Source organism: Veillonella sp., from assembly GCF_015058545.1.
Classification (GTDB): Bacteria; Bacillota; Negativicutes; order Veillonellales; family Veillonellaceae; genus Veillonella_A.
This window is the reverse complement of the sequence record NZ_SVCB01000051.1, coordinates 1-44,885: the sequence shown is the minus strand read 5'-3', so window position 1 is coordinate 44,885 and position 44,885 is coordinate 1. Positions and strand designations below refer to the sequence as shown.

At 44.1% G+C, this 44,885-nt stretch carries 45 protein-coding genes; 35 read left to right on the top strand and 10 right to left on the bottom strand.

Annotation, left to right across the window (positions count from 1 at the left end; translation table 11 throughout):
- The 20 genes from E7204_RS03310 to E7204_RS03215 all read left to right on the top strand — a co-directional run.
- A partial coding sequence (locus E7204_RS03310; protein ID WP_295181520.1) for a BMC domain-containing protein occupies positions 1–236 on the top strand: 236 nt, incomplete at its 5' end.
- On the top strand, positions 236–1,051 hold the full coding sequence (gene pduB / locus E7204_RS03305) for a propanediol utilization microcompartment protein PduB (RefSeq protein WP_021842303.1): 816 nt from the start codon (positions 236–238) through the stop codon (positions 1,049–1,051). The genes E7204_RS03310 and pduB, both read left to right, overlap by 1 nt.
- Positions 1,052–1,076: 25 nt before the next feature.
- On the top strand, positions 1,077–2,738 hold the full coding sequence (locus E7204_RS03300) for a propanediol/glycerol family dehydratase large subunit (RefSeq protein WP_295181518.1): 1,662 nt from the start codon (positions 1,077–1,079) through the stop codon (positions 2,736–2,738).
- Between the two features lie 12 nt (positions 2,739–2,750).
- Entirely contained in the window at positions 2,751–3,434 is a 684-nt protein-coding gene (locus E7204_RS03295; RefSeq protein ID WP_295181516.1) for a propanediol/glycerol family dehydratase medium subunit, read from the top strand.
- A 10-nt stretch (positions 3,435–3,444) separates the two neighbouring features.
- Positions 3,445–3,960 carry a diol dehydratase small subunit gene (locus tag E7204_RS03290; RefSeq protein WP_295181514.1) on the top strand — a complete coding sequence of 172 codons (516 nt, stop codon included), beginning with the start codon at positions 3,445–3,447 and terminating at the stop codon, positions 3,958–3,960.
- Positions 3,961–3,978: 18 nt separating this feature from the next.
- The gene (locus tag E7204_RS03285; protein WP_295181512.1) at positions 3,979–5,805 is read left to right on the top strand and encodes a diol dehydratase reactivase subunit alpha; all 1,827 of its coding nucleotides are present in this window, start codon (positions 3,979–3,981) and stop codon (positions 5,803–5,805) included.
- 3 nt (positions 5,806–5,808) lie between these two features.
- Entirely contained in the window at positions 5,809–6,186 is a 378-nt protein-coding gene (locus tag E7204_RS03280; protein WP_021842298.1) for a glycerol dehydratase reactivase beta/small subunit family protein, read from the top strand.
- Positions 6,183–6,902: a BMC domain-containing protein gene (locus E7204_RS03275; protein ID WP_295181509.1), complete on the top strand. Its 720-nt coding sequence runs from the start codon at positions 6,183–6,185 to the stop codon at positions 6,900–6,902. Before E7204_RS03280 ends, E7204_RS03275 begins: the two co-directional genes overlap by 4 nt.
- A gap of 72 nt (positions 6,903–6,974) precedes the next feature.
- Entirely contained in the window at positions 6,975–7,244 is a 270-nt protein-coding gene (pduA, locus tag E7204_RS03270; RefSeq protein ID WP_006555510.1) for a propanediol utilization microcompartment protein PduA, read from the top strand.
- Between the two features lie 73 nt (positions 7,245–7,317).
- The gene (pduL, locus tag E7204_RS03265; protein ID WP_295181506.1) at positions 7,318–7,941 is read left to right on the top strand and encodes a phosphate propanoyltransferase; all 624 of its coding nucleotides are present in this window, start codon (positions 7,318–7,320) and stop codon (positions 7,939–7,941) included.
- A gap of 9 nt (positions 7,942–7,950) precedes the next feature.
- Positions 7,951–8,793, top strand: coding sequence for an ethanolamine utilization protein EutJ (eutJ, locus tag E7204_RS03260; RefSeq protein WP_295181505.1), 843 nt, complete (start codon positions 7,951–7,953; stop codon positions 8,791–8,793).
- Positions 8,794–8,882: 89 nt separating this feature from the next.
- Positions 8,883–9,374, top strand: a complete 492-nt coding sequence (gene pduM / locus E7204_RS03255) for a PduM family microcompartment protein (protein ID WP_295181503.1) — start codon at positions 8,883–8,885, stop codon at positions 9,372–9,374.
- Positions 9,361–9,633, top strand: a complete 273-nt coding sequence (locus tag E7204_RS03250) for a EutN/CcmL family microcompartment protein (RefSeq protein WP_006555514.1) — start codon at positions 9,361–9,363, stop codon at positions 9,631–9,633. Before pduM ends, E7204_RS03250 begins: the two co-directional genes overlap by 14 nt.
- A 10-nt stretch (positions 9,634–9,643) precedes the next feature.
- Positions 9,644–10,684 carry a cob(I)yrinic acid a,c-diamide adenosyltransferase gene (locus E7204_RS03245; RefSeq protein ID WP_295181501.1) on the top strand — a complete coding sequence of 347 codons (1,041 nt, stop codon included), beginning with the start codon at positions 9,644–9,646 and terminating at the stop codon, positions 10,682–10,684.
- On the top strand, positions 10,674–12,092 hold the full coding sequence (locus tag E7204_RS03240) for an aldehyde dehydrogenase family protein (RefSeq protein ID WP_295181500.1): 1,419 nt from the start codon (positions 10,674–10,676) through the stop codon (positions 12,090–12,092). The genes E7204_RS03245 and E7204_RS03240 overlap by 11 nt, the downstream gene beginning before the upstream one ends.
- 9 nt (positions 12,093–12,101) lie before the next feature.
- Positions 12,102–13,223: a 1-propanol dehydrogenase PduQ gene (locus E7204_RS03235; RefSeq protein ID WP_295181499.1), complete on the top strand. Its 1,122-nt coding sequence runs from the start codon at positions 12,102–12,104 to the stop codon at positions 13,221–13,223.
- A gap of 10 nt (positions 13,224–13,233) precedes the next feature.
- Positions 13,234–13,956: an MIP/aquaporin family protein gene (locus E7204_RS03230; RefSeq protein WP_295181497.1), complete on the top strand. Its 723-nt coding sequence runs from the start codon at positions 13,234–13,236 to the stop codon at positions 13,954–13,956.
- 356 nt (positions 13,957–14,312) lie between these two features.
- Positions 14,313–14,675 (top strand): BMC domain-containing protein, encoded by a 363-nt coding sequence (locus E7204_RS03225; protein WP_021842289.1) that lies wholly within the window; start codon positions 14,313–14,315, stop codon positions 14,673–14,675.
- Positions 14,676–14,792: 117 nt separating this feature from the next.
- Positions 14,793–15,248, top strand: coding sequence for a EutP/PduV family microcompartment system protein (gene eutP / locus E7204_RS03220; RefSeq protein WP_295181494.1), 456 nt, complete (start codon positions 14,793–14,795; stop codon positions 15,246–15,248).
- Between the two features lie 52 nt (positions 15,249–15,300).
- Positions 15,301–15,789: a hypothetical protein gene (locus E7204_RS03215; protein ID WP_295181492.1), complete on the top strand. Its 489-nt coding sequence runs from the start codon at positions 15,301–15,303 to the stop codon at positions 15,787–15,789.
- A 215-nt stretch (positions 15,790–16,004) separates the two neighbouring features.
- On the opposite strand, the gene E7204_RS03210 is transcribed toward E7204_RS03215, so the two are convergent.
- From E7204_RS03210 to E7204_RS03180, 7 genes are all read right to left on the bottom strand, one after another.
- Entirely contained in the window at positions 16,005–16,661 is a 657-nt protein-coding gene (locus E7204_RS03210) for a molybdenum cofactor guanylyltransferase (protein WP_295181490.1), read from the bottom strand.
- A gap of 263 nt (positions 16,662–16,924) precedes the next feature.
- The gene (locus E7204_RS03205) at positions 16,925–18,625 is read right to left on the bottom strand and encodes an ATP-binding protein (protein ID WP_295181488.1); all 1,701 of its coding nucleotides are present in this window, start codon (positions 18,623–18,625) and stop codon (positions 16,925–16,927) included.
- The gene (locus E7204_RS03200) at positions 18,622–19,320 is read right to left on the bottom strand and encodes a response regulator transcription factor (protein ID WP_295181486.1); all 699 of its coding nucleotides are present in this window, start codon (positions 19,318–19,320) and stop codon (positions 18,622–18,624) included. The genes E7204_RS03205 and E7204_RS03200 overlap by 4 nt, the downstream gene beginning before the upstream one ends.
- A gap of 71 nt (positions 19,321–19,391) precedes the next feature.
- Entirely contained in the window at positions 19,392–20,222 is an 831-nt protein-coding gene (gene pstB / locus E7204_RS03195) for a phosphate ABC transporter ATP-binding protein PstB (protein WP_295181484.1), read from the bottom strand.
- Positions 20,222–21,121 carry a phosphate ABC transporter permease PstA gene (gene pstA, locus E7204_RS03190; protein WP_295181482.1) on the bottom strand — a complete coding sequence of 300 codons (900 nt, stop codon included), beginning with the start codon at positions 21,119–21,121 and terminating at the stop codon, positions 20,222–20,224. Before pstA ends, pstB begins: the two co-directional genes overlap by 1 nt.
- Positions 21,111–22,016: a phosphate ABC transporter permease subunit PstC gene (gene pstC, locus E7204_RS03185; protein WP_295181480.1), complete on the bottom strand. Its 906-nt coding sequence runs from the start codon at positions 22,014–22,016 to the stop codon at positions 21,111–21,113. The genes pstA and pstC overlap by 11 nt, the downstream gene beginning before the upstream one ends.
- A gap of 17 nt (positions 22,017–22,033) precedes the next feature.
- Positions 22,034–22,909: a phosphate ABC transporter substrate-binding protein gene (locus E7204_RS03180; protein ID WP_295181478.1), complete on the bottom strand. Its 876-nt coding sequence runs from the start codon at positions 22,907–22,909 to the stop codon at positions 22,034–22,036.
- A 449-nt stretch (positions 22,910–23,358) separates the two neighbouring features.
- Between E7204_RS03180 and E7204_RS03175 the strand changes: the two genes are divergently transcribed.
- The 5 genes from E7204_RS03175 to alr all read left to right on the top strand — a co-directional run bounded on the left by E7204_RS03175 (position 23,359) and on the right by alr (position 28,581).
- Positions 23,359–24,120 (top strand): 5-oxoprolinase subunit PxpA, encoded by a 762-nt coding sequence (locus tag E7204_RS03175; RefSeq protein ID WP_366483472.1) that lies wholly within the window; start codon positions 23,359–23,361, stop codon positions 24,118–24,120.
- A 24-nt stretch (positions 24,121–24,144) separates the two neighbouring features.
- Positions 24,145–25,344 (top strand): NRAMP family divalent metal transporter, encoded by a 1,200-nt coding sequence (locus E7204_RS03170; RefSeq protein WP_295181477.1) that lies wholly within the window; start codon positions 24,145–24,147, stop codon positions 25,342–25,344.
- A 43-nt stretch (positions 25,345–25,387) separates the two neighbouring features.
- Positions 25,388–26,143: a 5-oxoprolinase subunit PxpB gene (gene pxpB / locus E7204_RS03165; protein ID WP_295181475.1), complete on the top strand. Its 756-nt coding sequence runs from the start codon at positions 25,388–25,390 to the stop codon at positions 26,141–26,143.
- Positions 26,133–27,164 carry a biotin-dependent carboxyltransferase family protein gene (locus E7204_RS03160; protein ID WP_295181473.1) on the top strand — a complete coding sequence of 344 codons (1,032 nt, stop codon included), beginning with the start codon at positions 26,133–26,135 and terminating at the stop codon, positions 27,162–27,164. Before pxpB ends, E7204_RS03160 begins: the two co-directional genes overlap by 11 nt.
- A 307-nt stretch (positions 27,165–27,471) precedes the next feature.
- Positions 27,472–28,581 carry an alanine racemase gene (gene alr, locus E7204_RS03155; RefSeq protein WP_295181471.1) on the top strand — a complete coding sequence of 370 codons (1,110 nt, stop codon included), beginning with the start codon at positions 27,472–27,474 and terminating at the stop codon, positions 28,579–28,581.
- Positions 28,582–28,701: 120 nt separating this feature from the next.
- Here the strand turns inward: alr and E7204_RS03150 are convergent, their stop codons facing one another.
- Positions 28,702–29,517 (bottom strand): IclR family transcriptional regulator, encoded by an 816-nt coding sequence (locus E7204_RS03150; protein ID WP_021841213.1) that lies wholly within the window; start codon positions 29,515–29,517, stop codon positions 28,702–28,704.
- 444 nt (positions 29,518–29,961) lie between these two features.
- On the opposite strand from E7204_RS03150, the gene E7204_RS03145 reads away from it, so the two are divergent.
- The 6 genes from E7204_RS03145 (at position 29,962) to fucO (ending at position 37,134) form a co-directional block, all read left to right on the top strand.
- Positions 29,962–31,479 (top strand): altronate dehydratase family protein, encoded by a 1,518-nt coding sequence (locus E7204_RS03145; RefSeq protein ID WP_295181466.1) that lies wholly within the window; start codon positions 29,962–29,964, stop codon positions 31,477–31,479.
- 151 nt (positions 31,480–31,630) lie between these two features.
- Positions 31,631–32,410, top strand: a complete 780-nt coding sequence (locus E7204_RS03140) for an SDR family oxidoreductase (RefSeq protein ID WP_295181464.1) — start codon at positions 31,631–31,633, stop codon at positions 32,408–32,410.
- Positions 32,411–32,425: 15 nt separating this feature from the next.
- A complete protein-coding gene (gene fucP / locus E7204_RS03135; protein ID WP_295181462.1) occupies positions 32,426–33,670 on the top strand; it encodes an L-fucose:H+ symporter permease in 1,245 nt (414 codons plus the stop codon).
- Positions 33,671–33,778: 108 nt separating this feature from the next.
- Positions 33,779–34,891, top strand: a complete 1,113-nt coding sequence (locus tag E7204_RS03130; protein ID WP_021841217.1) for an L-rhamnose mutarotase — start codon at positions 33,779–33,781, stop codon at positions 34,889–34,891.
- A 12-nt stretch (positions 34,892–34,903) separates the two neighbouring features.
- Positions 34,904–35,803: a dihydrodipicolinate synthase family protein gene (locus tag E7204_RS03125; protein ID WP_295181459.1), complete on the top strand. Its 900-nt coding sequence runs from the start codon at positions 34,904–34,906 to the stop codon at positions 35,801–35,803.
- A gap of 179 nt (positions 35,804–35,982) precedes the next feature.
- Positions 35,983–37,134 (top strand): lactaldehyde reductase, encoded by a 1,152-nt coding sequence (gene fucO, locus E7204_RS03120; RefSeq protein ID WP_295181457.1) that lies wholly within the window; start codon positions 35,983–35,985, stop codon positions 37,132–37,134.
- A gap of 113 nt (positions 37,135–37,247) precedes the next feature.
- Here fucO and E7204_RS03115 read toward each other — a convergent pair whose 3' ends face one another.
- Positions 37,248–38,060 (bottom strand): hypothetical protein, encoded by an 813-nt coding sequence (locus E7204_RS03115; protein WP_295181455.1) that lies wholly within the window; start codon positions 38,058–38,060, stop codon positions 37,248–37,250.
- A complete protein-coding gene (locus E7204_RS03110; protein WP_295181453.1) occupies positions 38,053–38,961 on the bottom strand; it encodes a LysR family transcriptional regulator in 909 nt (302 codons plus the stop codon). Before E7204_RS03110 ends, E7204_RS03115 begins: the two co-directional genes overlap by 8 nt.
- 345 nt (positions 38,962–39,306) lie before the next feature.
- On the opposite strand from E7204_RS03110, the gene purB reads away from it, so the two are divergent.
- The 4 genes from purB (at position 39,307) to E7204_RS03090 (ending at position 44,761) form a co-directional block, all read left to right on the top strand.
- Positions 39,307–40,653, top strand: coding sequence for an adenylosuccinate lyase (gene purB / locus E7204_RS03105; RefSeq protein WP_295181451.1), 1,347 nt, complete (start codon positions 39,307–39,309; stop codon positions 40,651–40,653).
- 34 nt (positions 40,654–40,687) lie between these two features.
- Positions 40,688–42,100 carry an anion permease gene (locus tag E7204_RS03100; protein WP_295181449.1) on the top strand — a complete coding sequence of 471 codons (1,413 nt, stop codon included), beginning with the start codon at positions 40,688–40,690 and terminating at the stop codon, positions 42,098–42,100.
- Between the two features lie 262 nt (positions 42,101–42,362).
- Complete coding sequence (locus E7204_RS03095; protein WP_295181447.1) at positions 42,363–43,637, top strand: MFS transporter; 1,275 nt, start codon at positions 42,363–42,365, stop codon at positions 43,635–43,637.
- 227 nt (positions 43,638–43,864) lie between these two features.
- Entirely contained in the window at positions 43,865–44,761 is an 897-nt protein-coding gene (locus tag E7204_RS03090) for a DMT family transporter (RefSeq protein WP_295181445.1), read from the top strand.
- Positions 44,762–44,885: the final 124 nt, after the last annotated feature.

Below are 44,885 nucleotides of genomic sequence, written 5' to 3'. Positions count from 1 at the left end.
TTGAAGCTGCCGATGCCATGGTAAAGGCCGCCAATGTAGCCCTCGTGGGAACTGAAAAAATCGGTTCCGGTCTCGTAACCGTTATGGTACGAGGTGATGTAGGTGCCGTTAAAGCATCCGTTGATGCCGGTGCAGCAGCTGCCGAACGAGTAGGGCAAGTTGTCTCGACGCATGTAATTCCACGGCCTCACAAAGATGTGGAAAGCGTTATCTTAAAGGAAAAAGGTGAAGCTTAATGAGTAATACGGATCAAATGGTTGATGAGATTTTGAAACGCGTTTTACAAAAAGCCGATAATTTATCGGCAGCCACCCCGAATCAAAGTGAAAGCAAAGGAGCGGAACAAATTATGGCGAACAGTTGCAGTTTAACAGAATTCATTGGCACAGCAAAATTTGGTGATACTATCGGTTTAGTAATCGCTAACGTGGATCAACAAGTATTGGATGCTATGAAATTAACAAAAAAATATCGTTCAATCGGTGTTGTAGGCGCTCGTACCGGTGCCGGCCCTCACATTATGGCCGCTGATGAAGCCGTAAAAGCTACCAACACTGAAATCGTAAGCATCGAACTCGCGCGCGACACTAAAGGCGGCGCCGGTCACGGTTCCTTAATCGTATTCGGTGGCGACGACGTTTCCGACGTAAAACGTGCCGTTGAAGTAACTCTTAAAGAAGTTGAACGTACTTTCGGCGACGTATACGCTAATGAAGCAGGCCACATCGAATTACAATATACAGCTCGCGCAAGCCATGCTATTAACACCGCATTCGGTGCTCCTGAAGGCAAAGCATTCGGCCTTATCGTAGGTGCTCCGGCAGCTATCGGCGTGGTAATGGCTGATGTGGCTGTAAAAGCAGCTAACGTAGACGTAATCGGCTACGCATCTCCTGCAAACGGCACAAGCTTCTCCAACGAAGTAATTTTACAGATTTCCGGTGATTCCGGTGCAGTTCGTCAGGCTGTTATCACAGCTCGCGAAATCGGTAAAGAATTATTAGGCACTTTAGGTAGCGAACCTAAAAATGATGCTCCTTCTTACATTTAACTTCGATAGAAAGGAAGCTTGACATATGAGATCAAAACGTTTTGAAGTATTAAGCAAACGCCCTGTTAACCAGGATGGTTATGTAAAAGAATGGGTGGAAGAAGGCTTTATAGCCATGGAATCGCCGCAGGATCCTAAACCAAGTATCCGCATTGAAAACGGCAAAATTGTTGAACTCGACGGTAAACGTCGTGAAGACTTCGACTTAATCGATACATTTATTGCTAACTACGCAATCCGTTTGGAACGGGCTGAAGAAGTTTTGGCGATGGATTCTCGCAAAATCGCTAACATGATTTTGACGCCAACCGTACCTCGCAGCGAAATTGCCAGCCTTGCAAAATCCATGACTCCGGCCAAAATGGTTGAAGTAGTAAGTAATTTCAACGTTGTTGAAATGATGCAATGTATGCAAAAAATGCGTGCTCGTCGCACCATGGCTAACCAGGCTCACGTAACAAACGTTAACGATAACCCGGTTCAAATCGCAGCTGATGCGGCTGAAGGCGCACTTCGCGGTTTTGCTGAAGAAGAAACAACCGTAGCGGTTGCTCGTTACGCTCCGCTTAACGCTATCAGTATCTTGGTAGGTTCCCAAGCAGGTCGTCCGGGCGTATTGACTCAATGCTCCTTGGAAGAAGCAACTGAATTGGAACTTGGTATGCGCGGTTTCACAGCTTATGCTGAAACAATTTCCGTATACGGTACTGAAGACGTATTCACCGACGGTGATGATACTCCATGGTCCAAAGCATTCTTAGCATCTGCTTATGCTTCCCGTGGTTTGAAAATGCGTTTTACTTCCGGTACAGGCTCTGAAGTTCAGATGGGTCAAGCGGAAGGTAAATCCATGTTATACCTTGAAACTCGTTGCCTCTACATTACTAAAGGCGCCGGCGTACAGGGTATCCAGAACGGTTCCGTAAGCTGTATCGGTATTCCGGCAGCGGTACCTTCCGGTATTCGTGCGGTATTGGCAGAAAACTTGATTGCTGCTATGCTTGACCTCGAATGTGCATCCAGTAATGACCAGACATTCAGTCATTCCGACTTACGTCGTACGGCTCGTACACTCATGCAGTTCTGCCCGGGCACTGACTTCATTTGCTCCGGTTACAGCTCCACGCCAAACTATGACAACATGTTTGCCGGCTCCAACTGGGATGCGGAAGACTATGATGACTGGACAATCATTCAGCGTGACCTCAAAGTTAACGGCGGTTTGAAACCGGCTACAGAAGACGCTGTAGTAGCTGTTCGTAATAAAGCAGCTCGTGCGCTTCAAGGTTTATTCGCTGAACTCGGCTTACCGGCTATTACCGATGAAGAAGTAGAAGCTGCTACTTATGCTAACGGTTCCAAAGATATGCCGCCTCGCGACAAAGTAGCTGACATCAAAGCAGCGGCCGACCTTATGAATCGCGGCGTTACCGGTATTGACTTTGTAAAAGGTCTTGCTAAACGCGGCTTCAATGATTTAGCCCAAAGCGTTCTTAATTTGTTGAAACAGAAAATTGCCGGTGACTACTTACAGACATCCGCTATTTTTGACGATAAATTCAATGTAATTTCAGCAATTAACAATCCTAACGACTATGCCGGCGTTGGCACAGGTTATCGTTTGGAAGGCGAAGATTGGGAAGTAATTAAAAATATTCCTAACGCAATCGATCCGCGTGATATTTAAGGAGGCATCAATATGGCTGAAGTTAATGAGCAAGTTTTACGCGCACTGATTATGGAAGTGCTTAAAGAAATGGGTAGCGCCAGCAAGCCTGTTACTTTTGCCGGTTCCTCCGAAACGGCGGCTCCGGCTCGTCCTAAAGATGAGGACGTAGATGATACTTGGATTCAGACCGGTGGCCCGGCTGAAGCCCATACATCACCTGATGAAGTGGTTATTGCTGTAGGTCCTGCATTTGGTCGCAGCCAACGCACGACTATCGTAGGCGTACCACATCGCAATGTAATCCGTCAACTCGTTGCCGGTATTGAAGAAGAAGGCTTAAAAGCTCGTGTAGTTCGTGTATATCGTTCGTCCGACGTAGCAGCCGTAGCTGTTGAAGGCGACCGCTTATCCGGTTCCGGCGTTTGCATCGGTATTCAATCCAAAGGTACTACCGTAATTCACCAACGTGATTTACAACCGTTATCCAACTTGGAATTATTCCCACAAGCACCATTGCTTACGGAAGAAGTATACCGCGCCATCGGTAAAAACGCAGCTAAATACGCTAAGGGCGAATCCCCTAATCCGGTAGCTACGCTTAACGATCAAATGGCACGCCCTAAATATCAAGCGTTGTCAGCCCTTTTACACATTAAGGAAACAAAACGAGTGGTTAAAGGTAAACCGGCTGATGAATGCCGCGTAAGCCTATAAGGAGGCCTTTATGAGTCAAGATATGGAAGCGATGATTCGCAAAATTTTAGAAGATATGCAAAAGGGAACCCCTTCTCCGGTAAGTGCCGTAGCTCAGACAAGCACAACTGAACGCGTTGCTACAGTAGCGGATTACCCAATTGCTAAAAAACATCCTGAATGGATCAAAGTAGGCAATCGTTCCTTAGATGATATTACCTTGGATGCCGTTATGGCCGGTCAGGTTTCTATGGATGATATGCGTATCAGCCCTGAAATCTTAAAAGCACAAGGTCAAATCGCTAAAGCCGGCGGTCGCGATCAGATTGAATACAACTTCTCCCGCGCTGCTGAAATGACTAAAGTAGGCGATAAACGCTTATTGGAAATGTACAATGCCCTTCGTCCATACCGTTCCTCCAAACAGGAATTGTTGGCTATGGCTGATGAACTTGAAAAAGAATACGGTGCTGTAATTTGTGCTGAATTCGTTCGTGAAGCGGCTGAAAACTATGAAAAACGTAAGAAATTGAAAGGTGATAACTAAGAGTTAGGAGTTTTGTGTATGAAGCGAGTCGTTGGTATTGATATAGGTAATTCCACAACAGAATCAGCGTTAGCGGAAATCCACGAGTCCGGTGAAGTTCGTTTTCTCGGATCGGCGATTGCCAATACGACCGGGATCAAAGGAACTAAGGATAATATTCAAGGACTCTTTGAATCGCTTCGTCAACTGGTTGCCAAAACGGGCCTGTCCCTTAAGGACATCGATTTAATCCGTATCAATGAAGCTACCCCGGTTATTGGCGACGTGGCGATGGAGACGATTACAGAAACGATTATTACCGAATCAACCATGATTGGGCATAATCCGAAAACTCCGGGCGGTCTTGGTATCGGTGTGGGCTATACGGCTCATATCCTACAATTGCTGGATAAACCTATGTCGGATGACTATATCGTAGTCGTACCGAAAGAAATAGATTTTCAGCTTGTAGCCGAATTGATTAATGCGTATGTAACAAAAGGCTATCGCATCAAAGGAGCTATCTTGCAGGCCGATGACGGCGTGCTGGTAGCCAACCGTTTGCAACAGCCGATTCCGATTATTGATGAAGTAGCCTATGTCGATAAAGTACCGCTTGGTATGTTGGCTGCAGTGGAAGTAGTAGAACCGGGTAAAGTAATTTCCCAATTGTCTAATCCTTACGGTATTGCTACAGTTTTCAACTTGACAGCGGATGAGACCAAGAACATAGTACCTATCGCCAGAGCGCTTATCGGCAATCGTTCGGCGGTGGTTATTAAAACCCCTGCCGGGGATGTAAAAGAACGTGTAATCCCTGCCGGGTCCATTGTGGCATCCGGCGACGGACGTACCGTATCCATCGATATTTCAGCAGGTGCCGAACAGATTATGGCTACCCTTGGCCAAGTGTCTCACATCGACAATGTATGCGGTGAAGCGGGCACGAATGTGGGCGGCATGTTGGAACGAGTTCGTCAGACTATGGCGGACTTAACCAATAAATCACCAAATGATGTTTTTATTGAAGATTTACTGGCAGTAGATACATCGGTGCCGATTAATGTGAAAGGCGGTCTTGCCGGCGAGTTCTCTATGGAACAGGCCGTAGGCATTGCCTCCATGGTTAAATCGGATCACTTACAGATGGAAATTATCGCCAAAGAAGTAGAACGGGAGCTTAAAATCCCTGTAGAAATCGGCGGTCAGGAAGCTGAATCGGCCATTCTCGGGGCTTTGACTACACCGGGTACGGAAACGCCGTTGGCGATTCTGGATCTCGGGGCAGGCTCTACCGATGCTTCGATTATGTCACCTGACGGACGGGTTACGGCTATTCACTTAGCCGGAGCCGGCAATATGGTAACGATGTTGATTAACTCTGAATTGGGACTGGAAGATATCCATTTAGCTGAAAGCATTAAGAAATTCCCATTAGCCAAAGTAATCAGCGTGTATCATATCCGCCACGAAGACGGCAATGTACAGTTTTTCAAAGAGCCGTTACCGGCCGATTTATTCGCCAAGACGGTAATTGTAACCGACGAAGGACTCGTTCCTATCGAAGGGGACCAATCAATGGAAAAAATCAAGATTGTTCGTCAAACTGCGAAGGAACGTGTTTTTGTAACCAATTCCCTGCGAGCCTTACGGGCTGTAAGCCCAACGCACAATGTGCGTGATATTCCTTTCGTAGTTATTGTAGGCGGTTCGGCTTTGGACTTTGAAGTACCGCAGCTCGTAACGGATGCGTTGTCTCACTATAATTTGGTAGCCGGGCGCGGCAATGTGCGCGGCACCGAAGGGGCACGTAATGCGGTGGCAACCGGCTTGATTCTATCGTATGCCAAAGAGCGGAGGGGATAAATTATGGAGGTTATCATTGCACCTAAACCGACCATTATGATTTATCACCACCCCAATGTATCAGTGGAAACTATTCAGGACCTCTTGTTCGGCATAGAAGAAGAAGGTATCCCGTATAGCTTAGAGGCACGTGCCGCAAGCGATGATATATTGCTTATGGCTGATGAAGCCTCTCATGCATCGGCCTTATCCGTAGGAGTAGGCTGCAGTGCTGATACCTTGGTGTTAAGTTATAAAAACTTACCGCCTCATCAATTCATATATCGTTTGCGTAATTATAAACAAGCAAAACAAACTATGCGAGCGTTAGGGGCCAATGCAGCTCGCCTGGTAAAAGGCAATCCTTTTAAAACCGACCCCGGATTGGAGGTGGCATTTTGAAAGAAGCATTAGGACTCTTGGAAGTAGCCGGATTGGCAGCGGCCATTAAAGCGGCTGACGTGATGGTGAAAGCAGCTAATGTAACGATTTTGAACGTGGAAAAAGCACGTGGCGGCGGTTGGATGACCGTTAAAGTAACCGGTGATGTAGGCGCTGTTCAGGCAGCTGTACAGGCTGGGGTAGCCCAAGCTAAACACGAACGTCATTACATTGCGCATAAAGTAATTCCAAGACCGGCTGAGGGCATTGATGCAATGCTATTAAGCGGTGGCGGTAAACCGGTATTGAACCCTAAGGCAACGGACGTTGTGAAGGAAGAAACACCGGCTCCCGCTGAAAAAACCGAAGCTAAACCGGTAGCGGCTACTAAAGTAGCGGCACCTGCCAAAGCGGAGGCTAAAACAACAGCTTCTACGGCTAAACCGGTGAAGAGTACACCGGCTAAAGCGAGTGAAGCAGCTAAGCCGGCTGAAACCGCTAAAACGGAACCGGCAAAAGCAGCGACTACGGCGGCGGTAAAAGCGCCGGCTAAAACGGCCGAACCGGTTAAACCGGTTGAAACTGCCAAAACTGAGGCGTCTAAAACAAATCCAACTGCAATCACCAAGGCGGAATCTTCCGTTGATACAGCGAAAGAAGCCTTGATGAAGGTGGTTACACCAACGCCGAAGAAACGGCCGAGTCGAGCTAAAACAACGACGAAACCAAAAGCATAACCCAAAAGGTAAGCCCTTTGGTTGAAGCACAAGATTTACAGATATGAAGGATCCATTAAAGGAGGATTTATAATGAATAATGCATTAGGCATGGTAGAAACAAAAGGTTTAGTAGGCGCTATCGAAGCAGCCGATGCTATGGTAAAAGCAGCTAACGTAACATTGACCGGTTATGAAAAAATCGGTTCCGGTTTGGTAACTGTAATGGTTCGCGGTGATGTAGGCGCTGTTAAAGCCGCTGTAGACGCAGGTTGCGCAGCAGCTGCTAAAGTGGGCGAAGTTGTATCCACTCATGTAATTCCACGCCCTCATAGCGATGTAGAAAGCATCTTGGTTAAATAAGACCGTTGCTTTTTATCAACGACTTGAATTAGTAAGACTGATTACAGATTAACTAATTAGCAAAGGATAACCTATGATGGATAAAGATGCTTTAAAAGAGCTGATTCGCCAGATTATCCAAGATGTGCAGACGCCGGAAATCCCAATCGGGATTTCCAATCGTCACCTTCATCTCAGTCAGGCCGACTATGACCGGTTATTCCCTCATGTGACCTTACAGTCCAAGAAGGAATTGAAGCAGCCCGGTGAATTTGCCGCGGAACAAGTGGTAACCATAGTGGGGCCGAAGAATGAAATTGGTAAAGTTCGTTTATTGGGGCCGCTTCGCAAAGCATCGCAAGTGGAAATTTCACAAACCGATGCTCGTATGCTGGGCGTAAAACCACCGATTGTGTTGTCCGGTCAGCTTGATAAAGCGGTGCCGATTACCTTAAAAACGGAATTCGCTCAAATTACAATCCCTTGTTGTATCATCGCCAAGCGTCACATTCATGTGAATGCCGATGATGCGCCAAAGTTGGGCGTAAAGAATGGCGATACCGTAAAGGTACGCGTTGTGACACCGGAACGAACGACTGTTTTCGAAGATGTTATCATTCGCGTTTCCCCTGATTATGTGACGGAAATGCATTTAGATACGGACGAGGCGAATGCGGCACAAGTGGATGCTCATACGGTGGCGAAAATAGTACGGTAGGAGGCAAGTATGCGCAGTATTGAAGAAGTAAATCAACTATTGGCCGCTTTTAATCAATGCGTTGAGGAAGGGGCGACACGCACAATTTCAGAAAAGGAAGCTGATACCTTACGGGTCGGCGTCGATCTTGGCACATCGTCCATCGTCCTTGCCGTAGTTGATGTGGGCGGTCAACCGGTATACGGTGCTTTTGAATACGCGCAGGCCGTAAGAGACGGCTTAGTGGTAGATTATGTGGGGGCAGTTACTATAACTCGGCGTTTAAAAGCAAAAGCCGAAGCGGAACTGGGATGCTCCTTAACGAAGGCAGCAGCGGCCGTACCGCCCGGCACTTTGGGCAAAAATAAAGACGTGGTAAGCCATGTTCTTGAAGGCGCTGATTTCGAAGTAACCGCCATATATGATGAACCAACGGCAGCTGCCTTGGTACTTGATATGGTCAATGGTGCTGTAGTCGATGTGGGCGGCGGCACGACGGGAATTACCGTGATTAAACGGCGCAAAGTGAGTTACACCGCCGATGAACCGACCGGCGGTTCTCATATGACGCTTGTGCTGAGCGGTAACTATGGAATTTCCCAAGCTGATGCGGAACTTCTCAAGCGAGATCATTCAAGAGAACGGGAAGTGTATCCGGTAATTCGCCCGGTAGTCGAAAAAATGGCCACCATAACCAATAAAGCCTTGACGGACGGGGCCTATCGCAAGAATGGTCCGGTATATGTCGTAGGCGGTGCCACTAATTTTACCGATTTTGCCGATACCTTTGAGAAAGTCATCGGACGGGAGGTTATAAAGCCTCTATATCCGGAATTTGTAACCCCTTTAGGAATTGCCCTTGGCAGTGTATAACTCAAATGTGGATTTATGGCTAAGGTACTGAACAAGAGCGAGTTATAAATACAACGTTGAAAGGCAATTTTACAGGGAATGAGGTAGTTATGGACGAAATTATTGCAGCAGTACTCAAACGCTTGCAGGCGCGAATGGAAAGCCGAGGACAGGTGGATTTGGCTCACGACGGCAAGCTTGAGGAACGTACCTTGCTGCATCATCAACGGGTGGAGGTTACCGGCTTAAGTCAATCACAATTAAATGAACTGACCGAGCGAATCGAAGGTCCTTTAGTGACGTGGTTCGACCAGGCAGTCGCTTATGGTTGTGATATGACGGTGGTTACGGATATGTGTGTTAACCAACAATGGAATCCGGCGATGATATTAACCTGGCCGTTTACTTTTAAAGATAAACAAGGCCGCAAGGTATACAGTTTCAAAGAGCGCATCATTAGTGCGTCGGCGATTCGTACCTGCAACAAAGAGTCCGTTATACTAATATTTCGTGGTCAGCGATTTACCGCTCTCGGGCTTGATGAATTGCGCGACCGCCACCTTGTATGTGTAGAAGGGACGAAACGATATGCAGACTGGTAGAGTAATAGGCAGTATTGTATCGACACAAAAACACGAGTCCTTAGTGGGCTTGAAGTTGATGATTATACAATACGTTGACGGCAATCAGGAACCGTTACCTTCGTATGAAGTGGCGGCGGACACTGTGAGTGCCGGGATTGGTGAATACGTATTATTGACCCGCGGTTCTTCTGCTCGCCACGTATTCGGCGACGGACAGGACATCAATAGCGCTGTTGATTGCGCTATCGTAGGTATTATAGATAGTTTTGATAAATAGGAGGCCCACCATGGCTATTTACACGAAAACGGGCGATAAGGGCACGACGGGACTGTTTGACGGTACTCGCGTTGCCAAAAACTCGGAACGGGTCAACACCTATGGCACCCTTGATGAGTTGAATGCGCACTTAAGTGTGTGTGAAAAATTGGTGCGGTATCCGGAAACAAAACAGATTTTACATAATTTACAAGGCCTGTTATTTAGACTTTGTGCGGAAGTAGCGACGATGGATCAAGCTAAATTAACACAGTACAGCACGCTTATCAGTGAAGCGGATATTAAAGAGCTGGAATCAATCATCGACCGCTATACGCAATTATTGCCGCCGCTCACAAGTTTTATATATCAGGGCAACAATTTAGCAGCTGCTGAGCTTCATGTGGCCCGTACCGTTTGCAGACGGGCGGAACGAAAACTCAACGGCTTGCGGCAGGGCGAACCGGTTAGACCGACAGCGTTAGCGTTTGTAAACCGGTTATCCGACTGCATCTATACGCTGGCGCGTATGGAAGACTTCATGTTCTATGTGGACGAAGTTTCCTCAAAGGTTATGGCTAAATTGGATGGGGCAGTAGAAGCGGCTTCACCGGCTAAGAGCCATACCGAGGTTGGAACCAAGCCCATAAATGAAGAAGAACGACTGCGTCGTATGGCCATGTGCTTACTTGAAGGGGCAACGGCTAAAAGCGAAGCTATGGGCGTACCGGTTGTTATTACTGTAGTGGATGTACACGGTAATCCGGTTCTTGCCTATCGCATGGCTGATGCGTTGCTCGTAAGTACCGAAATTTCGGCCGGCAAAGCCTATACGGCAGTGGCTCTAAAATGTAAGACCCAAGCTTTGAAAGAAATCATTCAGCCCGGGGCTGATTTATATCAGATTGAATCCATGGTATCCAGGCCTTTAGTTACATTTGGCGGCGGATTTCCGCTGACGCAAAACGGTAAGCTCATAGGTGGCTTAGGTATTAGTGGGGGGACAGTCGCTGAAGATGTGACTATCGGAGAATATGCAATGGATTATATGGAGGCAAAGTATGGAAAATAAACAAGAGTTAGAACGTATGATTCGCTCTATGGTTATGAATATTATGAATGGTACGGACACAGGCGCTGATGCAGCTACTGAAGGTTCCTTACCGGATGAGCCGGGCGTTTTCAATACTGTAAATGCAGCCGTAGCGGCCGCTAAAAAGGCACAAATTCAATTCGAAGAATGCACCTTGGCTACTCGCGGTAAAGCTATTGAAGCGATTCGTCAGAGCATGCGTCCATTAGTTAATAAATTGGCCCAGATGACCTATGACGAAACCGGTATGGGCCGTGTAGCGGATAAGATTATTAAATTGAATCTTACCCTCGACAAAACACCGGGTGTAGAAGACTTGGTAACGGAATGTGAAACCGGTGATAACGGGATGACCTTATATGAATTGTCCCCATACGGTGTTATCGGTGCCGTTACGCCAAGTACTAACCCAAGTGAAACTTTGATTTGTAATGCTATCGGCATGTTAGCGGCAGGCAATGCGATCTTCTTCAGCGTTCATCCGGGGGCTAAAAAATTATCTCGTTGGCTCGTAAGTGAACTTAATAAAATCGTAGCGGATGCTATCGGTATTAATAACTTAATCGTTACTATCGCTGAACCGTCCATTGAAGCGGCTCAGGAAATGATGGTACATCCGGATATTCCTTTATTGGTTGTTACCGGTGGCCCGGGCGTTGTACATCAGGCATTGTGCAGTGGCAAGAAGGTAATCGGTGCCGGCGCCGGCAATCCGCCTGCATTCGTTGATGAAACAGCCAACATTCGTCAGGCTGCTCAGGATATCGTAATGGGCGCCAGCTTTGATAATAATATCCTCTGCATTGCAGAAAAAAGCGTGGTAGCCGTTCGTTCCATCGCTGACGAACTGATTGAAGAAATGAAAAAAGCCGGTGCGGTTCTTATCGAAAGAGAAGATCAAATCCAAAAATTATTGGATATTACTTTGCAGAAAAACTGTACACCAAGCCGCAAATATGTAGGCCGCAATGCCAACGTAATCTTGCGTGATGCCGGTATTGAAGTGGAAGGCGACCCTCGACTTATCATTATGAGAACCGACAAACATCATCCGTTTGCCACAACTGAAATGTTGATGCCGATTTTACCGGTAGTAACGGTAGAAAACTTCGAAGACGGTTTGGCAACTTGCCTCTTCTTAGAAGCCGGTTTACATCATACGGCAACCATGCATTCCCTTAACTTGGAACGCCTTAACAAAATGGCACGTGCTATGAAAACGTCGATTTTTGTTAAAAACGGTCCATCCTATGCAGGTCTTGGTTACAATGGCGAAGGTACTACCACCTTTACGATTGCCACACCAACCGGTGAAGCAACTACATCGGCTCGTCACTTTGCGCGTCGCCGTCGTTGCTGCTTGACTACAGGCTTCCAAATTCGTTAGGAGGCAGCTATGAATCAATGGACATTTCCTACTAAAATCTTTGCCGGCCATGATTCCCTCTTACGATTGAAGCAATTTCGGCAAGAGCGGATCTTGGTTGTGTGCGATCCGTTTTTAGAAGGAACAGAAAACTTAAACTTTATTTTGAATGAACTTCGCCCACAGAATGAGGTGAGCATCTATACCGATGTTGTACCGGATCCTCCGATTAGCCATGTGGTTAAAGGGGTGGAATTCATTCAGAAACTACAACCTACAGTAGTTATTGCCATTGGTGGTGGTTCGGCCATCGATTTGATCAAAGCCGTATTGTACTTTGCCCGTCATATGGGGTATAGCGGGGTACGTTATTTTACGGTAATTCCGACCACCAGCGGCACCGGTTCCGAAGTAACGTCATTTGCCGTTATTACGGATCCTACTTCGCAGACAAAATATCCTATATTAGATGAAAGCTTATTGCCGCAAGAAGCGATTTTAACGCCGCTTTTTGTCAAAACGGCACCACCTAAAGTAACGGCCTACAGCGGTATGGACGTGTTGGTTCATGCTATTGAAGCCATAGTTTCGACGGGGGCTAATAATTTTACGGATGCCCTCGCCGAAAAGGCTTTGGAGTTGGTATTCGAATACCTGCCTAAGTGCTTTGCACCGGGAGCTACGGAAGAAGACCGCATGGGGATGCACGAAGCATCCTGCATGGCAGGGCTCGCTTTTAACCGAGCCGGACTCGGTATTACCCACGCCTTGGCTCATCAGCTGGGCGGTCAATTCCATATCCCGCATGGGCTGGCCAATGCGATGCTTATCGCCAGAGTCGTTATGTTTAACGCCTTTCATAGTGAAACGGCGTACGAGAAATATGTACAACTTGCAAAGAAGCTCGGCTTTGCAGATAACGGTACAGACAAGAGAGATGCTTTAGTCGCGTTAGTTAAAGCTATCTTACAACTTGCCCGAACAGTAGAATGTCCGCTTAATATCAGTGCGGCAGCTAATGTTTCGGCACAGGAGGCAAGACAGAAAGTTTCTATTATGGCGGATAAAGCATTGCAGGATATGACCTATCAGACAAATCCATATGCCGCCTCGAAGGACGATCTGGAAAATCTATTATTAATGATCATGTAAGGAGTCGCGTATGGATACACAGATCCTGATTAGTGAATTTGTTGGCACGGCTGTTTTGATGGCTTTTGGTAGTGGGGTTAACTCCTCGGTTTTATTAAAAAATACGCTGGCGAAAGCGTTTGCGCCAAATTGGATGAGTTTGATTTTTGGATGGGCTATGGCCGTTACCTTTGCCGTATATATTGGCATAGCGCTCGGTGGCCCGGCTCATTTGAATCCGGCCATCACCATTTCGCTCGCTGCGGGCGGCATTTTCCCATGGGACCAGGTATTACCTGTTGTGGCAGCCCAAATGGTGGGCGGCTTCGTTGGTTCCGCTATTACTATGGTTCACTATTTCCCTCATTTCAAACAAACAGGACCCGATGAAGGCAATGTAGTTGGTATTTTTGCCACCGGCCCGATGAGTGATAACCGTTTCATGAACTTATTATCCGAAGTTATTGCTACGTTTATGTTTATGTTGGCAATCCTTTGCCTCGGCAAAATGAGTGACGGTTTATTCCCATTCATCGTTGGTATGTTAGTTGCTTCTATTGGTTTCTCTTTCGGTTCTACCACCGGTTTTGCGCTCAACCCTGCGCGCGATTTTGGCCCTCGCTTGGCCTATGCAATCTTACCGGTACCTAACCGCGGGACTGCCAATTGGGGATATGCCTGGGTTCCTGTATGCGGACCTATCATTGGGGCAACAATTGCCGTATTATTTTTCTTGGCGATTGCACCTAAATAAGCCGTTATTTTCCTAAACGCAGATCATTAATGACCAATATGATATTGGAAAATAGAAACGCGATTAGGAGGGGCATTAAGGGATAGAATGTATTCAGCTATAGCTGATACGGGGATGAGTAATGTTAGGTAATTACTGCTCATAAAAAGAGCAGAGGAGGCTCAAGGGCGGTAATTACCTAATGAATCATAAGTTTTAATCAAATGAATTGATGGATTATATAGGACAAATCAAAACCAATCAGGCCAATTGAAACATGTCAGACTAATTGAAATATGTCAGGCTAATGAAATATATCAGGAATCTGAGTATATCAGCTGTAAAGGGACTGTGGCTTACACAGAAAGGATTGTATTATGGATTTTTTAGACGCTGTAGAAAATAAACAACGCATTATTCAGGAATTTGTACCAGGCAAACAGGTTACAATTGCTCATATTATTGCGAATCCGAAACCGGAATTATTCCGCAAAATGGGGTTAGATGAGAAAAAACGCGGAGCTATCGGAATTTTGACGATTACTCCCGGTGAAGGTACCATTATTGCCGCCGATATTGCGACTAAGGCTGCAGGCATTGAATTGGGCTTTGTGGATCGCTTTTCCGGTGCGTTATTGATTACGGGTGATGTATCCGGTGTAGAATCGGCTATGAAAGCCGTGATGGAAGGTTTGGATAAAATTTTAGGATTTTTCCCAACTCAAATCACACGTACCTGATGAATTAATTCGTCAGTCATTCATACTAGTGTCATTTATTTAATAGGTATTTAGAGGAAATCTGTAGTATAATAGATGTCAGTGGTGCTAGGGGCCTGCAGATTGGGAGGTGAGCAGATGGAACAGACGGACCAAGCGTTAAAAACGGTTATTATGGTAGGGCGTACGGAAGTTGGCAAAACGACGTTGGCCAATACGTTGATGTATGGCAGTCCGGAAGCTCGAAAAACTCAATCCATCGGCCGCATTGGATCGATTATCGACACACCCGGTGAATTTGTAGAAAATCCCATATATTATCGGGCAATTTTGTTGAATGCCTATGATGCGGATATCGTCTTGTTTTTAAATGAAGCCGACGAAAAGGAAAGTATTTTTCCGCCGAATTTTGCCGCTTCCTTTAATCGAGAAGTTATCGGGGTTATCACGAAGATGGACCTGGGGGGCGATGTGACCAGAGCTCGCAAAAATCTTAAAGAGGCGGGAGTCAGCCGAATTTTTGAAATATCGGTACATGATGCCGAATCCGTAAAAGAATTGCGTGATTATATTTCTCAGGAGCCGCAACCGTAATATACGGGACGCCGGTATAAGACATTAGTAGTGAATATGATGGTGGTAAATTATGAATTTTAAGCAGAATTTAGCAAGTGTATTAGCTGGTGCCTATAAGCTGGATTATCGTTGGCTCCAGATTAAGGATCATGAAATTTTTATTTATAAGGATGTAAAGAACGCTGCGGAAACGCCGTTGGCTTTACATTTCGACCCTGCCTTCAATGCGCAGGTTATCACATTGTGTGAGGAAACGGTAGGTTCTATTACTGAACCGATTTTGATTGATACTATTTTACAAGCTCATTGTGCGGCGGAAGCCCATGAAATTTATTATGATGAAAAGCTCTATGCTCAAAAAGCCGTAGCTATTCGTCATAAGCCTAATGAATTGACCGCTATTCTTGAAACGGGGGAGCGCTATTTGCTCACTTTGAATGGTGTAGTTAAAACTAACCCCGGCGACTGGGTAATTCGTGGGGTTAACGGCGAAGAATATCCTTGCGATCCGGAAATTTTTAAAATGTTATATGATGTAATGGACGAATCCAAAAAATAATATATTGAATAGGATTCTTAATTATCGAATGTTCAGGCATCGGTCGTTTGACCGGTGACTTTTTGTTATATAGTTTTAGGTCACTGTCTATTTTTTAATTCCATATAGAGCAATGGATAGGGGGTTCCCTGTTCATCCAGCTCGGTTCGTTTATATACGGAAAAACCCCTATATGGCTAAATGATAGCCGTATAGGGGTGTTAGATTATCCGTTGTTATTTTTCCGGATGATAAACCAATACTTTATCCGTATCGAGTTCATGTATTTTATGGAAGTATTCTTGAGCGTATTCCAAATCTTCCGGTGTATTGATGTCGATGAAAATATCCGCTTCTAAGGTATTTTCCTTCAAAGGCAATTGCAATAAAGGTACTTCTTTGTAGAAGGAATGGAGCAATGTTTCACCGGCTGCGATTTTTTCTTTCATAATCGGTAAGAGTTTGCGATTATAAATGGCGTGCAAGCAAATATCTTTGCCGTTTAGGATAGGTACTACGACCTGAGCAACGCCTTGGGCTTCTACCATGCGGTCCAATACTACGAGGGAGAGGAACGGCATGTCAACGCCGATAACGAAGAGGTTTTCCGCATCGGTCGCTTCAAAAGCGGTGGCTACGCCGCCTAAGGTATGATGCCCCGGATATTTGTCTTCCACAACAGTGGCGTCTTTTAACGGTTCAAATTTATCGAAAAGGGTCTTATTATCGGTTACAATAATAGGGTCTTTTTCGAAGGAAAAAGCTAACATAGTATAAATAGTTTCAATTAATGTTTGGTCGCCGAATTTGGCAAACACTTTGTTATAACCCATGCGGGAACTGTTGTGACCCGCTAAGATAACCGGTTGTAAAGTTGCTAAATTTTCATACATAATAATGACCCCCCTTTAAAATGTTCCTCTGTATAATAATGATACCATATACGCATAAATGAAATAAAGAAAAATCATGTGAAATTGAAATTCTATAGTATTAATTTTGCATAATACATCTTGATTTATCGGTGTATATGAGCATAACGTATACTCGAAAAATGAAGTTGAAAATCACTTCCGATTAAGCCTAATAAAACCACAAGGCGTTGACTTTAAATTGCTTTAATTTAAAGTTAACGCCTTAATTGGTTATATAATATTTAGTTGTCGTTGTTTTTAAAACGAAGAATGAAGGTTGTCCCTTCACCCGGTTCACTTTTAACCGCTACGGAACCACTGTGGATTTCCATAATGTGTTTTACCAAAGCAAGACCAAGGCCGCTGCCTTCGCGTTTGCTATTGCGACTTGGATCAGCCTGATAGAAACGTTCAAAGATACGAGCTTGTTTGTCCTTAGGAATGCCGATACCTTCGTCGGTGACGCTGACAACGGTAAAGCTTTCTTTGGTGCAAATATTAACAATAATATGATTATCCAGGTTTTTACTGAATTTAATAGCATTGTCAAAGAGATTGATAAACACTTCTTCAATCAACTTAGGGGAGAGAAGTAAGGACGGGCTTTCACCGGTCATGGCCAAGGTGATATTTTTGCCCTGTCGCTTAGTGGCTAATTGTTGCCAAGCTGAATTAATGACGGAGCGTATTGAGGTTTGTTCAAAAAGTACTTCAGATCCTTCGTCTTCGATGCGGGAGAGTTTCAAAATAGTATCGATTAGTTCCTGCATGTGAAGAGCGGCGGTATGAATATGACCGCCCAGTAGAGTTGCTTCTTCTTTGTTGGGATACATACCCTTAGCAAGAATTTCCGCATAGCCGCTGATGGTAGTAAGCGGTGTTTTTAGTTCATGCGATACATTTGAGGTAAACTCATGACGGCGCTGTTGCTCTAAATAGCTCTGCGTAATATCAGAGATGATAACGAGCAAGCGACCTTTGTAGCGATCGTCTTCCGTAATGTGGAAGATGATATGAAAATGCTGATTATCTTTATGAAGCAAGTATTCGCCGCCCTGATGTTTGCGCATGGCGTTAATTACATTTTTGCGCCAGTCCACATCATCAGAGAGCAGTAAAAGCGATTCTCCGTGTAATTCGCTTTTAGCGTTTAAAAACTCTTTCAGATGTTCATTATATGTAATGATAGTGCCGTCTAATTCAGCCAATAAGAGCCCTTCGTCCATTTCTTCCATAATAGACCGGAGGGTATTTTTTTCGGCCTGTAAACGCAAAATCATAGCTTCCAGTTCGTTTTTTTGAAAAGACAGACGCGATAGAAGCGGTGTAATTTCATTGTAGGCCTCGTCAATAACCGGTTTGGTATCGCCGTGCGAGGTCCAGGCTTTTACAATTTCTTCGATCGGATAGATGGCATCAGCCGTCCAACGCCGTGCTAAGAGATAACATCCGCCCGACATGGCCGCAAAGAGCAGAAAGAGCCCCGGTGCGGCGTCTAAGATAACTTTGTAAACGGTAGAACCGTTACGGGATACGCGCAGAATCGAGTTATCCGGCAGGCGAATGGCCTCGTAGTAACTGATGGCATGGATGGTGGAAGAGTCGCGAATATCACTGCCTTCGCCGTGGAGGATGGCCTGTGATATTTCGGGACGCTGCAGATGATTATCCATTGAATCCGCATCGTGAACGGAATCAAATAATACTTTTCCTTCGTAGGAAATCCAGGTAATACGTAGGGTATTATTGGTTGATTGGGCAATGGCTTGTAATCGGTCCGGTGTTAATGTGCCTGTAGACGCAATAATTCGACCTTCCGTATAAAGTACGGTGCGAAAATCATGTTTCCAGTTATTATAGAACAAATAACTGAGAATTACGGTGCTGACTACGAGACTCAACATGCCCAAACCGAACAGGGCACGGAAGAACTTCTGTCTCATATAGTAGCCTCCCAACGATATCCGATGCCGCGAACAGTCTTAAGGTGGCGGCCGGCATGGCCTAAATGCTGCCGTAAGGTAACAACATGCATGTCAACGGTACGGGATTCGCCTTCATAGGAAAAGCCCCAAACAACTTCCATAATGCGTTCACGGGAAAGGGCAATGCCCGTATTCTCCATAAAGTAGAGTAAGAGTTCGTATTCTTTGAGGGTTAACGCAATAGGTTGGCCATCAAGGGTGACGATGCGACTGTCTTTGTCGAGTACTAAATCATCACAAGTGAGTACGGATTTCTTAGGCGGCGTTGTTGGACGAGTACGACGCAATAAAGCCTTTATACGGGAAACAAGTTCAACGACGCCGAATGGCTTGGTAATGTAGTCATCGGCACCGCCGTCGAGACCTTGCACGACATCAATTTCGGAAGTTTTGGCGGTAATCATAATAATCGGTAAATCCTGGGTAGCAGGTTTTTCACGAAGTTTATTTAAGATGGATAAACCGTCTTCACCTTCCAGCATAATGTCGAGCAAGACAAGTTGAGGCCGGCGTTCTTCCAGGGCGGCCCAAAAGGGTCCGCTTGACTCGAAGGTGCCGACCTCAAAGCCCTGCCCGTTTAACACATAGGAGATAAGTCCGCGAATGCTGTCTTCATCTTCTACACAATAAATTAAAGGGTGGGTCTGTTTCATAGCTATCTCCTTATTCTGATAGAAAAAAAGGAACGAACTGCATTGAGTTCGTTCCGGGGAGTTTCCTGTTATCAACCGAAGCGACCGTTAATGTAGTCAGCCGTTTTTGGCTGTGTTGGTTCGGTAAATATAGTCTTTGTTTTATTATATTCTACCAAATCTCCCATTAAGAAGAAAGCGGTTTTATCAGAAATACGAGCAGCTTGTTGCATATTGTGTGTAACAATAACAATTGTGTAGTCTTCTTTTAACTCTAACGCTAATTCTTCGATTTTAGCAGTGGAAATAGGATCGAGCGCACTGGTAGGTTCGTCCATGAGGATTACGTCAGGGCGAGTTGCCAAGGTACGAGCGATGCAAAGACGCTGCTGTTGACCACCGGATAAGCTGATGGCACTCTTGTGTAAGCGGTCTTTTACTTCATTCCACAAGGAAGCTTGGGTCAAGCTTTTTTCAACGATTTCGTCGAGTTCGCTTGCTTTTTTGATGCCTTGTAAACGTGGGCCGAAGGCTACGTTGTCATAAAGGCTTTGTGGGAATGGGTTTGGTTGTTGGAAAACCATGCCTACGCGGTGACGAAGAACGATTGGTTCCATGTCATTGTAAATATCTTCGCCTTCTAAAAGGATTTTACCTTTAACGGTTACATCCCCTTCGAGGTCGTTCATGCGGTTTAAGATACGTAAGAAGGTGGATTTACCGCAACCGGAAGGTCCGATTAATGCAGTAATTTCGTTCTTCTTAATGTTCATGTTGATATTTTTTAAGGCATGGAAGGTGCCGTAGTAGAAATCAAGATTTTCTACTGTAAAAGCGTTGCCTACAGCTTGATCAGCGACAGCTTTAGCACCGGCATTTACCAACACTTGCTGATTGGGCATTGCTACTTCAGAAATTTCCATTATTTGTTGTCTCCTAGGTTTTTACGATTAAGGTGACGGCTCAAGGCACGAGCACCGATACTGAATGTGAAAACGAGCGCTAAAAGTACGAGAGCACTTAAGTTGGCCATGGCACTTGCATTTGGATCCAAGGATTCACTGCGGGACGCCCAGATTTGAAGGGATAATGTTTCACCGGAACGGAATGGGTTGAACGCATTGGTAGGGGATGTAATATCCGTGCTGGACCAATTGATGTCGGTACTCATACCGGCGGTAAACATGAGAGCAGCGGCTTCACCGAATACACGGCCGGCTGCTAAGATAATGCCTGTAATAATAGCCGGGAATGCGGCTGGAATTAATACGCGGCTGATAGTCTGCCATTTGGTAGCACCTAAACCGTAACTACCTTTGGCATAGGATGCCGGTAAGGCGCGCAAGGCGTCTTCGGTAATGGTTGCGATAAGCGGTAAGGTTAAGATGGATACCGTTAACGCACCGGCGAATAAGTTCCATTGGGAGTTGGTCATGATGATGAACACCAAGTAACCGAACAAACCGAGAACGATGGAAGGTAAAGACGATAAGGTTTCGATAGAGATACGCATAATCTTTTGTGCTTTACCTTTAGTTGCGTATTCCGCCATGTAGATACCGGCGCCAATTCCGAGGGGAATACTGATAAGTAAGGCTAAGAATACGAGATAAATCGTATTGAAGAATTGGTTACCGATACCGGTTGGAGAGAATGCTAAGAGTTCAGGTTTGAACTCACTTAAGGCACTCCAGGCAATATGGCCTACAAAACCAACTAACAGTAATAAGGTAGCGCCTGCTAGGATATGCAAACCCAGTGTAACCAAGCGGTCGGTAGATAAAGCCCGTCGACGAGGGCCCGGAATGGCTTTACTTTTCACTTAGGTTGCCTCCTTTAGATGTGATGTAGCGAATGAGTAAAATAAACAATAAGGAAATTACGAATAGGAATAAGGCCATGGTCCATAATGCCATATTGTATTCACTGCCTTCCATAGTACCGCCCATATCCGCTGCAATCGCACTGGTTAAGTTAACGGTAGGATCCAATAAGGATTTAGGGAAGGCTTTCATTTTACCGATTACCATGGCTACCGCCAAGGCTTCACCGAAGGCACGCGCCAAGCCGAGTACAACGCCGGCCAAGATACCGTGTTTAGCTACCGGTAAAACGATTTTGTAAATTACTTCCCAGCGGGTAGCACCTAAGCCGTAAGCGCCTTGACGGTATGTTTTAGGCACACTGTTGATGGCGTTCATGGTTACAGATGTAATCGTTGGGAAAATCATAATTGCGAGTACGATGGAGGCTGCCAATACGGAGAAACCGCTGTCAGCTGTAGTGTACTTCTGAAGGAAAGGTACCAAGATGGTAAGACCTAGCCAACCATAGATGATTGAAGGAATCCCTACAAAAATTTCAATCACCGGTTGCCAGAAACGACGTCCGACGCTAGGTGTAATTTCCGCCATGTAGATGGCCAACGCAATACTTACAGGCGTTGCCATTAACAAGGCGAGAGCACAGGTAATAAGAGAGCCGACAATATAAATGCCGGCTCCTACGTGACCGCCGCCGGCAAGAGTGTCGGCGGGCTGCCACTGGGTTGAGAATAGGAATTCTGAAAGACTGTGCCCGTAGATAGTGAAGGTACCGGTACCACGATAGAGGAGGAAGATCCCAATCGCTGCTGTGATAATCAGTAGGAAGAGACCTGCGCCTCTGATAACGTTACGCCATATTCTATCGGCGCGTAAAGTGCTTTCAATGTTCATCTATTATTACCCCTATTTTACTGTTTAACTTTAGAGGCTACACCGTAACCTTGAGCTTCCAATTTTTTACCATATTCATCAGACATGATGAAGTCTAAGTATGCTTTCTGAAGAGCATCAGGTTGGCCTTTAGTGTACATGTGTTCGAAGCCCCATACTTTGTAAGAACCATTGTAGCTGTTTTCGAGGGTAGGAGCCACGCCGTCGATGGAGATAGCAGTTACGCTGGAGTTATTTAACAAGTAAGGAAGAGCTACATAACCGATAGCGCCAGGAGTGTTGGCGATACTCTGAATTAAAGCACCGGAGTCGTCAGTTTCTAACGATTTGTTGGAAGCTTCTTGGTTTTTGTCAAGAGCGAATTCAGAGAAGAGAGCACGAGTACCGGAAGTAGTAGGACGAGTTACCAATACTACGTTCTGGTCAGGACCGCCAACTTCTTTCCAGTTAGTTACTTTACCGGTGAAGATGTCGATCAATTGTTGTTTAGTCAAGTTTGGAACTGCTTTAGCAACGTCTTTGTTAGCTACAGTTGCTACAGTTACGATTGCTACTTTGTGGTCAACGAGTTCAGCTGCTTTTTCTTTGGATAATTTTGTTTCAGCAGGAACGTCGGAGTTACCGATGTTTACAGTGCCGTCGGAAACTTGTTTCAAGCCGGTACCGGAACCGCCACCGTTCAATACGATGGATACATCAGGATGTTTCTTTTTGAATTCAGCCGCAGCATCTTTTGCTAATGGAAGTAAAGCGGAAGAACCGGAAGAAGTGATGGTTCCTTTTAATGCCTGAGAGTTTGCAGGGGCAGAGCTGTCATTGCCACAACCAAGTAAACCGAGTGTTAACACGCTTGCTACTGCCATTGCTGTAAATGCCTTACGTTTGAAGTTCATGATTCAATTGCCTCCTAATTAGAAATGGACGTATTTACCAATTTAGTTTGTACACACAGTATAACTAAGCTGTGTAAAGTTTTTCATGTCCCTCTGTAAAAGTTTTGTAAAATTAATAATAAATGAGAATAAGTTCGATATAGTTTGTCGCGAGGGGGTTCTTATAGGCTTATATAAATAGTCTTTTATTAGATAGGAATTTTGAATGGATTCTGTATGTTTTATTAATGAAGCAAATGTCTTTTATGGACGGAACTCATAAATCCTTTGATTTAAAATGACGATTTTGGGACGTTGAAAGTAGATAATTTCGGTAGATTTGAATTGCACATTCATGATTTAGTGTTATAATCTATTTAAACTATATTCTATAGAAGATTAAAATAACATCTAATGGGGATCTAGAGCATATAGTTGAAGAAAAAAGAGATAGGTTGTAGAAAGGAGCGATTATTATGCGCGTTGATATGAACAGTGATTTAGGTGAAAGTTTCGGTGCTTATACGTTAGGCATGGATGAAGCGGTGCTTACGCATGTAACCAGTGCCAATGTGGCTTGCGGTTGGCATGCGGGGGATCCGCTCATCATGGCGAAAACCGTACAACTCTGTAAAGAAAAAGGCGTAGCTGTGGGTGCTCATCCGGGTTATCCTGATTTATTGGGGTTCGGTCGCCGCAACATGACCATTACACCGGCAGAAGCTAAAGCGTATATGCTCTACCAGGTGGGGGCTTTGCAGGCATTTTGTAAAGAGGCCGGTGTTCCGTTACAACATGTAAAACTTCATGGTGCTTTTTACAATACTGCTTGCGTGGATCCGAAATTAGCGACGGCTGTATTGGACGGTATAGAAGCGCTGGGTGATGGCATTGCCATTATGGCACTCAGTGGCAGTGTTATGGTTGAGCTTGCCATAGAACGCAACATTCCGGTGATTCAGGAAGTGTTTGCGGATCGCGGCTATACCGCTAAAGGAACTTTAGTACCGCGCAGTGAACCGGGCGCATTTGTCAAAGATCCGCAAGAAGCGTTGGCCCGTATTTTGCAAATGGTAAAAGAAGGTACAGTAGTGGCTAATACGGGCGAAACTATTCCGATTGTAGCCGATTCCATTTGTGTTCACGGTGATAATCCTGAGGCGGTAGCCTTTACGAAGGAACTTCGGGAAGGTCTTGAAAAAGCAGGGTTAACGGTGACTAATTTTATATGATAGGGTATTTAAGGGAGGTTTTCTATGAAGCGAGTTGATGATAATAAAAAAAGTCTGTCCGTTTTAATCGGGGCGGCCTTTTTGATGGCTACATCGGCCATCGGCCCGGGGTTTATGACGCAGACGGCGGCTTTTACGGATCAGTTTAGAGCGGACTTTGCCTTTGTTATTGTGGCATCCGTTATTTTATCGTATATAGCGCAGCTCAATGTGTGGACCATTATTGCCGTTTCAAAATTGCGCGGCCAGGATATTGCGAATCGCGTATTGCCGGGACTCGGCTATTTTGTAGCATTTCTGGTTGCTTTGGGCGGTTTAGCTTTTAACATCGGTAATATCGGTGGGGCCGCTCTGGGGATTAATGTAATGATTGGGCTTGATACAAATATCGCTGCTGTTTTGGCGGCCGTTTTAGGTGTCATTGTCTTTATTTCTCACAAGGCGACCAAAGCTATGGATGCGGTGACTAAATACTTAGGGATTTTAATGCTCTTATTAATTGCCTATGTCACCGTGGTAGCAGCGCCGCCGGTAGGGACGGCTCTAAAACATAGCGTGTTGCCTTTAAAGTATGAATGGCTCGCCACCATTACTTTACTTGGCGGTACGGTTGGCGGCTATATTACCTTCTCCGGCGGTCACCGTTTGATTGACGCCGGCATTGTCGGCGAAGAAAATTTACCGCAAGTGCGTCGTTCCGCTACCCTTGGCATGGGTGTAACAACCTTGGTGCGCGTGCTTTTCTTCTTGGCTGTTTTGGGCGTTGTAATGCAAGGCTATACCTTGGATGCAAGCAATCCGGCTGCTGATGCGTTCCGTTTTGCCGCCGGTGAAATCGGCTATCGTATTTTCGGCTTGGTATTCTTCTGTGCCGCCATCACGTCCGTAGTAGGTGCGGCCTACACATCGGTGTCGTTTTTAAAGACTCTTTTTAAAACGGTGGGACGCCACGAAAATCTTTGGATTATCGGGTTCATCATTGCGTCGGCGGTTATTTTGGTGCTCATCGGCAAACCGGCTATGCTCCTCATCGTAGCGGGATCGTTGAACGGTCTTATTTTGCCGGTTACCTTAGCCGTTATGTTGATTGCGGCCAAACGTAAAGACATTATAGGCGAATACAAGCATTCGTCAATATTACTGTGGAGCGGTTGGGCTGTAGTTGTTATTTCCGCGTACATCGGTTATATTTCGTTACAAGGTATTTTGAAATTAATTCAGTAGAGTTTAAAATAAACCGGATACTCATGATTAGGAGGTGGCGGTATTGACACCTAAAGAGGACACTTTGCGCTTTGCACCGGTGGGTGATAAAGCGGTGACGGCCGTATTCGGAGATACAATCGATCCGGCCATTAATCGCAGAATTCGTCATACAGTGCAGGCTTTGCAAGCTGAAGTGGGTCATGCTATTGAAGAAATGGTGCCTACGTATAGCTCGATTTTAGTGATTTATGATCCATTGCAAAAAGAGTATGACGCTATATGCGATATGATAAGCGCAGCGTCGCAAACTGAAAGTGAAACGGCTGCAGCCGACAAGGTGCGGGTCGTAGAGATTCCCACCGTGTATGGCGGTGAGTACGGCATGGATATGAAATTTGTGGCGGAACATGCAGGCCTTACGGAGGCTGACGTTATACAGATTCACAGCGGTACCGATTATTTGGTGTATATGTTGGGATTCATTCCGGGCTTTACCTATTTAGGCGGCATGGATGAACGCATTGCAACGCCGCGCCTCACTACACCGCGTACTTTGATCCCCGCCGGTTCGGTAGGTATCGCAGGGGCTCAAACGGGTATGTACCCATCCGATTCGCCGGGCGGGTGGCAGATTATCGGGCGCACACCGGTTCGGCTATATGATGGCAACAGTGAAAAACCGACCCTTTTGGAAGCCGGTGATTATGTGCGCTATGTGCCGGTTTCGGAAGAAGAATTTTTGGATATTAAGGCGCATTTGGCGACTTATGAAGTGAAGTCGTTTTATTGTAAGGAGAGTGAGCTCCATGGTAGATAATATTTTTACAAAAAACGGGGCCGCTCATGCCTTTCATTTGATTGGTAATCCTCATAGCGGCGTGTCACCCATTGCGTATTGGCAAATCGAGCAGCCCGGATTTTTCACAACGATTCAAGATGGTGGACGTTCCGGTTATCAGCAGTACGGTATGCCCGTGGCTGGGGCCATGGACCAAGAAAGTTATGAACTGGGACAACGGCTTGTGGGCAATCCTAAGAATCTGGGAGCCTTGGAATGTACTGTTATGGGGCCGACTTTTACGGTTGTAGAGCCCTGTGTGGTAGCCTTTACGGGCGCTGAGATGACGCCGACCGTAAATGATGTGCCCGTATCTATGAACGAGGCGATTCGTTTACAAACAGGCGATGTAGTATCATCCACATTCAGTACCAATGGCGTGCGCATGTATATTGCGGTGCGCGGCGGTTTTGATGTACCCGTAATTAACGGTAGTGTGTCTACCCATGTAAAATCAAAATTGGGCGGTTACGGCGGTGAGCGTTTGCAAAAAGGGCATGTGCTCATACTCGGCGATGAACGAATCGCCGCGACCGGGCTTAATCGAGCGGTTTTACCCGATTATACCGTGCCTGTTCAGTATGAAACACCTATGGCAAGACGGACTAAACAGGCTATTCGACTGGTATTGGGACCGCAGGCTGACCGTTTTGCGGAAGAAAGTTATGAAATCCTCACGAGTGCGCCTTATGAAATTACGGCTGCGTCCGATCGCATGGGGTATCGCTTGGCAGGGGCAAAATTGAATCATTTAAACGGTGCGGATATCATATCCGACGGCGCTGTGTTTGGCTCGATTCAAGTGCCCGCCGATGGCCAGCCGATTATTTTAATGGCCGACCGTCAGACCACCGGCGGTTATACTAAAATTGCTACGGTTATTACCCCTGATTTACCGATTTTGGCTCAAATGGGACCGGGGGAAACGGTGCAGTTTAAAATTGTCTCGGTGGAAGAGGCTCAGGCTATTTATAAAACCTATCGCGCTATGTGGCGCTGAACAAGCGATTATATTACGGATAGCACCGGTGCTTTGAACCGTTAAATAAGGGACAGAGATCTAGCTACAGGTACCCGAAGTCAGATAATTCAGCTCAGCTGTTTTATCTGATTTCGGGTATTTTTGCTATGCCAATCGGTGCGTTGTATAATAAAGGTAGATTTTATAAAATTTTAGCGTATAATAAAAACGTGACTAAAATATATTTTTTTACCTTACTACTTAATATACATGTTATAGACCTGTAATATGCATTGTCTTATGCGTTAACCGAGTTATGAGGTTCCGCTTAGGAGGAATTTAACTTATGAGACCGACCCATATAGAAATCGATACGGCCATTATTCGTGAGAATTTGCGCCGCATCAAAGATAGTTTACCGGAATGGAGTACCAGCACAGCGGTAATAAAAGCGAACGGCTATGGCCACGGCAGTGTCATGGTAGGGCGTATTGCCGTGGAAGAAGGCTATGAATCGCTGGCCGTGGCATTCCCGGAGGAAGCCTTGCCACTTCGTGCGGCCGGTATCATGGTGCCTATTTATTTGTTGGGAATTACTTTGCCCCAATCCTTTGATTTAATTGTAGAAGGCAATTCACGGCCGGCTATCTGTGAATCCACCGATTTGGCGGCTTTGGAAGCTTGTGCTGCCCGTCATGATACGATTATTGAATGTTGTATTGCCGTTGATACGGGGATGCATCGCATCGGTATTCATCCGGATCATGCCTTGGATTTTATGCAAAAAGTGGAAGCGTATCCGCATTTACGCGTGGATGGTTTCTTTTCGCATATGGCCAGCGCTGATGCGGCCGATAAAACCAGTGCCTATCAACAAACTGCAATGTTCCGTAATATGGTGGAAATGATTCGCGCTCATCGCTCCGAGCCGTTCCGTTTTTCCTTGGCTAACAGTGCCGGTTTGTTGGCCGTTAAAGACAGTTTATTTACGGATGCTCGGCCGGGGATTATTCAATACGGCATCATGCCGTCTTTGGATGTGCCTAATCGCCTGGGACTACGTCCGGCGCTGAGCCTTTACAGTAAAGTTGTACATGTACAGCATTTGAAGGCCGGCGAACGCATCGGTTATGGCGGTACCTATACGACCGACCGACTTACGACGGTGGCAACGATTCCTGTAGGCTACGCCGATGGTTATCCGCGCAGTTTGTCTAATCGTGGCAGTGTACTCATTCACGGTCGTCGTTGCCCCATTGTAGGGCGCGTTTGTATGGACCAATTGATGGTGGCCATGCCGGAAGGCGTACCGGTTCATCCCGGCGATGAGGTCGTTTTAATCGGCACACAAGGTGACGAAAGTATTACGGTGCTTGAAATTGCGACCTTGGTAGGCACGATTCCGTATGAAGTCTTCTGTGACTTCTCCGAACGAGTACCGCGTATTTATATTTAAAAATAGAATTAAAAGTAGACATAAGCATAAATATAAACATAAAAGCTCCTTGTTTATTGTTAAACTCAATGTAGAGTTCAACAGTAAGCAAGGAGCTTTTGGCTGTTAATTGAGATTCTATTAGTATTGGAAGTTTTTAGTTTCCATAAGTTTGGCAATGACGGTACCGAAGCGTCTTAAAATATATTTTATATTCGTAATATGTTCCGGTGTAGCGTCAAAGACGATGAAACTGATACTGAGGGCGGCTACGATTTGGTTGTTTACGCGCAGCGGCATGGCAATACAGCGGGCGTATTTCGTGATTTCCTCTTCTTCGTAAGTAAATTCATCATTAGCGTCTTTATGGATATCTTGATAGAGTGCATCTACCGTAGGTATGGTATTTTCGGTTAACGGCGGTAATGAATTCGGGAACAGTTGACGTAAGTCCTCCAAGGAGTGGTCGTATAATAAGGCTTTGCCTAAAGCGGTGGCGTAAGCCGGTAAGCGTTTACCGATGGAGGAAATCAGCTGCAATGGTTTCGGACTGTTTACCTTTTGCAGGTACATAATTTCATTGCCTTCCAAGACACCCAGATGGATGGTTTCTTTACACAAGGAAGACATAGTCTCCATTTGATCTTTGATGAGCGTTAAGATATCGCCGTTATGCTGATAGGTATTACCGATTATAAAAGCTTGCTTACCAATAGTATATATTAGCGATTCGTCTTCGCAGAGTAAGAAGTTATTATCTACTAATGTTTTTAAAATAGGGGTGAGCGTACTTTTTGGGCAATCGAGCTGTGTAGCAATTTGCGACAGGGTTAACCCGTTACTGCCGGCCACCGTCTCAAGAATCTTAATAACTCGTAAAGTCGGTTTATGTTGTGTGGGCGAAGGCGTGCAATCGGAGGGCAATGCATCATGCTTAATTAATTTTTTGGAAGGCATATTAAAAACCTCCTTTCTCAAGATTATTTTATTTAAAGGTAATTTATTATGCCAAAAACTTTAACGTATATAATTTGCATATATATTGTATCACGTTTGTTTGTATATGCGTACCATAATATGATTTTCGCAATTTAATGCCCTTGATTATTGCTATTATGACAAATAGTTATTGCGTATATACGAATGTTATTGACTTTTACGTATGATTAAGTATATGATAAGAACATAAATAGTACGTAAATGATATTTGTGTTTGTATATGCGAAACACAAAAGCGATTCTTATGTGCGAACAGGTTGAATTTAGACTGTGGTTAAAAGTATGTATATAAGTACAAGTTTGTGAAAATATACAAAATGCGTGTGAAGAAGTTACTCTTTTTAGAAGCTTGGCAATGGCCGGCTTAAACCTGTAAACAAGTGCATTGTGGAGGTGTAACAGATGAAAGGTATTCATGTAGGCTCAATTGATAACGTAGCAACCGCTATCGAGCCGTTAAAGGTAGGGGATACGGTCCTTGATGTAGTCATTAAAGAACCGATTCCAAAGGGCCATAAGTTCGCTACCGAACGAATCGCCAAAGGAAGCCCCGTAATTAAATATGATTCGCACATCGGCGTTGCCGAAGTAGATATTGAACCGGGCCAATGGGTTCATGTTCATAATATTGAAGGTGAACGCGGGCGCGGTGACCTTGATTCGGAAGTTCGCGACATCGATCAAGATGTAGAACGTAAGACTCATATTGAAAAAGGTAAAGACAGTTATAAATTAACCGGTTATCGTCGCAGCGACGGAAGCTTTGGTTTCCGCAATCACATCTTGGTAATTCCAAGCGTTCACTGTGCTAATAAAGTAGTAGAACGTATTGCCAACGGTGTTATGTACAGCGATGTGGAACGTCGTGACGATACTAAGGTAGTATATGTTAACCATCAACATGGTTGTAGCGAACTCTCCTATGATGCGGATCAGACAAAAGACGTTATCGTAGGGACGGCAGCTAATCCAAACGTATATGGTGTTTTGGTAGTAGGCCTTGGCTGTGAAGTTGTTCAGGCACATACGGTAGCTGAAGAAATTAAAGCTCGCGCACCGTATAAGAAAGTAGAGTTTTTCACAATCCAAGCCACCGGCGGTACGGAAAAGAGTATTCGTCGCGGTACGGAAATTGTTAAAAATATGTTGGCGGAAGCGCTTAAAGAAGAACGCTCCGAAGGGACCTTGGCGGATGTAGTCCTCGGTACGGAATGTGGCGGCAGTGACAGCTTCTCCGGTTTGAGTGCCAATCCGGCGCTCGGCGTAGCCTCCGATATCGTAGTAAGCCACAACGGCGCTGTTATCTTGGCGGAAACGACTGAACTTATCGGGGCTGAACATATTCTGGCCAAACGCGGTATTAATGGCGTTGTAAGCGAACAAATCATGAGTACCATTAAAGGCTATGAACAAGAAGTTATCGACTCCAATGCGGATATTCGCGGTGCTAACCCGAGCCCGGGGAACATTGAAGGCGGCCTCAGCAGTATTGAAGAAAAATCCTTAGGTTGTATTTATAAAGCCGGTAATAGTCCGGTTGTAGCCGTAAAAGATTACGCCAAACCAATTGTCGATAAAGGCTTAACCTTTATGAATACGCCGGGCAATGATATTGAACAATTGAGCGGCATGGTAGCCGGCGGTTGCAATATTGCCGTATTCACAACCGGTCGCGGTACGCCGACAGGCAGCCCGATTACACCGACAATCAAAGTGTCATCCAACACATTCACCTTTAATAATATGAACGATGCTATCGATTTGAATGCAGGTACAGTAGTAGACGGAACTCAAACTATTAAAGAAGTTGGCTATGCAATTGTAGATGAGATTTGTGAAGTTGCCGACGGGAAATTGACCAAGGCAGAAAAAAATGAACAGAATGACTTTTCAATTTGGCGCTTGGCCACTACCGTATAGTACGGTGGGCCTAACGCAGGGCAGATGAGATTGTGTGTGAATCGAGTCGGCTGCGTTTCCAAAGAATATAAACAGTAAGTCCGGTAAGAGGTACGCGACTTAGTTGGTTTATAGGTGTATAGAGTGTTAATTTAAATTGGAGGTATGTATCATGGATTTGCAATTAAAAGACAAGGTTGTATTTGTAACCGGTGGCGGTAAAGGCATCGGCAGTGGTATTTCCCTTTCGTTAGCACGTGAAGGTGCGATTCCTGTTATTCTTTCCCGTTCCCCAATTACGGACGAATTCAAAAAAGACATGGAAGAAATCACGACTAACTATGAATTCATTCAGATTGACTTAAACGATACCGACAAAATTAAAGGTATTGTTGATGATGTAGCAGCTCGTCACGGCGGCATCTACGGTATCGTAAACAACGCCGGCGCCAATGACAACAAAGACCTCGACACTACATCTTGGCAAGAATTTGAAAAGAGTATTCATGGCAATTTAACTCACTATTATGAATTGGTACACGCAGCTGTTAACTACTTACGTGAATCTAAAGGTTCCATCTTGAACATCACATCCAAAACAGCATTAACCGGCCAAGGTAAAACAAGTGCTTATGCAGCCGCTAAAGGTGCTATCTTGGGTCTTACCCGTGAATGGGCAGCCGCTTTATTGGATGACGGCGTACGCAGCAACGCTATCGTAGTCAGCGAATGCTGGACTCCTTTATACGCTAACTGGATTAAAACATTTGATGATCCGGAAGCTCGTAAAAAAGTTATTACCGACAAAATTCCGTTGGAACGTCGTTTCACAACAATCGAAGAAATCGCTGACACAGCAGTTTTCGTATTATCGCCTAAATCCTCGCATACTACCGGTCAATGGGTATTCGTAGATGGCGGCTATGTTCATCTCGATCGTGCGTTGAGCTAATAGGAGGTACTGTACATGAATCAACAAGGTGCCGCAGGTAAACTCGTTACCAGCAGAAACATTAAAATCGCGTTTTGGTTAGTAACTTCTTTATTCTTCCTCTGGGGTTTCAGTTATGGCCTCTTGGACGTTATGAATAAAAACTTCCAAAATCACTTAGGTATTACTAAAGCCGTATCCGGCTTATTGCAAGCAGCGTACTTCGGCGGTTACTTCGTAATCGCAATTCCGGCCTCCATGGTAGCTACTAAATTCGGCTACAAAGGCGGTATCATTATGGGTCTGGCCTTATATGCATTAGGCGCTTTATTTATTATCCCGGCCAGTAACGAACAAAGCTTTAACTTATTCTTATTAGCCTTCTTTATTATCGCCTGCGGTCTCGGCAGCTTGGAAACAAATGCCAACCCGTACATTACCAAATTAGGTAGTGATGAAGATGCGGCGTTCCGTATCAACATGGCACAAAGCTTCAACGGTGTTGGTCAGTTCTTGGGACCTATCGTTGGCGGCGTATTGTTCTTGTCCTTATCCCACGGCAACATTGACCAAAACATGGCCAACGTTCAGATGGTATATGTAGGGATTGCCGTAGTAGTACTTGCTGTATTGGCACTCTTCGTATTCACTCGCATGCCGGAAGGTGCTGAAGTTAGTGAAGCAGCCGGTGATGTTGTCGAAGAAGATACTGATAGCTCTTATGGTAAATTATTCTCCTTCCGTCATTTCCGTTTAGGCGTTATTGCTCAGTTCTTGTATATTGCTGCACAAGTAGGTGCCGGTGCCTTCTTCATTAACTACTCCGTAGAACACTGGCATGGTTTGGCTGACCATGAAGCGGCTTACTTCTTCAGTATCGCCTTGGTAGCCTTCTTACTTGGTCGTATCGTAACAACACCTATCATGAAAAAGGTTAAAAGTAACGTAATTTTGGCTACTTACTCCTTGATCAATGCAGGGATTATGGTTGTGTTACAGTTCGTACATGACTTACCGGCCGTTATCGTTCTTTGGTTATCCTTCTTCTTCATGTCTATCAGTTTCCCAACAATCTTCGCTTTGTCTGTTGTGAAAATTCCTAACAGCTTAGTTAAGAAAGCAGCCAGTTTGTTAATCATGAGTATCGTAGGTGGTGCGTTCATGCCGTTCTTCATGGGTTATGTAGCCGACCACTGGGGTACCGGTGCCAGCTTCTTACTCTTATTACCTTGCTTCTTATATGTAGCTTGGTACGGTTTGAATGGTGTATCTAAAGACTAATACGTACTGACAAGGATTGCCGGCTGAAATGTCGGCAATCCACTTATATGGCTAAAAATTGATTATAAATAAGCTATAAGAATGTCTTACATTAAAGGAGACGGTAACATGTTGGAAATTGTAGATTCCCATTTACATATATGGGACTTGGATGTATTACATTTACCTTGGTTGAATTCCTGTAAAGGGGTAATTCAGCAGAGCTTTTCCATGGATGACCTGGTTAGAGAATACGCCAAAGCGGGCGTAGACTTTAAAGGGGGCATTTATATCGAAGTGGACTGTGACGACGCGATTAAAGAAGATGAATTTATCTTCAAGTTGAACAGTCCTAAGATTTTGGCAAAAATCATGCGTGCCCGTAATTTAAGCGGCCATGTACGTTTGCCGGCCGGTATCGTAGGTGTGCGTGAACCGCTTCACATTGACAGCTCCCCGCGTGGACGTTGTTTGGAACGAAGCTTCATTGAAGGCCTCGAAGTATTGGCTGACAAAGGCTTAATCTTTGAAAGTTGTAACCGTGTTGAAGAATTGATAGATATTTATCAGGCGGCAGCACAAGTTCCGGACTTGAAATTAGTCATCAACCATTGCGGTAACGTAACGGAATTGACGCCGGACTACAAAGAAGCGATGACCAAATTGGCATCCTTGCCGAATGTATACTGCAAAGTATCCGGTTATGCTACGGAAGATAAGGTGTTTGTTAAGAATTTATTAGACTTTATTTCCGGTACTTTTGATCATAGTCGCTTAATTTATGCATCAAACTTCCCGGTTGTGGAATTGTATTCTAACTTTAAGGATCATTTAAACTCCGTACGTGAATACTTCCATGATGATCCTGACATTTTCTCTAAAAATGCCAAAAAATTATATAAATTAAATAAACCGCAAGTATTTGCCAGCGTAATTAAACTTCGCCCTGAAAAAGCGGAATATTACAAGGCATTACATGCCGACCCATTCGCCAGTGTAAATAAAATGATTCGTGAATGCGGTATTACACACTATCAGATTTTCAATCGTGATGATTTGCTGTTTTCAATTATGGTCTATGAAGGCGATGATTTTGAATACGATATGGCAAAAATGGCCAACGATCCGGAAACACAGCGTTGGTGGCGTGAAACCGATCCGTGTCAAACTCGTATCGAAGGCGCTCAGAAAAATGAATGGTGGGCCGACATGGAAATGGTATACGATTTGAATAAGAAGTAGGGGGTAAGGCTTGTGAAAGCAAAATATATATGTCCGATTTTGACATCGATGAATGCGGACGAAACAGTTAACTACGATCAGATGCATGCATTTTACGATCAGTTGATTGAAGCCGGTATTGACGGCGTATTGGCCGGTGGCAGCGCCGGTGAATTCTATGCGTTTTCATATGATGAAATCAAGGAATTTATCTTGGATGCCATTGAATACGGCAAAGGCCGTTGGGAAGTTATCGCCGGTACCGGTCGTATGGTAAAAGCGGAAACTATTCAGCTTTCCAATGAAGTACTTAAAGCCGGTGCTGATGCGGTTATCATCGTAGGTCCATACTACAGCGCTTGTAATGGGGATGATGTATTTGCTTACTTTGATGAAGTGTTGAGTGCCATTGATGGCCCGGTATATATCTATAATTATGGTGATCGTACCGGTTTTGACATCCCGGCTGAAACCTTGTTGGCTCTTCGTGAAAAACACGACAACTTGGTAGGCGTTAAAGACACGCATCCGGTATTGCGTCATACCCAGCGTTACATCCAATTTTTAAAACCAAAATATCCTGATTTTAAAATATATACAGGCTATGATAACAACTGTATTCCATCGGTAATCTCCGGCGGTGATGGCTGTATCGGTGCACAATCCAACGTAGATCCGGAAATGTGTGCTAATGTAATCAAAGCATTAGCTGCTGAAGATTTAAGTGCTTTAAAAGAATTGCAACGTAAGATTGATGCCTACTTTGCCTTCTATGAAGTGCATGTACCATTCAATCCGGTTATGAAATGGGCTCTTAAAGAATTAGGCGCACCTATGCAGGAAAACTGCCGTGTACCTATCAAACCGTTGACAGATGCTCAAAAAGAAAAATTGGCTCCTGTGGCCGACGCTTTATGGCGTAATAAAAAATAAAATCAGTTATGCGACCTTTGTAAGGGTTTCATATAGGTGCCATGACGCTGCATCGGCACGTTGTGGCACCAAATAAAAATGACTCCGGCAGGAATTCCGGGTTCATATACAGAAATGTATAAGCAAGGCAATTTTTTCAAAAGAAAATTCTAATTTCTCTCGATTAGGAGGCAACACAAATGGTTAATCGCATGATTCTTAACGAAACATCCTACTTTGGCTTTGGTGCCATCAATAACATTGTAGGCGAATTAAAAGCCAACAATTTGAAAAAAGTATTGGTTACCACCGGTAAAGATTTGATTAAATTCGGCGTAGCTACTAAAGTTACTGCTTTATTGGATGAAGCCGGTGTAGATTATGAAATTTTTGACGATTTAAAACCAAACCCTACGATTAAGAACGTGCAAGACGGCGTAGAAGCTTGTAAAAAAGCAAATGCTGATTGTATCGTAGCTATCGGCGGCGGCAGTACTATCGACACAAGTAAAGCCATTGCTATCATCATGACAAACCCTGAATTTGCTGATGTTCGCAGCCTTGAAGGTGTTGCTGATACTAAGAACAAATGCTTACCTATTATCGCGGTAACAACTACCTCCGGTACAGCAGCTGAAGTTACTATTAACTACGTAATTACTGACGAAGAAAAACGTCGTAAATTCGTATGTGCCGACCCTCATGATATTCCAATCGTAGCTATCGTTGACCCTGATTTATCCATGGGCATGCCTAAAGGCTTGTGCGCTTCCACCGGTATGGATGCTTTGGTTCATGCCGTTGAAGGTTTCATCACTAAAGGTGCTTGGGAAATGACCGATATGCTTCACTTGAAAGCTATCGAAATCATCGGCCGCTCCCTTCGTGATGCAGTAGCCGGCGACCCTAAAGGCCGCGAAGCTATGGCGCTTGGCCAGTACATTGCCGGTATGGGCTTCTCCAACGTAGGCCTTGGTATCGTTCACTCCATGGCGCATCCTTTGAGCGCTTTGTATGATATTCCACATGGCAAAGCTTGTGCTATGATGCTTACTGCCGTATTGAAATTCAATGCACCGGCAACCGGTGAAAAATACCGCGATCTTGCTAAAGCTATGGGTGTTCAGAATGTTGACAGCATGAGCAAAGAAGAATATCAGAAAGCGGCTATCGACGCTATCCAGAAATTAGCTGACGATGTAGAAATTCCTAAGAGCTTGTTAGAAGCCGGCGTTAAAGAAGAAGACATTCCGTTCTTGGCTGAATCCGCTAAAAACGATGCTTGTACGCCAGGCAACCCACGCGACGTATCTCAAGCTGAAATTGAAGAAATCTATCGTTCCATTTTATAAGAGAAACGTAGTTTCTTAAGATTATATAATTTTTGCTCGGTAATTAGATAATCTAAAATAAAAAAAGTAGTATCTGTGGTTAACCACGGATACTACTTTTTTGTGTTAAGGCATCATTTTTTTTGCGTCAATTTTTGCAGTTGCTCTTGTAATGATATGAGTTCGTTTAAGATATCATTGGGCTTAAGAGCTGCATTTATAGGTTCCTTTTTTACCGGCGTTGTAAGCGGTCTGAATTGGTTTGTGACTATACGGTCAATACTTTGATGCAGTCTGGATAAGAGTATATTTAACTCGCCGGATGATAGGGTGTTAATATTTTTAGATGCTTGCAACTGCTGTATATAATACCCTATGAAGCCTATGAGAAAACGGCTGGCGGATGATATAGAGGGTGTACGGCGACCGGCAATAATGGTAACGTCGTCATGTAAATACGGCTTGAAGTGTTCTGACAGCAAGACATTAGTATCAACAAATTGGTCAACCCCGATTATGTAGTTAGCTTGCTGAAGTAATTTACATACGCTTTCGTAAGGCATCGTTTCGTACGCGATAGGAATAAAACGTTCCGGCGGTATTGAAAGTATTTGCATACAATCTTCTTGAAGTTGTTTGGTGTACGGTAAAAGATTATTGAAAATATAAATTTCTTCATTTTCGGGAATCTTGGCAATTTCAAAGAAAAAAGGCGTTGTAGGTCGTAAATCGAATACAAATAATTGACTCGCCGGTAGTATTGCGTTTAATTTTTCCAACTGCGTACTGGCACATACGTATAGGGTATTGGGAGAAACGGTCTGTATAGAATCTGTTGTGGCCGTTTTTAAGGAAATGTCAGAACCTAAAATGGATTGACACATTATAGCAATTTCCTCAGCGATAAACGGACTACTGCCAACAGCGGTAATTATAGGATTATTCATGAGCTAGACCTCCTTTCTGAAGTAATTCTATGAATGCACTGGCAGCTCTGGAATTATGACGATTCGTCTTATAGGCTAAGGTTGGTTGGCGGTATAGTGGCGGATCTAACGGAATCATGATTAAGTCGGTATCCGTATCACATAAACTGCCGGGGAGAATAGTAATTCCTAAATTTGATGCTACAAAGCGCTTAATAGTTTCAATATGATTCAGCTCAAAATTAATTTGAGGCAATGTGTTAGATTTTTCAAAAGTCTGAATGATTTGCTGGCGATAGAAACAATCGGTAGCTAATAAGATTAAAGAGTCATTTACTAAGTCGGTTAATTGAATTGAGTTATTACGCTGCAATGGATGTTGCCTGGAGCATATGACATATAATTCTTCGCGAGGGAGCGGTAAATATGTTAAGGCATTGTTACTTTGTGATGAAAAAAGAATAGCCACATCGATAGTATCACTTAATAAGTCTTGTTCGAGGAGATTACTGTGGGATTTGGTGAAAACTAATTTAATCTGTGGATATTGCGAGGTGAATTCTTTTAATAACGAAGTTGTGGCACTAACACCGGCTAATGGAGTGAGACCTATTTTTAAAGTACCGCCATTTAACGATTTCAAAGCATCAATTTCGTTTAACGTATTAGAAATACCTTCCATTACCTTTTGGACATGGCGTAAAAAAATTTGTCCTTCACTGGTTAGAGTGATTTGTTTTTGCGTCCGGTCAAACAGCTGAATTTCAAGTTCTTCTTCCAAGCTTCGAATGGCACTGGTTACAGCCGGTTGTGACACATAAAGGCGTTCGGCCGCTCTGGTGAAACTGTGAGTCTCGTTGACCATAAGAAAGTACTCAAGCTGGCGAATTTCCAATGAAACATCTCCTTTCTGTTTACACATACTCTGTCAGATTAACTTAGCTGTATTGTAGCATTTTTTAGAAAGTTAGGGGATAAGAAAAAGCTATGGTAAGATAAGTGAATTTTATTCCGCAAGGCAAAAATTAATCGTCTATGGCATCTTTAGCTGTTGCAAAGCCATAATTATGTGGGATGTATAGCTGTAAATGAGTTTGGATAAACGGCGCTTATTGTTGGATAATCCTTAACTATTTCACAAGGCTTGGGAATGCATGGTACGCTATGGTCATCAAAAGATACAGGTGAATAAAGCGTATCGTTTGTATAGGTATTATTAGGCATATAAAGATAAAACAAGCGTTACTATTCGAAAGGAGTTTTTATTATGGCCTCTTCAGCAATTGACAGTTTGATTCATGGTGCATTATTCAGTACAGATGAAATGCGTGAAATTTTCAGCGATCGTTCTTGGGCTCAAAAATGGTTGGACACGGAAGCAGCCTTGGCAAAAGCACAAGGTGAATTAGGGGTGATTCCTAAAGACAAAGCGGACGTAATTAATGAATATGCAAAAGCAGATTTATTGGATATTCCTTCCATAGGTGAATTTTATAAAAGTTCAATCACCATCGTACCTTTGTTAAAAGCTTTTAAGGCTGTTTTACCGGACAATGCCGGTGAATTCGTTCATTGGGGCGCAACCAGTCAAGATATTGTAGATACCGGTTTAGTATTATTGCAACGTGATGCATATGATGTAATTTTACGCGATTTGAAACTTTGTCAAAAACATTTGTTGAAAATCGTGCGTGAACATCGAGATACCATTATGTGTGGCCGTACTCATGTTATTCATGCCTTGCCGATTACATTGGGCTATAAAGTAGGTGTTTGGGTTGATGAATTAGGCCGTAACATTGAACGTTTAGAAGAGATTAAAAGTCGCGTGTTTGTCGGTGAAATGGCCGGTGCGGTTGGTACGTTAGCATCGCAACCTGAAAAAGGCTTAGAAGTGCAAGCTCGCATGATGGAAATTTTGGGCTTAGAAGTGCCTACTATTGCATGGCACGTGGCTCGTGACAGCCAAGCTGAATTTGTTAGTGTATTAGCGTTAATCGCCGGCACGTTGGGCCGCATTAATCATGAAATCTTATCTTTACAGCGCACCGAAATTTTGGAATTGGAAGAACCGTTCTTTATGGGTAAAGTAGGTTCTTCAACTATGCCGCATAAACGCAATCCGCAAGTTTTAGAAAATGTATTGGCCCTTTGCCGTAACGTTCGCAGTATTGCACCATCCATCGTAGAAAGCATGGTTAGTGAAAACGAACGTGATTGGGGTTGTTTCTTGTCCGAATGGGAAGCCATTCCTCGTGCTTGTCACCTTATGGCGGCTGCTTTGGAAAAATCAAAAGATATCTTTGAACATATGATTATTTATCCTAAACATATGGAAAAGAATTTGTACTTGTTGCGCGGCTTGATGATGAGCGAATGCATTATGATGCATTTGGCACCACGTTTGGGTCGTATGACGGCGCATGAAATCGTATATCGCACTTGCATGAAAGCGTATGAAGAAGAAGTTCAGATGTTTGATGCGTTAAAAGCTGAACCGGAAGTGGCTAAAGCATTTACTGATGATGAAATTAAATATATGTTAGATCCTCATAATTATATCGGCTTAGCTCCGCAATTTGTCGATCGTGTATTGGCTAAATACGATAAATAAATCATATTGAATTCGTTGGCAGAAAGGAGTTAGTATGAGTGCTAAACAGATTCGTAATTTAATTATAACGGTAGCCATTGGTATAGTTATATGGTTTTTACCGGTGCCGGAGGGAATTACTGCTCAGGCTTGGCATTTATTCGCTGTATTTGTGAGTACCATTATAGGCTTCATTTTAGCTCCTTTGCCAATTGGGGCCGTAGCCTTTTTGGGAATAACAACAGCAGCTTTGACCGGAGTTATTACTACAGCTACGGCCATTGCGGGGTTCGGAAACAGTACGATTTGGCTTATAATTTGTGCCTTCTTATTGGCCCGCGGTTTTATTAAATCCGGTTTGGGAAGACGTATCGCATTCCTTATTATTAAAGCAATCGGTAAATCTTCCTTGTCGTTGGGATATGCAATTACATTAAGTGACTTTATTATTTCCCCAGCAACGCCGTCCAGTACGGCTCGTGCGGGTGGGATTATTTACCCGATTATTCGAAGCTTGTCATCAGCACTCGGCTCCGAACCGGGGCCTACAGCACGTAAGTTCGGTGCCTATATTATGCAAATAGAATATCAGGCTAATGCCATTACTTGTGCCATGTTTATGACCGCTATGGCGGGGAATCCGTTAATTGTAGAATTGGCTGAAAAAACAATCGGCGTACAGATTACATGGGGTAACTGGGCTCTGGCTGCCATCGTACCGGGGCTCTTGGCATTACTTATTATGCCGTATTTACTATACAAATTATTCCCGCCTGAAATTAAGGAAATGCCGCATGCAAAAGCTATGGCAATTGAAGAGTTAAAACAGATGGGGCCTATGTCATCCATGGAAATTAAAATTGCCATTGTATTTGTCGGTGCTTTGCTTTTATGGGCTACTTCGGAACTAACTCATTTGAATGCTACTTTAGTAGCCATGCTGGCAGTTAGTGTCTTGATTTTGCTCGGTGTATTGACGTGGGATGATGTATTGGCTGAAAAAGGCGCATGGAACACGATGTTTTGGATGGGTTCTTTGATTACTTTGGCCGGAGCTTTGGCAAAATCAGGGTTCGTCAAGGCTGTGTCTACTATGGCAGGCACGGCTATATCCTCGGCAGGACTATCCTGGTTAAGTGCCTTTGCTTTATTGGCAATTATATATGTATATTCGCATTATGGCTTTGCCAGTGTTTCTGCACATATTGGTGCTATGTATGCAGCGTTCTTGGCGGTAGCCGTGGCCGTGGGAACACCACCATTATTGGCAGCCTTGTCGTTGGCAGGTTTGTCCAATTTGATGATTCCGTTGACTCATTATGGTGGCGGAGCAGCACCAATTCTCTATGGGGCTGATTATGTATCACAAGGCAAATGGTGGCAATTAGGCTTTATTATTACAACCGTAAACGTAATTATTTGGCTTGGGGGCGGTGCCATTTGGTGGAAAGCTATTGGTTTATGGTAGTATAGCGATAAAGTGAAGGGTCATTAATTACATGGTATATGATTCAGCAAAATAATTTAATAATATAAAATGAAGATACCGCAATCCTTAATTGTATAAATGTAATGATTGCGGTATCTTTGCGTTTATAATAGGTTATTAATAAAATTTATCTCTGAGTTTTTCTTTTATAATTTTACATAAATTGTTTAAACGAATATAATTAGCCTCTGTAGTACGTACAATTTCATGTCAATGTTTTTTCAAGGAGATGCTATAAGGTATGGAGGCTCACAAAGAGAGACTGTGGACATTGCCGTTTGTGCTGGACACAGTGATTAATTTATTGGTATTTTTGATTTATTATTTATTAATCGTAATTATTGCGGTAGTGGCAAAAGATACATTGCATGCCACTTCAAGTCAAGCTGGTTTGGCTGTAGGGATTTACATTATCGGTACGGTAGTGGCTCGTGTATTTGCGGGGCGTTTCGTCAGCACCTTGGGGAGTCGTAAAGTATTGTATGTCGGCTTAGGGATTTATTTGGTGTCGACGGCGTTATATTTTTATATTCCAAACTTGATTGTGCTTGATACGATTCGCTTTATTAACGGCTTTGCTTACGGGATTACTTCAACCGCAACCAGCACTATCGTAGCCAGCGTTATTCCTAAAGCACGTCGCGGTGAAGGCATTAACTATTACGGTTTGAGCACCAGTTTGGCAGCTGCCATTGGTCCGTTCTTGGGGATTTTCCTTTTGTCCCTCACCGGCTTCCGCACTATCGTTGCTATTTGCGTAGCCCTTGTTATCCTCTGTGTTATCGGTGCGGTGATGATGAAATATGAAGAACCTCAGTTTAGCGAAGCTATTAAAAAAGAAGAATCGGGACGACGCATTTCCGATTATTTGGAGCCGCGCGTTAATTCCATCACGTTGATTTCGATTTTAGTGGGCTTTGCCTACTCCGGGATTTTAGGCTTTATGGCATCTTATACCCGTGAGATTGATATGGTGCAAGCCGGCACCTGGTTCTTCGTTGTGTATGCAGTGGTAATTACCCTCACACGACCATCCTTGGGACTCATCTTTGACCGCAAAGGTGAAAACTATGTCTTATATCCTTGCTTTATTTCATTGGCTATCGGTATTTTATTGTTAGCTTTTGCCGATGCGTCATGGATGATTTTATTATCCGCCGTTTTTGTAGGTCTCGGATATGGCACGTACATGTCCAACGGACAGGCCGTGGTGGTAAAAATGGTGCCGTTCCATCGCATCGGGATTGCCACGTCCACCTACTTTATCGCCCTTGATATCGGCCTCGGTTTCGGTCCTTATATATTAGGCGGTGTTAAGGAAATCGTGGGCTTCACCAATATGTTCTTGTTGACTGTAGCAGTAGCTCTTGTTGCCTTTGTATGTTACCACTTCTTATATGGTCGCCTATTGGGTACTGAAAATGATCCGTCCTTAAAGGCACAAAAAGAAGAATTGGAAATTCGCAATCAGGATGGCAGTTTTACTCTGGAAACCGGCAAAATCTCATTAAACTAATAGGGTTTTAAGCCTTAGAATTTAGCTTGTTTTTATTTTTCAGATGATATACACTAGGATAAAAGAGAAGTTAATGTGTATTGAGCGTGAACAAATTCTATTGAATTTATAGCGCGAATAGTATGCATTGTGAAAACGATTTGTTGCACGGTTGTGTAGGCAAATCGTTTTTATAATAAATAGTTTTAATTCGAGTGTGTGTTATATATGGATTGAGGAGATTGGAAATGTCCGTAAAGCAAGTTGAGCTAATGATGCTGTTTGTTACGTTTTCATGGAGTTCATCCTATTTGATGATGAAAATCGCGCTGACCGGTGTGGATCCTTTTACGCTGATGTTTTTGCGGTTTATCATTGCCTTTGTATGCGTGTTGCCGTTACTTTTGAAAACCAGAAAGTTTTGTACTAAGCGTACGTTAATAAAAGGGATAGTGCTGGGGTTTTTGGTATATAGTTCTTTAATAGGTACCATTGTGGGCTTAAAACATACGACCGCTTCAACGGCGGCTTTCTTAGGAACTACAGCGGTTGTTTTAGTACCGATTCTGGAAGGCCTTTGGCAGCGGAAGATGCCGCCTATGCTGACTATTTTGAGTACCGCTTTAGCCTTTGTAGGCTTAGTACTTTTTACGGTTAAAGACGGGTTATCCCTTGATATTGGGGCCTTGTTCTGTTTATGGGGCGCCTTCGGCTATGCTGTTTATATTTTGGTAGTAGGTCGCATGGCGAATGAAAACGATATGTTCCCGGCCAGCTTAATACAGTTTGGCGCTATCGCGTTTTTTAGCGGTATTAGTGCCTATATCTTTGAAACACCTCATTTACCGCAGACCGGTTTGCAATGGGGTGCCATTTTGGGCTTAGCCGTTATATGCAGTGCTTTTTGCTTTGTTATGCAAAGTATCGTGCAGCGGTATTTGTCCGCATCGCGCGCCGCGTTGATTTTCTCCATGGAACCGGTTTTTGCGGCCATATTGGCATACTTTATTCTTGATGAAGTCATGTCCGGTCAAGGCCTGTTAGGGGCTTTGCTCATCATGATTGCTAATGTTTTGAAAAATATCGTGTATCGTATAAGATATGTAAATGCGAAACGTAAGCGTAAAGTATGGAATAGAAAATGAATGGCGTAAAATATAAAACCCAGATTCTCGTTATGATCTGCACCCATTTTCTTGGACAGAAGTAATTAAGCAACTTTTTGGGAATGGGTCCGGTATTCTACCGGACTCATTCCTTTTAATTGTA

Bases quoted from the DNA above. Each gene is read 5' to 3' on its own strand.
- pduB (WP_021842303.1), top strand. From the start codon at position 236: ATGAGTAATACGGATCAAATGGTTGATGAGATTTTGAAACGCGTTTTA.
- E7204_RS03300 (WP_295181518.1), top strand. From the start codon at position 1,077: ATGAGATCAAAACGTTTTGAAGTATTAAGCAAACGCCCTGTTAACCAG.
- E7204_RS03295 (WP_295181516.1), top strand. From the start codon at position 2,751: ATGGCTGAAGTTAATGAGCAAGTTTTACGCGCACTGATTATGGAAGTG.
- E7204_RS03290 (WP_295181514.1), top strand. From the start codon at position 3,445: ATGAGTCAAGATATGGAAGCGATGATTCGCAAAATTTTAGAAGATATG.
- E7204_RS03285 (WP_295181512.1), top strand. From the start codon at position 3,979: ATGAAGCGAGTCGTTGGTATTGATATAGGTAATTCCACAACAGAATCA.
- E7204_RS03280 (WP_021842298.1), top strand. From the start codon at position 5,809: ATGGAGGTTATCATTGCACCTAAACCGACCATTATGATTTATCACCAC.
- pduA (WP_006555510.1), top strand. From the start codon at position 6,975: ATGAATAATGCATTAGGCATGGTAGAAACAAAAGGTTTAGTAGGCGCT.
- pduL (WP_295181506.1), top strand. From the start codon at position 7,318: ATGATGGATAAAGATGCTTTAAAAGAGCTGATTCGCCAGATTATCCAA.
- eutJ (WP_295181505.1), top strand. From the start codon at position 7,951: ATGCGCAGTATTGAAGAAGTAAATCAACTATTGGCCGCTTTTAATCAA.
- pduM (WP_295181503.1), top strand. From the start codon at position 8,883: ATGGACGAAATTATTGCAGCAGTACTCAAACGCTTGCAGGCGCGAATG.
- E7204_RS03250 (WP_006555514.1), top strand. From the start codon at position 9,361: ATGCAGACTGGTAGAGTAATAGGCAGTATTGTATCGACACAAAAACAC.
- E7204_RS03245 (WP_295181501.1), top strand. From the start codon at position 9,644: ATGGCTATTTACACGAAAACGGGCGATAAGGGCACGACGGGACTGTTT.
- E7204_RS03240 (WP_295181500.1), top strand. From the start codon at position 10,674: ATGGAAAATAAACAAGAGTTAGAACGTATGATTCGCTCTATGGTTATG.
- E7204_RS03235 (WP_295181499.1), top strand. From the start codon at position 12,102: ATGAATCAATGGACATTTCCTACTAAAATCTTTGCCGGCCATGATTCC.
- E7204_RS03230 (WP_295181497.1), top strand. From the start codon at position 13,234: ATGGATACACAGATCCTGATTAGTGAATTTGTTGGCACGGCTGTTTTG.
- E7204_RS03225 (WP_021842289.1), top strand. From the start codon at position 14,313: ATGGATTTTTTAGACGCTGTAGAAAATAAACAACGCATTATTCAGGAA.
- eutP (WP_295181494.1), top strand. From the start codon at position 14,793: ATGGAACAGACGGACCAAGCGTTAAAAACGGTTATTATGGTAGGGCGT.
- E7204_RS03215 (WP_295181492.1), top strand. From the start codon at position 15,301: ATGAATTTTAAGCAGAATTTAGCAAGTGTATTAGCTGGTGCCTATAAG.
- E7204_RS03210 (WP_295181490.1), bottom strand. From the start codon at position 16,661: ATGTATGAAAATTTAGCAACTTTACAACCGGTTATCTTAGCGGGTCAC.
- E7204_RS03205 (WP_295181488.1), bottom strand. From the start codon at position 18,625: ATGAGACAGAAGTTCTTCCGTGCCCTGTTCGGTTTGGGCATGTTGAGT.
- E7204_RS03200 (WP_295181486.1), bottom strand. From the start codon at position 19,320: ATGAAACAGACCCACCCTTTAATTTATTGTGTAGAAGATGAAGACAGC.
- pstB (WP_295181484.1), bottom strand. From the start codon at position 20,222: ATGGAAATTTCTGAAGTAGCAATGCCCAATCAGCAAGTGTTGGTAAAT.
- pstC (WP_295181480.1), bottom strand. From the start codon at position 22,016: ATGAACATTGAAAGCACTTTACGCGCCGATAGAATATGGCGTAACGTT.
- E7204_RS03180 (WP_295181478.1), bottom strand. From the start codon at position 22,909: ATGAACTTCAAACGTAAGGCATTTACAGCAATGGCAGTAGCAAGCGTG.
- E7204_RS03170 (WP_295181477.1), top strand. From the start codon at position 24,145: ATGAAGCGAGTTGATGATAATAAAAAAAGTCTGTCCGTTTTAATCGGG.
- E7204_RS03160 (WP_295181473.1), top strand. From the start codon at position 26,133: ATGGTAGATAATATTTTTACAAAAAACGGGGCCGCTCATGCCTTTCAT.
- alr (WP_295181471.1), top strand. From the start codon at position 27,472: ATGAGACCGACCCATATAGAAATCGATACGGCCATTATTCGTGAGAAT.
- E7204_RS03150 (WP_021841213.1), bottom strand. From the start codon at position 29,517: ATGCCTTCCAAAAAATTAATTAAGCATGATGCATTGCCCTCCGATTGC.
- E7204_RS03145 (WP_295181466.1), top strand. From the start codon at position 29,962: ATGAAAGGTATTCATGTAGGCTCAATTGATAACGTAGCAACCGCTATC.
- E7204_RS03140 (WP_295181464.1), top strand. From the start codon at position 31,631: ATGGATTTGCAATTAAAAGACAAGGTTGTATTTGTAACCGGTGGCGGT.
- fucP (WP_295181462.1), top strand. From the start codon at position 32,426: ATGAATCAACAAGGTGCCGCAGGTAAACTCGTTACCAGCAGAAACATT.
- E7204_RS03130 (WP_021841217.1), top strand. From the start codon at position 33,779: ATGTTGGAAATTGTAGATTCCCATTTACATATATGGGACTTGGATGTA.
- fucO (WP_295181457.1), top strand. From the start codon at position 35,983: ATGGTTAATCGCATGATTCTTAACGAAACATCCTACTTTGGCTTTGGT.
- E7204_RS03115 (WP_295181455.1), bottom strand. From the start codon at position 38,060: ATGAATAATCCTATAATTACCGCTGTTGGCAGTAGTCCGTTTATCGCT.
- E7204_RS03110 (WP_295181453.1), bottom strand. From the start codon at position 38,961: ATGTGTAAACAGAAAGGAGATGTTTCATTGGAAATTCGCCAGCTTGAG.
- purB (WP_295181451.1), top strand. From the start codon at position 39,307: ATGGCCTCTTCAGCAATTGACAGTTTGATTCATGGTGCATTATTCAGT.
- E7204_RS03100 (WP_295181449.1), top strand. From the start codon at position 40,688: ATGAGTGCTAAACAGATTCGTAATTTAATTATAACGGTAGCCATTGGT.
- E7204_RS03095 (WP_295181447.1), top strand. From the start codon at position 42,363: ATGGAGGCTCACAAAGAGAGACTGTGGACATTGCCGTTTGTGCTGGAC.
- E7204_RS03090 (WP_295181445.1), top strand. From the start codon at position 43,865: ATGTCCGTAAAGCAAGTTGAGCTAATGATGCTGTTTGTTACGTTTTCA.